The sequence below is a fragment of the Streptomyces sp. APSN-46.1 genome, assembly GCF_022815725.1.
Lineage (GTDB): Bacteria > Actinomycetota > Actinomycetes > Streptomycetales > Streptomycetaceae > Streptomyces.
The window spans coordinates 1,022,551-1,080,221 of the sequence record NZ_JALGRF010000002.1 but is presented as its reverse complement, the minus strand read 5'-3'; the positions used below and the strand labels follow the sequence as shown (position 1 = coordinate 1,080,221).

Here is a 57,671-nt window from a genome sequence, read left to right as displayed (position 1 = left end):
CGTCGTCGCCGAGCGCCGCCACCGTGGCCGCCTGCACCGGGGCGGGGGTCATCATGCCGCCGTGCTTGCGGATCTCCAGCAGCTCGCGGAGCACATCGGCGTCACCGGCGATGAAGGCCGCCCGGTAGCCCGCCAGGTTGGAGCGCTTGGACAGGGAGTGGACGGCCACCAGGCCCTCGTAGGAGCCGCCGCAGACCTCGTCGTGGAGGACGGATACGGGCTCGGCCTCCCAGCCCAGCTCCAGGTAGCACTCGTCGCTGAAGACGAGGATCCCGTGCTCGCGCGCCCAGGCCACGATCCGGATCAGGTCTTCCTTCGGGATGACCTTGCCGGTGGGGTTGGACGGGGAGTTGAGCCAGAGCAGCTTCACCCCGGCCGGGTCGAGCTCCATAGGGTCGTCGTAGACCACGGCCTCGGCGCCGCACAGCCGCGCGCCGACCTCGTACGTCGGGTACGCGAGCCGGGGGTACGCGACCTTGTCACCGACGCCCAGGCCCAGCTGGGTCGGCAGCCAGGCCACCAGCTCCTTGGAGCCGACCACCGGCAGGACGTTGCGGTGCTCGGCGGCGCTCGCGCCGAGGCGGCCGCGCAGCCAGCCCGTGATCGCGTCGCGCAGGGCGACCGTGCCCCACACCGTGGGGTAGCCCGGGGAGTCGGCGGCCTCGACCAGGGCGCGCTGGATCAGATCCGGCACCGGGTCCACGGGGGTGCCGACCGACAGGTCGACGATGCCGTCCGCGTGGGCCGCCGCCGTCGCCTTGTACGGCTCCAGCTTGTCCCAGGGGAAGGCGGGAAGACGTGCGGAAAGTGCGGCCACGGTGCTCTCTGCTCTCTCTGGTCTCAGTACGGGGATCTACCTGCCGGCGCCGGAAACGGCTCGGTCCCGCGCGGCACGAGGCCGTACGGGACCGAGGCGCGCGGTCGGCCGGGTGCGGTGACCGTCAGTGGCCCTCGCCCATGGGCGGCAGCGCGGCGATGAGGGGGTGGTCTCGCTCGATCAGGCCGAGCTTGGAGGCACCACCGGGCGAACCGAGCTCGTCGAAGAACTCGACGTTCGCCTTGTAGTAGTCCTTCCACTCCTCCGGGGTGTCATCCTCGTAGAAGATGGCCTCGACCGGGCAGACCGGCTCACAAGCACCACAGTCGACGCACTCGTCCGGGTGGATGTACAAGGACCGCTGGCCCTCGTAGATGCAGTCGACGGGGCACTCTTCGATGCATGCCTTGTCCTTGACGTCGACACAAGGCTCCGCGATGACGTAGGTCACGCTCTCGTTCCTCCTCGGTAGGGCTTTCCATATCGCGCGGGAGCGCGGCGTCGTCGATGCCCGCACCTAGTATCTCCGTTCCCGGGCACGATCCGAACAGGAGGGGCGGACAGAGCTGTGGAAATCACTGCCGGAGGACTGCTGGAGATCCGTATTACCCCCGCTGACGTGGGTAAACGAGTCTCTGTACGACGGGTGGATCTTAGGCCGGGCCGACCACCCGAGTTCAGTGACGCGGTAGGGGTTCTCACATCCTGGAACGAGGGTGTGCTCGTGATCACACAGAAGAACGGCAAGGCCGTCCGCATCGCGGAATCCGCGCTGGTCGCGGGCAAGACCGTACCTCCGGCGCCGGCCCGGCGGCGGGGTCCCGCAGCCTCCTTCGAGGAGCTGGCGCGGATCGCGGCGCGCTCGTGGCAGCCGCTGGAGAGCGAGCCGCTGGGCGAGTGGACCCTGCGCGCGGCCGGCGGGTTCACCCGCCGGGCCAACTCGGTGCTCCCGCTCGGCGACCCCGGGATACCGCTGGACGAAGCACTCGCGCGAGTGACCGCCTGGTACGCGGAACGGGGACTTCCGGCGTACGTGCAGGCCGCGACGGGAGCCGAGGGCACCCAGGAGCTGCTGTGCGCGGAGCTGGAGCGGCGGGGCTGGGTGAACGAGGTGTCGGCGGAGGTCCGGATCGGTGCGCTGGCGCCTGTCGGCGACCTGGACGCCGCGGCGGCGCGGGACGTACGTCTGTCCCGTACGCCGGACGAGGAGTGGCTGGGCCGGTACGGGCGGGTCGAGGACCCCGCGCTGGCCCGGCGGGTGCTCGTGGAGGGACCGTCGGTGTGGTTCGCGTCGCTGGAGGGCGGCCGGGCCGTCGGGCGCTGCGTGGTGGACGGCCGGTGGGCCGGGTTCGCGGCGGTGACGGTCGATCCCGCGCACCGGCGGGAGGGGCTGGCGACGGCGGTGATGGCGGCGCTGGCGCGGCGCGCCCTGGAGGAGGGCGCGTCGGCGGCGTGGCTCCAGGTGGAGACGGACAACGGGGGCGCGCGCGGCCTGTACGACGGGATGGGCTTCGCGACGCACCACATGTACCACCACTACCGGGCCGGGGCGGCGGGATGAGCGCGCGGACGCGCGAGGAGTTCGCGCGGGAGGCCCGCTCGGAGCGGCCGGACCTGTCGGTGCTGTGCCTGCTGCTCGCGGCGGAGGCCGACCCGGAGCTCGACGAACGGGGCATGGACTGGGCGCAGATCGAGCTGGACCGGCTGGCGGGGATGCTGCCGTACGGGTTGCGGGGCGCGAAGGCGTGGGCCTCGGCGGTGACGGAGCTGCTGGGCGGGCGGCTCGGCTTCCACGGGACTCCGGCGGACTACGAGCGGCTGTCGTCCTCGCTGCTGCACGAGGTGCTGCGGCGGCGGCGCGGACTGCCGATCCTGCTGTCGGTGGTGTGGCTGGAGGTGGCCCGGCGGGCGGGCGGGCCGGTGTACGGGCTGGGGCTGCCGGGGCACTTCGTGGTGGGCTTCGGGGATCCGGAGGAGGGCGTGGTCGTGGACCCGTTCGCGGGCGGCGCCTCGCTGGGCACGGGCCCGGCGGAGCTGGCGTCGGGGCCGCGGACCCCGGCGCGGACCCTGGACATCGTCCTGCGGATCCTGAACAACATCCGGGCGTGGGCGTCGGCCCGCCCCGAGCAGTCGGGGGTGGCGCTGTGGGCGCTGGAGCTGTCGCTGCTGCTGCCCTCGCATCCGGCGTCGCTGCGGTACGAGCGGGCGCGGCTGCTGGTGGAGCGGGGGTCCTTCCAGGAGGGGGCCGCCGAACTGGAGGCGTACGCCTCTGTCGTGGAGGCGGTGGACTCTGACGCCGCGTCGCGCATCCGCGCCGAGGCGCTATCCGCGCGGGCCCTCCTGAACTGACCCCGCCCGACCGCTGCGCGGGGCTGAACCGCCCCCCGCCCGACCGCTGCGCCGGGCTGAACCAACCCCGCCCGACCGCTGCGCGGCGCTTCCCGGGCTCCGCCCGGACCCGCGCCTCAAACGCCGGCGAGGCTGGATTGGGCTGATGCCGTCCGCCCGGCGTGGCTGGATTGCCCGGAGGGCAATTTCAGCCTCGCCGGCGTTCGAGGCGCGGGGGTTCGGGGGCTGGCCCCCGCAGCGGCGCCGCACACGGGATGGACCGGTCAGAGCCGGGGTGCGGGCCGCAGCCCCCGCCCCCGCCCCGGGTTCAGGGAAGGGGCTCGGGCGGGTCGGGGCTTCGGGTCAGCTCGGGTTGGTGTCGATGACGACGGTCCGCTCGGCGGCGGTCTTGCCGCGCAGGGCCTTGCCGAGGGCGCCCGCGACGTCCTGCGGGGTGACGGCCGTCTTCTCGCCGTTGCCGCGGGTGATCAGGATGCCGTCGAAGGTGTTCCCGTAGAGCTCCTTGAGCGCTTCGAGGTCGTACTTCTCGACGAGGTGGCCATCGACGGCCTGCATGCTCAGGATCTTGGGAAGGGACACCTTCGGGCCGAACGCGATGGACTTGGTGCCCGCCTTGACCACGGCGTTCTGGGACATCGCCGGCGTGGCGAACTCCCGCATGGCCCGGTCCAGTTCCTCCTGGCCGATCACGGGCTCCCTGGTGGCGACCGGGAGTTCGGCCACGGGGGCCTTGCCGGTGGCGACCATGTCGCGGAAGGCCTTGGTCACCTGCTCCGCGGAGGCGTCCACGTCGAGGGTGGTGCCGGCCTTGCCGGCGACGGGGACGGCCTTGCCCGGCGCGAACGTGATGGTGCCCTCGGTCGCGGTGCCCGCGGTGGCGGCGAGTTCCTGGAGGGCGACCTGGAGCTTCTCCTCGTCGACCGGCATCACGGGGTCGGCGACGCGCTCGTTGCCGAGGAGCGAGCCGATGACGGTGACGGGGTTGTAGTCGCTGCCCGCCGCGTTGCGGACGGTGGTCTGGCTGTCCAGGGTCAGGCCGGCCTTCTCGGGCTTCAGCTCGACCTGCTTGCCGCCGACGCTGAGCTGGAGCGGGGCCGCGGCGCGGTTGCCGAAGGCCGTCTGGAGCTTGGCGACGGCCTCGTCGCGGCTGCCGCTGATGTCCACGCCGAGGACGGTGGTGCCCTTGGGGACGTCGGAGTGGTTCAGGAGCAGGCCGGCGCCGTAGGCCACGCCGAGCAGGCCGATGACGGCGCCGCCGAGGAGGACGACCTTGGAGCGGCCCTTCTTGGCGGGCTTGGCGGGCTTGGCCGTCTTGCCCGCCTTCGCGGGCGCGGCCGGCTCCGGTGCGCGCGCCGCACCGGGGGTCGGGCCGGGGGCCGGCACGGGGGTCGGCCCCGGTACGCCCGCCGCCGGGCCGGGCCAGCTCGGCGTCTCCTCGGCGTACACGGGCGCGGTCCCGAGGGCGGGGCCGCCCGTGGGTCCGGCGGGGTCGGTGTAGGCGGGGAACGCCTCGGTGGAGGGGCCTCCGTCGTACGCCGGGAAGTCCTGGGTCGTGCCGACGCCGGGGCCGCCAGCCGTGGGCGTGGCCGGATAGCCGGCGGCGGCTGCCGGGGCGGCCTGGGCGTAGCCGGCGCCGGGCGCGCCGGGGCGCGGGCCCGCGGCGGGCGGGGGGAAGCCGGCGCCGGGGCCGGGCCCGGCGGGGTTCTGGCGGTAGCCGCCGGCGGGGGGTCCGTCGAAGCCGGGCCCGGCCGGAGCGCCGGGCACGCCGGTACGAGCGCCGGCGCGGGGTCCGTCGAGGCCCGGGCCGACGGGTCCCGGAGCGGGGGCCCGGCCCGCCGGACCGCCGCCGGCGGCAGGGGCGTCGTAGCCCGGGCCGCCGGGGGTACCGGGGCGAGGTCCCGCGGCAGCCGGGTAACCGGCGCTCGCACCGGGCTGACGGGTCGGCAGGGCCGCCGAGGGCGGGGGCGGGGTCGCCTTGCGCGGGGCGAACCAGTTGCTGGCCGGCCCCTCGGCCTGACCCGGAGCGGAGGCCTGAGCGGGGACCTGCGCCGCAGCAGCCGCGGCGGGCCCGGCGGGCGCGGAAGCGGGCGGAAGCGCCGCCCGGACCGGCGCGGGGCCGGGCTCCGGCGCCGCCTCGATCCGGGTCGGTTCGGGCCGGCGCTTCGGCTTCGGGTCGCGCCCGGGCGCCGGCTGGGCCCCGGGCGCGTCGGCGTCCGGGTCGGCGGCGGCCACCGGCTTGCGTACGACCACCGGCGGAATCGGCCGCGAACCCGGGATGTTGATCCGGATCCGGGTCGTCAGGGTGGTCTCGGTCTTCGGCCCGTCGGTGTCGGGCGTGGACGGGTTCGAAGTCACAGAGGTCTCCTCCGGGGCGTTCGCCGCAGCGTTCGTGGACGGATACTGGCCGGTTCCATACGGCGGCGTACCCGAGGGGTAAGCGGCTCCGCCGCGCCCCTGGGGCCCGGAGGACGAACTGTCAGTTTCACGACTCAAGGCAGGTTCTCCCGGTTGGCTCCGCCGCCCGTCATACCGTGCGCGGGCAGCTCGGCGGCCCGTCCACCATACTGGCCGCCGCCCGCGCGCAATCGACCACGGGGAATAAGGGGTTCCTCTTGGCCCCCTCCAAGCCCCCCTCAAGCCCCCGGAATACCTCGGTCCGCCCCCGGGCGAACCGTCCTCAACCAGCCAGTACCGGTCACCGAACGGAGTGCGACGGCACGTCAGCCGCGGGGCCCCGCACCCGGAGCGGGCCGGTCGAGCGGGCCACGCATCGTGGCGCAGATCACAGCGAGCACGGTCCCGCCCAAAAGGTATGCGTACAGGCCGATTCCGGACGAACTGAGCAGGAAGTCCCCTTCGGAGCGAGGGGCGCTGAGCACCACGTAGGACAGGAACCAGCCCGCCGCCGCCGCGCCCACTCCGATTCCGGTCCCGAGGGCGATCCGGCCCCCGAGGAACAGGCCGAGGAGGGCCGCCAGGGCGAGCAGCAGCCCGCCCGGGAACCAGAGGTCCAGCGCGAGCCAGCCGGCCGCGCCGGTCACCGCGCCCGCCGCGAACAGGCCGAGGCAGGTTGCGATCCGCCCGGCGGTCAGCCCGCCGGTCATGACCGCACCCCGGCGAACAGGTCCCGCTCGCGCTCGCCGGCCGGGGCGCCCGGCTCACCCGCGACCAACTCGTAGTACTCGCGGGCGAACAGCGGCTGCGCCAGGTCGTTCGACAGGGCGAAGAAGGGGCCGTCCACGGCGATCTGGGTGACGTGCGCCCGCATCGCGGCCGCCTTGGCCGCCACGATCGCCTCGCCGGCGGCGATCTCGGCGGTGATCCGCTCGTCGGGGACCACTCCGGGCACGTCCTCGGGCGAGGCCAGCCCCGGGAAGGACGCCGTCCCGCCCGCCGCGCGCAGCCTGGCGAAGCCCTCGTCGACCACCGAGCGCGGCACGCGGTTCCAGTAGACCTTCGCGATCCCGTGCGGATCGCCGAGGTCGCGCCGGTACGTTTCCTCGGCGGCCAGTTCGGCGGCGCGCGTGGCCACGCGGTGGGCCTGGATGTGGTCGGGGTGCCCGTACCCGCCGTCGGGGTCGTAGGTGACGAGCACCTGCGGGCGCAGCTCCCGGATCACCCCCACGAGGTACGCGGCGGCCTCGTCCACGTCGGCGGACCAGAAGGCTCCGGGGCGGCGGTTCTGCTCGGTCCCCATCATCCCGGAGTCCCGGTAGCGGCCGGGGCCGCCGAGGAACCGGTGGTCGGTGACGCCGAGTTCGGCCATGGCGGCGGCGAGTTCGCCGATCCGGTGGGTGCCGAGGGTGTCGTCGCGATCGGCCGTGAGGTGGGCGAGCGCGGGCGGGATGACCTCGCCCTCCTCGCCGAGGGTGCAGGTCACCAGCGCGACATGGGCGCCCTCGGCCGCGTACTTGGCCATGGTGACGCCGTTGTTGATCGACTCGTCGTCCGGGTGCGCGTGCACGAGGAGCAGACGACGGGCGGGAAGACCGTTCATGGGGTCAGCGTAGAGGGTGTCCCCCGGGTGCGGCCGGACCGGCCGCACCGCCCGAGCGGCCCGAGACCGCTCAGAACTTGAGGCCGCTGATCATGCCGGCCACGTTCGTGGTCAGCTGGCTGAGGGTCGGCGCGATGGAGGAACTCGCGAGGTAGAAGCCGAGCAGCACGCAGACGCACGCGTGCCCCGCCTTCAGCCCCGACCTGCGCACCAGCAGGAAGACGATGATCGCCAGCAGCACCACGGCAGAGATCGAGAGTGCCACGGCGTTTCACCTCCACGTAGAACGGACAGCGGTACGCGTACTCGTGCTCGGCGGACTCATACCCACCGTGCGCTACCGATCATAACTTTCCGTACCAGCGCATCGATCGAAATCCGGCAGCACGAGGGGCGCATGCCGCGCATGCGCAGGGGCACGGAAACGCCGGCCGGGGGGCGCGTATGCCTCCCGGCCGGCTGTCGGCACCCGCACGGCCGCACGTCAGCCAGGCTGCACGGCCCATATCTCGGGGCAGAAACGGGCAAGTTGCCGCCATGTAAACCGAGTTACGGTAGCGGTGACCGTGTCGGGGACTGTTGTACGGGGGTGGCGAGAAATGAGCGGTTGGCAGGGGCTGGCGCTGCTGATGTTCCAGCGGGTACGGGAGGAACTCGCCGGGATGGTCGCGGCCGGCGCGCTCGACCGGACCCCCGAGCCGGACGCGAACAGCGCGGCGTGGCTCGTCTGGCACATCGCGCGCGGCCAGGACCGGAACCTGTCGGAGGTCGCGGGACTCCCCCAGGTGTACGTGGAGCAGGGCTGGGCGGCGCGTTTCGGGCGCCCGGCGGACCCCTCGGACACCGGCTACGGGCACACGCCCGCCCAGGCGGCCGCCTTCCGCGGCGCCGCGGCCCCGGGCGCGGCGGAACTGCTGGGCTACCTGGACGCCGTACACGACCGGGTGGAGCGGTATTTGGCGGCGGCCCCGGACGGGGACCTCGCCCGGACCGCCCCGAGTCCGACGCTCGGCACCGCCGACCCGGTCGAGGCCCGCCTGGCCGGCCAGCTGTCGGACTCCCTGGCCCACCTCGGCCAGCTGGGCCTGCTCCTGGGCCGCTGAGCGGTCTCGGCGACGTCGGGCTACTCCTTCGACAGCCCGGGCGACGCGGCCGGCGGAGTCGGCGGGCTCGGCGGCGGAGTCGGCGGGCTCGGCGGCGGCGGGAGGTCGCCCGGGGCGGGGACCACCTGCTTCTCGGCCGCGAAATGGCAGGCCGAGGGATGGGCCGCCGGGCCCGAGGGAAAGGCCTGCGGCACCGCCAGCAGCGGGACCTCCGTCGTACAGCGCGGCTGGGCCTTCCAGCAGCGGGTGCGGAAGGGGCAGCCCGAGGGCGGGTTGGCCGGGGAGGGGACGTCCCCGGCCAGGATGATCCGCTCGCGGTGGGCCCGGGCCCGCGGGTCCGGGACGGGGACGGCCGACAGCAGCGCCTGCGTGTACGGGTGGGTGGGGTGGTCGTAGATCTGGGTGTCGGTGCCGATCTCCACCACCCGGCCCAGGTACATCACGCCCACCCGGTCCGAGATGTGCCGGACGATCGAGAGGTCGTGCGCGATGAACACGTAGGACAGGTTGAACTCGTTCTGCAGGCGCTCCAGGAGGTTGATCACCTGGGCCTGTACGGAGACGTCCAGGGCGGAGACCGGCTCGTCCGCGACGATGATCTCCGGCTGCAGGGCCAGGCCCCGGGCGATGCCGATGCGCTGGCGCTGGCCGCCGGAGAACTGGTGCGGGTACCGGTTGATGTACTCGGGGTTCAGGCCGACCACGTCCAGGAGCTCCTGGACCTTGCGGCGCCGGTCGCCCTTCGGGGCCACCTCGGGGTGGATGTCGTAGGGCTCCCCGATGATGTCGCCGACCGTCATGCGCGGGTTCAGCGAGGTGTACGGGTCCTGGAACACCATCTGGATGTTGCGGCGCACGGCCTTGAGGGCCTTGCCCGACAGCTTGGTGATGTCCTCGCCCTTGTACGTGATGACGCCGGCCGTCGGCCGCTCCAGGTGGACCAGCATCTTCGCGACCGTGGACTTGCCGCAGCCGGACTCCCCGACGATGCCGAGGGTTTCACCCGCGCGCAGGTCGAAGGAGACCCCGTCCACGGCCTTGACCGCGCCGACCTGCTTCTTGATGACGATGCCCCGGGTCAGCGGGTAGTACTTGACCAGGTTCCGCACTTCGAGGATCGACTCAGGCACCGAGGCAGTCCTTCCAGAAGAAGCACGCGCTCGCACGGTCCGGGGCGACCTCCGCCAGCGGCGGGACCTCGGTCCGGCAGACGGCCTGGGCCATCGGGCAGCGCGGGTTGAAGGCGCAGCCGGGCGGGATGGCGAGGAGGTTCGGCGGCAGGCCCTTGATCGCGTACAGCTCATGGCCCTTCTGGTCCAGGCGCGGGATCGAGTCGAGCAGGCCGCGGGTGTACGGGTGCGCGGGCGCGGCGTAGATCTCGTGCACGGGGGCCGCCTCGACGATCCGGCCCGCGTACATGACGGCGATCTTGTCGGCCACGTCGGCGACGACGCCGAGGTCGTGGGTGATCAGGATCAGGCCCATGTTCAGTTCGCGCTGGAGCTCGGCGAGCAGGTCCATGACCTGGGCCTGCACGGTGACGTCCAGCGCGGTGGTCGGCTCGTCGGCGATGATCAGGGAGGGTTCCAGGGCCAGCGCCATGGCGATCATGATGCGCTGGCGCATGCCGCCCGAGAACTGGTGCGGGTAGTCCCCCACCCGCTCCCTCGCCGCCGGGATCTTGACCCGCTCCATCAGCTCGACGGCCTTGGCCCTGGCGTCCTTGCGGGACATCCCGCGATGGACCTCGTACATCTCGCCGAGCTGCGCGCCCACGCTCAGGACGGGGTTCAGCGAGGACAGCGCGTCCTGGAAGATCATGGCCATCTCGGCGCCGCGGACCTTCCGGCGGTCGTCCTCCTTCATCTTCAGGAGGTCCTTGCCCTTGAACAGGATCTCGCCGCCCGCGATCCGGCCCGGCGGCATGTCGAGGATGCCCATGACGGCCTGGGCGGTCACCGATTTGCCCGAGCCGGACTCGCCGAGCACGGCGAGCGTCTCGCCTTCCTCCACCGAGTAGTTGACGCCGTTGACGGCTTTGGCGACGCCGTCCCGGGTACGGAACTCCACGTGGAGGTCGCGGACTTCGAGCAGCATGGTGCCCACTCCTCAGCGCAGCTTGGGGTCGAGGGCGTCGCGCACCGCGTCGCCGAGCATGATGAAGGCGAGCACGGTCAGGCTGAGCGCGCCCGCCGGCCAGAGCAGCATGTGCGGGGCGTTGCGGATCTGCGAGGCGGCGTTGGAGATGTCGATGCCCCAGGAGACGGTCGGCGGGCGCAGGCCCACGCCGAGGAAGGACAGGGTGGCCTCCAGGGCGATGTACGTGCCCAGGGCGATGGTGGCGACGACGATGACGGGCGCGATGGCGTTCGGGGCCACATGCCTGAGCAGGATCCGGGCGTTCCCGGCGCCGAGGGCCCGGGCGGCCTGGACGTAGTCGTTCTGTTTGGCGGTGATCACCGAGCCGCGGGCGATGCGGGCGAGCTGCGGCCAGCCGAGCAGCACGATGAAGCCGACCACCGGCCAGACGGTGGTGCTGGTGACCACGGACAGGAAGACCAGCCCGCCGAGGATGACGGGAATGCCGAAGAAGATGTCGGCGACCCGGGAGAGCGTAGCGTCGCCCCAGCCGCCGAAGAACCCGGCGAGCCCGCCGAGTCCCGAGCCGAGCAGGGCGGCGCCGACGGTGGCGCAGATGCCGACGGTGATGGAGGCGCGGGCACCGTAGACGGTACGGGTGTACACGTCGCAGCCCTGGGTGTCGTAGCCGAAGGGGTGGCCGGGGGCGGGGCCCTCCTGGGACTTGGAGAGGTCGCACCGCAGCGGGTCGCCGCTCGCGATCAGCTGGGGCCAGATGGAGATGACGACGAGGAACAGGATCACGAGCGCGGAGAGGATGAAGACGGGGTTGCGGCGCAGCTGGTGCCAGGCGTCGGACCACAGGGAGCGGGCCTTCTCCGTGGGCCCGGGTCCTCCGCCCGACTCCAGGGTCTTCTCCAGGCTCTCCGCCTCGTCCAGGGCCAGATCCATCTGTCCCCCCTGTCCGGTGGGTGCGATCGCTTCGTTGTCGCCCGGTTCGAGCGGGTCGTAGAGCGGCTCTTTGCGCTCAGGCATAACGGATCCTCGGGTCCAGGACCGCGTAGAGCAGGTCGACGACGAGATTCGCCACCAGGAAGACGATGACGAGGATGGTCACGAAGCCGACGACCGTCGGGGCGTTGTTGCGCAGGATGCCCTGGTAGAGCTGGTATCCGACGCCGTGGATGTTGAAGATCCGCTCGGTGACGATGGCTCCGCCCATCAGCGCGCCGATGTCGGTGCCGATGAAGGTGACCACGGGGATGAGCGAGTTGCGCAGCAGGTGCCGGGTGACGACCCGGCGGCGCGGCAGCCCCTTGGCGGTGGCCGTGCGCACGTAGTCGGCCTTGGCGTTCTCGGCGATCGAGGTGCGGGAGAGCCGGGTGACGTACGCGAGGGAGACCAGCGCGAGGACGATGCCGGGCAGGATCAGCTCGTTGAAGGGGGCGTCCGGGGAGACGGTGGGCCGGACCCAGCCCCAGTTGACGCCGAAGAGGTACTGGAGCAGGTAGCCCGTGACGAAGGTGGGCACGGAGATCACGACGAGCGTGAGCACCAGCAGGCTGGTGTCGATGGCCTTGCCCCGGCGCAGCCCACTGACCACGCCGAGGGTGATGCCGACGATGATCTCGATGACGATCGCGATGATGGTGAGGCGCAGGGTCACGGGGAAGGCGGAGGCCATCAGTTCGGTGACGGGCTGGCCGTTGAAGGCGGTGCCGAAGTCGCCCTGGAAGATCTGGCCCATGTAGTGGAGGTACTGCTCCCACAGGGGCCGGTCGAGGTAGAGGTCCTTGCGGATGCGCGCGGCGGTGGCGGGGTCGGGGGCCTTGTCTCCGAAGAGGGCCGCGACCGGGTCGCCGAGCGCGTACACCATGAAGAAGATCAGGAACGTGCTGCCGATGAACACCGGGATCATCTGGAGCAGCCGCCGGATCACATAACGTCCCATGGACTGCTCCAGGATCGTTGCCGTTGGCGGGTCAGCTGACCTTGATCTCGTTGTAGACCGGGACGCTGAACTGGTTGAGCGCCACGTCCGAGAGGCGCTCGGCGTATCCGGCGCTGCCGTTCTGGTACCAGAGGGGGATCGCCGGCATCTGCGCGGCGAGGATCTTCTCGGAATCCTGGAACTTCGCGATCGCCTTCGCCGCGTCGCTCTCCTGGTTGGCCTCGTCGACGAGCTTGTCGAACTCGGGGTCGCTGAACTTCCCGTAGTTGGAGGAGGCGCCGGTGTAGTACAGCGGCTCCAGGAAGTTCTGGATCAGCGGGTAGTCGGCCTGCCAGCCGGAGCGGAAGGGGCCGGTCAGCTTGAAGGAGCTCTGCTGGTTGCGGAAGTCGGCGAAGGTGCCGACCGGGTTGACCGTGCAGACGGGGCCGTCGCCCAGCGCGTTGTTGATGCTGTTGCAGACGGCGTCCATCCAGTCGCGGTGCGAGCCGGTGTCCACGTTCGAGGTCAGCGTCATCCTGCCGCCGGGCAGGCCGCCGCCCTCCTGGATGAGCTTCTTGGCGCCCGCCGGATCGAACGTGCAGTACTGGCCGCACAGGGTGGGGTTGAAGCCGCCCTTCTCGCCGAGGGCCGGGGAGGTCCAGTCCTTGGCCGGGGTGCGGGTCTCGCGGAAGATCTGCCGGGTGATCTCGTCGCGGTTGATCGCCATCGAGATGCCCTGGCGGACCTTCTCCATGCCCGTCTTGTTCCATTGGGCGTCGTAGAGGGGGAAGGTGAGGGTCTGGATGATGAGGGCGGGCTGGTTGATGTACCGGTCGCCGAGGTCGGCCTTGACGTTCTTGAGCTGCTGCGCCGGGACGTCGTCGACCAGGTCGAGGTTGCCGGAGATCAGGTCGGTGTAGGCGGTGTTGTTGTCGGTGTAGACCTTCAGGTCCACGCCGCCGTTCAGCGCCTTGTCCGTGCCCGGGTAGCCGTCCCACGCGCGCAGCTTCATCGCCGTGCCCTTGGTGTACGAGTCCACCGTGTACGGGCCGTTGCCGACGGGCTTGGCCAGCCAGCCGGTGTGGTCGGTGAAGAAGGACTGGGGCAGCGGGGAGAAGGCCTGGTAGCCGAGGGTGTCGGGCCAGGTGGAGAACTTCGCCTTGAGGGCGACGGTGAAGGTCTTGTCGTCCTTGACGACCAGTCCGGACATCGTCTTGGCCTTGGGTTCACCGGAGGCGGGGTGCACATCCGCGTAGCCGACGATGTTGTCGAAGAAGGTCGCGTTGTTCTGTTTGTTGCGCACGTCGGCCGCGTAGTTCCAGGCGTCCACGAAGGACTTCGCGGTGACGGGCTCGTCGTTGCTGAACTTCCAGCCGTCCTTCAGCGTGACGGTGAAGTTCTGGCTGTCGGTCGTCTCGATCTTCTCGGCGACCATGTTCAGGGCCTCGCCGGTCTTCGGGTCGTACCGCTTCAGACCCCGGAAGAGCATGTCGAGGACCTTGCCGCCCTGGACCTCGTTGGTGTTCGCCGGCTCCAGTGGATTCTGCGGGTCACCCCACGAAGAGCTGATGATCCCCGCGCCCTCGCCACCGCCTCCGCCGCCGTCGCTACCGCCGCCGCAGGCCGTCGCCGCGAGGGCGACGGCCATCGCACATGCGACCCACTTGGCGTGGGTGGCTCCGCGCATGGAGTGCCTCCTCCTGGATCCCAAGACTCGCTTAGGGCCCAATGTCACCCCATGAGGGGTCACACACACTCCGCGTTGGACTGATTGCACCCGCACGACACCCGGCTGTCACCCCTGCGAGTGCAAGGGCAGCTCCCAGGTGTCCACCGCGTAGTGCAGGCGCATGCCGTGCGCCTCGTAGAGCCCGAGCGCGCCGGTTTCGTTGTGGACGTCCACGCCGAGACCCACGGTGTCCCGGCCGCGCGCCGCGTAGGCGGCGAAGCCGTGGCGCAGGAGGAGGCCGCCCATGCCCTGGCCGCGCAGGTCCTGACGTACGCCGATGTGGTTGATCCAGCCCATGCTGGTGCGGTCGTCGCGGGTGAGCAGCACCCCCACGTCGCCCCGCCCGGGCAGGCTCGCGATCCACACGAGGGACCAGTCGAGCGCGCGGGCGTCGATGTGGTCGAGCCAGGGCTCGTACGCGCGCTCCACATGGCCGAAGTGGGCGGCGAAGGTCTCCTCGACCAGGGCGTGGGCCCGGCGGCGGTCGGCCTCGTCGGCCGCGCAGTGGCGCAGGGTGAGCCCGTCCGGCGGGGCCGGGGGAAGGTCGGTGGCCGGGTTCAGGGCGCGGGTCATCACCTGGTAGCGGCGGACCGAGCGGTAGCCGCGCGCGGTGAGGAGGGAGAGGTCGAGGGTGGGTTTCACGTTGAGCTGGATCCGGAGCCAGGCCTGCTCGGCCCCGGCGGCCAGCTCGCGGGCGCGGATCTCCATCAGCTGCAACAGGTACTGAGCGGCTTCGCGGTGGCCGGGCAGTACGTAGTGGTCACCGTGGACCTGGCCGGGCTCTCCGTCTGCCCAGACCAGGGCATAGCAGACGAGCCGCGAACCGTGGAACGCGAGCCAGGAATCGGTGGCCAGATCGATGTCGGGGCGGTTCAGATCGGCTTCGACGCTGCCGAGATCAGTCTCCGGGCGACCGATCTCGATCACGTCGACGGCATTGAGCAGGGCGCAGATGTCGGCCGCGTCCCCTGGTCCGGCGGGGCGGTGGGTCAGGACGGTCAAGACAGGCATCTCGTCGGTCATCCGGCCACTGTCGGGCGGCGCGGCGTGCGGGCGCAACTCCCTTTCGGGAAGCACCTCTCCAGCCCCGCCGGGCACACTCCGGCCTCGCCGGCGTTCGATGCGCGGGGGCTCGGGGGCGGAGCCCCCGCAACGGCGCCGCACGCGTCGGCTCCGCGCCCCCCGGCCCGGGGAAACGCCAGGGCGCCCGGGCCGGAGGGATCCGGCCCGGGCGCCCGGGGCTACGTACAGCGGGGGATCAGACGGCCAGAACGGCCTTCTCCTCCGCGAAGTGGCAGGCCGACTCGTGCGCGGCCAGGGTGTTGAGGCCCTGGAAGCGCGTCGGGATCGCCAGCAGCGGCTCCTCCGTGGCGCACCGCTCCTCGGCCTTCCAGCAGCGGGTGCGGAAGCGGCAGCCCGACGGCGGGTTGGCCGGCGAGGGGACGTCACCGGTGAGGATGATCCGGTCGCGGCCCTCGCGGGCGGCCGGGTCGGGGACCGGGACCGCCGACAGCAGCGCCTGCGTGTACGGGTGGGTGGGGTGGTCGTAGATCTGGGAGTCGGTACCGATCTCGGCCATCTTGCCGAGGTACATGACGCCCACGCGGTCCGAGATGTGCCGGACGATCGAGAGGTCGTGCGCGATGAAGACGTAGGACAGGTTGAACTCGTCCTGAAGCTTCTCCATCAGGTTGATGACCTGGGCCTGCACCGACACGTCGAGCGCGGAGACCGGCTCGTCGCAGATGATGATCTCGGGGTTGAGCGCGAGGCCGCGGGCGATGCCGATGCGCTGGCGCTGGCCGCCGGAGAACTGGTGCGGGTACCGGTTGATGTACTCCGGGTTCAGACCGACCACGTCCAGGAGCTCCTGGACCTTGCGGCGCCGGTCGCCCTTCGGGGCCACCTCGGGGTGGATGTCGTAGGGCTCCCCGATGATGTCGCCGACCGTCATGCGCGGGTTCAGCGAGGTGTACGGGTCCTGGAACACCATCTGGATGTTGCGGCGGACGGCCTTGAGGGCCTTGCCCGACAGCTTGGTGATGTCCTGGCCCTTGTAGAAGACCTCGCCGGCCGTGGCCTTCTCCAAGCTCATCAGTAGCTTGGCGACGGTGGACTTGCCACAGCCGGACTCGCCGACGATGCCGAGGGTCTCGCCCTGGTAGAGGTCGAAGGAGATCCCGTCCACCGCCTTGACGGCGCCGACCTGCTTCTTGAACAGGATGCCCTGGGTCAGCGGGAAGTGCTTGACCAGGTTGCGGACCTGGAGGATCGGCTCGCGCTCGGTTGTGTTCTTGGTGAGCTCAGCCATGGATCTGCTCCTTCCAGAAGTGGCACGCGCTGCCGCGGCCGGGCATCTCGGTGCCGTCCTGCTCGGTCACCGGGTGCAGCACCGGCACGTCGGTGCCGCAGATGTCCTGCGCCTTGGGGCAGCGCGGGTTGAAGGCGCAGCCCGACGGGATGTTGAGCAGGTTGGGCGGCAGGCCCTTGATCGCGTAGAGCTCCTGGCCCTTCTGGTCCAGGCGCGGGATCGAGTCGAGCAGGCCGCGGGTGTACGGGTGCGCCGGGCGGCTGTAGATCTCGTGGACCGGGGCGGTCTCGACGATCCGGCCGCCGTACATGACGGCGATCTTGTCCGCGACGTCGGCGACGACGCCGAGGTCGTGGGTGATCAGGATCAGGCCCATGTTCATCTCGCGCTGGAGCTCCGCGAGCAGGTCCATGACCTGGGCCTGGACCGTCACGTCGAGAGCCGTGGTCGGCTCGTCGGCGATGATCAGGTCGGGCTCCAGGGCCATCGCCATGGCGATCATGATGCGCTGGCGCATACCGCCCGAGAACTGGTGCGGGTAGTCCCCCACGCGCGCCTTGGCGGCGGGGATCTTCACGCGGTCCATGAGCTCGACGGCCTTGGCCGTGGAGTCCTTCTTGGACATCCCGCGGTGGACGCGGAACATCTCGCCGAGCTGGGCGCCGACGGTGTGGACCGGGTTCAGCGAGGACAGCGCGTCCTGGAAGATCATGGCGATCTTCGAACCGCGGATCTTGCGGTACTCCTCGGCCGGGAGCTTGAGCAGGTCGGTGCCCTGGAAGAGGATCTCACCGCCCGCGATCTTGCCGGGCGGCATGTCGAGGATGCCCATGATGGCCTGAGCCGTCACGGACTTGCCCGAGCCGGACTCGCCGAGGACCGCGAGGGTCTCGCCGGAGTTCACGGAGTACGAGACTCCGTTGACGGCCTTGGCGACACCGTCGCGGGTGTGGAACTCGACGTGCAGGTCGCGCACTTCGAGCAGCGGGGTCCCCTCCGGCGCGGAGCGCGGGGCGGGAACGTTCGAGGTCTTGTCGATGATGGTCAACGTACGCCCTTCCTCAGCGCAGCTTCGGGTCGAGGGCGTCGCGCACCGCGTCGCCGACCATGATGAACGCGAGCACGGTGATGCTCAGCGCGGCCGACGGGAACAGCAGCACGTGCGGTGCCTGGAGCCAGCGGACGGACGCGTCACTGACCATCAGGCCCCAGGAGATCTGCGGGGGCTGGACGCCGATGCCCAGGTAGGACAGGGCCGCCTCGGCAGAGATGAACCCACCCAGGCTGATCGCGCTGACCACGATGACCGGGGCGACGGCGTTCGGCAGGATGTGCCGCAGCGTGATGCGCATGGTGCCGGCGCCGAGGGCGCGGGCGGCGACCACGTAGTCGTTGTTCTTGTTCTGCAGCACCGACGAGCGCATGATCCGGAAGATCTGCGGCCAGGCGAGGATGGCGAGCACCAGCGAGACGGTCCACGCGTTGCCCGGCAGAGTGGACATGATCAGCATGCCGCCGAGGATCAGCGGGATCGCGAAGAAGATCTCGGTGAAGCGGGACAGGACGCTGTCGACGACGCCGCCGGTCCAGCCGGCGATCAGGCCGAGGAGGCCGCCGACGGTCATCACCAGGAAAGTCGTCAAGGTGCCGACGATCACGGAGTTGCGCGCGGCCCACACGGTGCGCGTGTAGACGTCGCAGCCCTGGACGTCGAACCCGAACCAGTGCTCGGAGTTCGGCTTGCGGAGGGAGTCCTCAAGTTTGCAGGTGCCCGCGTCGAAGGGGCTGCCGGAGGTGAACAGCTGCGGCACGGCTGCGACGACCAGCAGGAACACCACGAGTGCGGCACCGATGATGAAGATCGGGTTGCGGCGCAGGTCGTCGATCGCGTCGGACCAGAGGCTGGCCTCGCGGTCCTTCTTCTTCTTCGCCTTGCCCTTGTCCGCCCGAGAGCCGGTGGAGGGGGCTCCGACGGTCTGGGTGTCGGTCATCGAGTCCTCCACCGTAGTCGTGTTACGCATAGCGGATCCTCGGGTCGAGCACGGCGTAGAGCAGGTCCACGATCAGGTTGGCGACGAGGTAGATGAGGACCAGGAGGGTCACACCACCCACCACGACGGCGCCCTGCTTGAGGTACACGGACTGGGCGAGCAGACCGCCGATACCGTGGATGTTGAAGATGCGCTCGGTGATGATGGCGCCGCCCATGAGCCCACCGAGGTCGGCACCGAGGAAGGTGACGATCGGGATCAGCGCGTTGCGCAGCGCGTGGTTGAGCACGACACGACGGCGAGGCAGGCCCTTGGCGGTGGCAGTGCGCACGTAGTCGGCGCGCATCGTCTCCATCAGGCTGGTACGGGTCAGTCGGGCCACGTACGCCAGCGAGACGGAGGCGAGGACGAACGCCGGGAGGAGGTAGCCGCGCAGTCCGTCGTTCTCGTTGAACGAGACGGAGAAGATCTCGATGCCCCAGTTGTTCTTGAGCTGCACGCCGAGGGTGAGCTGAAGAACGAAGCCGGTGACGAAGACGGGGATGGAGATGACCATCAGGGTGGAGATCAGGACCAGCTGGTCCAGGAACTTCCCGCGGCGCAGGGCGGCCATGATGCCGGCCCCGACGCCGACGATGGCCTCGATGACGAAGGCGAAGATCGCGAGGTTCACCGTGTACGGGAACGCCTCGGAGATCAGGTCGAGGACCTTGCGCCCGGTGAGGGTCTCACCGAGGTCGCCCTGGAACACACCGCTGATGTAGTTCCAGTACTGCACGAAGAACGGGTCGTCCAGGTGGTACTTCTCGCGCAGCATGGCGGCGACGAGGGGGTCGGCCTTCTTCTCGCCGGCGAGGAGCTGAATCGGGTCAGCACCGGGCATCCAGAAGGTCAACGCGTAGATCAGGAAAGTGGCACCGAGCAGCACAGGGATCGCCTGTATGAGTCGGCGGATGAGGTAGCGGCCCATCAGACCTCCAACAGAAGAACAGGGGATGGGGCGGGCAGTCGGAAACCTGATTCCGACTGCCCGCCCCCAGAGTCCCCTTGGTGACGAGGGGTGTTAGTTGCGCTCGACCTTGGCCAGGTCCATGCGGCCCTGGGCGTCGACCTCGACGTTCTTCACGGACTTGGTGTAGGCCGAGGAGGACATGTAGGTGTAGACCGGGATGTACGGAAGGTCCTTGATGATGATGTCATCGGCCTTCTGGTACAGCTTCAGGCCCTCGGCCGGGTCGGTGGCCTTGTCGGCCTCCGCCATCACCGTCTCGAACTCCTCGTTGACGTAGCCGCCGTAGTTGGAGCCGGTTTCGATCGCGACCTTCGAGAAGATCGGACGCAGGTAGTTCTCCGCCGCCGGGTAGTCCATGGACCACGCCATGCGGAAGCCGCCCTTGTACTTCTTGGCCTGGAGGTCGTCCAGCATGTCGCCGAACTTGGCGAACGGCTTGGTCGTGACGTCGACGCCGAGGTTCGCCTTCAGCTGGTTGGCGACGGCCTCGATCCACTCCTTGTGGCCACCGTCGCCGTTGTAGCCGAGCTCGATCTTGTTGCCCGGAACACCGCCGGCCGCGGTCCACAGCTCCTTGGCCTTGGTCGGGTTGTAGGTGCCGACCTCGCCCAGCGCGCCCTTGCGGTAGCCCGGGATGATCGGGCTGATGAAGTCGTCCGCCGGCTTGCGGGTGCCGTTGAAGATGGTCTTCGTGATGGCGTCCCGGTCGATGGCCATCGAGATCGCCTTGCGGATCTCGACCTTGCCGAACGCCTCCGGGTTGGACGCCAGCGGCAGACCGATGTAGCCGACGCCCGACTCGGGCTTGTAGAGGTAGCGGTCGCCGAACTCCTGGGAGACGGTGGCCATCGCCGAGATCGGGAGCTTGTCGGTGATCTGGATATTGTCGGCGCGCAGGTCGTTGTACGCCGTGTCCAGGCTTTCGTAGATCTTGAAGGTGACGCCCTGGAGCTTCGCGCGGCCCTCGGCCGGGAAGTTGTCGTAGCGCTTGACCTTGATCTGCTTGTTGTGCTCCCAGGCGCCGTCCATCTGGAACGGGCCGTTGCCGATCGGCTCCTCGCCGAACTTCTTCGGGTCGGCCTCGAACGCCTTGGGCAGCGGGTAGAAGGCGTTGTAGCCCAGCATGCTCTTGAACTGGGAGAACGGAGCCTTCAGCGTGACGGTGAAGGTCTTCTCGTCAACGACCTTGAGGCCCTTGAGCTCGGTGACGGTGGGCTTCTTGTCCTTGCCCGGCGCCAGCTCCTCGGAGCCCTCGATCTTGTCGAAGAAGGGCAGGCCCTCAGCGGCGTTGTCCTGGTTGGCGCCCCAGTTCCAGGCGCGGACGAACGACTGGGCGTCGACCTTCTCGCCGTTGTGGAAGGTGTAGCCGTCCTTGACCTTGATCGTCCACGTCTTCGAGTCCGTGGTCTCGATCGACTCCGCGGCCGCGAGCTTCGGCTCGTTGGTCTTGGAGTCGTAGTCGACCAGGCCGACGAAGAGCGCGTTGAGGACCTCGGCGCCTTCGGACTCGGCGGTGTCCTGACCTATCAGCCGGTGCTGCGGCTCGCCGAGCTCCACGGTGATGTTGCCGCCGCCCTTGGCGGCAGAGTCAGAGTCCTTGCTGGTGCTGCAAGCCGTGGCGGCCATCGCCACGATGACGGCACCTACGACCCACTTGGCGCTCGTTGCTCCGCGCATGGGTTTTTGCCTCCTCAGGAGTCACTGTCGATACGTGAAGGACCCGGCTCCCGCTGACACCCCTGACAGCGAAATCCGGTCCCATCGTGTGTGCTCGTGAGTCGGCGCTCCCCACAGCGCGTGACCCATTGACCCGAGCTAATGGAGTCATCCTCAGGGACACCCAGGCCGTAAACCACACTTAAGTGGTCTCGTTTTCACAACATCACCGCATGGCGAAAACCCGAAATCCGGACAAACGGATAGGAGACAGACACGTGCGAAACGGACGGTTGGACCACCTTCCGGAGATTCGTGGTCGGTATGCGGACACCTGAACGCAATAATCCGGTTGACAAAAGCGAACAGCCCCTCTAGCCACAAAGTCCGTGGCTGGAGGGGCTGTTCGGTCGTACGGGGTCAGGCACTTTCCAGACTGCGCTGGATGAACCCGGCTACTACTTGCCGGACTTGGCGCGCGACGCGGTGCGCGAGCGCTCCTTCTGGTCCAGGACGACCTTGCGGATGCGGACGGCCTCCGGGGTCACCTCGACGCACTCGTCGTCGCGGCAGAACTCCAGGGACTGCTCCAGGGAGAGCTTGCGCGGCGGAATCACGTTCTCCGTGTTGTCCGCGGAAGCCGCACGCATGTTGGTGAGCTTCTTCTCCTTGGTGATGTTCACGTCCATGTCGTCGGAGCGCGAGTTCTCGCCGACGATCATGCCCTCGTACACCTCGGTGCCGGGGTCGGTGAACAGGACGCCGCGCTCCTGGAGGTTGATCATCGCGAACGGCGTGACCGAACCCGCGCGGTCCGCGACCAGCGAACCGTTGTTGCGGGTGACCAGCGGGCCGAACCACGGCTCGTGGCCCTCGTGGATGGAGTGGGCGATACCGGTACCGCGGGTGTTCGTCAGGAACTCCGTACGGAAGCCGATGAGGCCGCGCGACGGGACGACGAACTCCATGCGGACCCAGCCGGAGCCGTGGTTCGACATGTTGTCCATGCGGCCCTTGCGGATGCCCATGAGCTGCGTGACCGCGCCCATGTGCTCCTCGGGGACGTCGACGGTCATGCGCTCGACCGGCTCGTGCACCTTGCCGTCGATCTCCTGCGTGACCACCTGCGGCTTGCCGATGGTCAGCTCGAAGCCCTCGCGGCGCATCTGCTCGACCAGGATGGCGAGCGCGAGCTCACCGCGGCCCTGGACCTCCCAGGCGTCGGGACGCTCGGTGTCGAGGACACGGAGCGAGACGTTACCGACCAGCTCGCGGTCCAGACGGTCCTTGACCTGGCGGGCGGTGACCTTGCGGTCCTTGACCGCGGACTTGGCGTCCGCGCCCTTGCCGCTGCCGCCGCGGCCGACCATCGGGGAGGTGTTCGTACCGATGGTCATGGAGATCGCCGGCTCGTCCACCGAGATCAGCGGCAGGGCGATCGGGTTCTCCGGGTCGGCCAGGGTCTCGCCGATCATGATCTCGGGGAAACCGGCGACCGCGCAGATGTCACCCGGGCCCGCCACCTCGGCCGGCTTGCGGGTGAGCGCCTCGGTCATCATCAGCTCGGTGATGCGGACGTTGGAGATGGAGCCGTCACGCTTGATCCACGCGACCGTCTGGCCCTTGCGCAGCTCGCCCTGCTCGACGCGAACCAGCGCGATGCGGCCGAGGAAGTTGTCGGCGTCCAGGTTGGTGACGTGCGCCTGGAGGGGCGCCGCCTCGTCGTACACCGGGGCGGGGACGTGCTCCAGGATGGTGGAGAAGAACGGCTCCAGGCTGTCGCTGTCCGCGGGGACGGTGCCGTCCTCGGGCTTGGTCAGCGACGCGACGCCGTCACGGCCGCAGGCGTAGACGATCGGGAACTCGATCTGGTCCTCGTCCGCGTCCAGGTCGAGGAAGAGGTCGTACGTCTCGTTGACGACCTCGTCGATCCGGGAGTCCGGACGGTCGGTCTTGTTGATGCAGAGGATGACCGGCATCTTCGCCTGCAGAGCCTTGCGCAGGACGAAGCGGGTCTGGGGCAGCGGACCCTCGGAGGCGTCCACCAGCAGAACGACGGCGTCCACCATCGACAGACCGCGCTCGACCTCACCACCGAAGTCGGCGTGGCCGGGGGTGTCGATGATGTTGATCGTGATCGGGGCCCCGCCGTCCTTGGGGTGATACTTCACCGCCGTGTTCTTGGCGAGGATCGTGATGCCCTTCTCACGCTCCAGGTCGTTCGAGTCCATCATGCGGTCGTCGAGGTGCTGGTGGGCGGCGAAGGCACCGGCCTGCTTGAGCATGGCGTCGACGATGGTCGTCTTGCCATGGTCGACGTGGGCGACGATGGCGACGTTACGGATGTCGTGGCGCGTGGGCACTTCGGCGCTTCTCCCGGGATCGTGGATGGCGTCGCGTACGGTCCGGCACGCGCGCCTCGACCGGGCGGAAAACCTGCCACGGCCTTACCCCATGGTACGTCGAATGGCGGGAACCGCTCGCCGGGGGGTCTGTCAAGAGGCCGGACGACTGAGGAAGCCCGGGTGCGGGGTGGGGGGTCCCGGGCGGTGGTGGTGCGGGAATTCACGCGGGTCAACGGGCGGGTCAAGGGGTGTGACACGACCTTGCCCGCCGGGGTGTCCGGCGGGCAAGCGACTTGAGTCACATCTGAGCTTGGTGCCGGTGGATCAAGGTGACTGGCACCTCTTTGTCACCACTTCTTCTTCAGTTCTTCTTCTCGTTCTTGCCCTGGGCGGCCGCCGGCTTCTTCCAGCCGATGTCCTGGAAGCGGGGGGCGCCGAGGCCGAAGGCGCCCGCGTTCACCAGGCTCGGCTTGGTCGCCACCAGCTCGGGGCGCTGGTAGAGCGGGACGGAGCCGGCGGCGGCCCAGATCCGGGCGTCCGCCTTGCGCATCAGCTCGCGCGAGGCCCCCTCGTCGAGCTCGCCGAGCGCCTGGTCGAAGAGCTGGTCGATGTGGTCGGTGCCGACCCGGGTGTAGTTCTGTTCGACGAGGAGCGAGCCGTCGGCGGCCGGCTCCGGCTTGGCGAAGATGGGCCGGGCGTCGGTGGCCGGGTAGGCGGTCGCGGGCCAGGAGTAGAGGGCCAGGTCGTACTGGCCCGAGGCGACGTGGTCCTTGAAGAAGCTGTCGTCGGCCACCTTGGTCAGCTCCGTCTGGACGCCGATCTTCTGGAGCATCCGGGAGATCCGCTCGCCGACCGTGCGCAGGGACTCCGAGCCGGGGCCCGACGGGAGGACGAACCGCAGGGTCAGCGGCTTGCCGTCCTTGGCCAGCACGGTTCCGGAGGTACGGGCGGCCTGCTTGGCCGGGGGCGCGGAGGGCTTCGCGGGATCGGCCGCGACGCCGTCGCGGGCCGGGGCCCCCTTACCGTCGTCCCCCGCGGCGGCGTCGGCGGCGGCCCGCGCCACGCCGGCCTGAGCCAGCAGCGCGGCCTCCTGCTGGGCCGCGAACGGCAGGAGCCTGTCCGCGGGGCGGCCGTCTCCGTTGCGGCCGTCTTCCTCGCCCACGATGTAGAGGCCGTCGTCGCCGGTACCCGGCCCCGATGTGGTCTTCGCGTCGTCCTTGCCGTCCTCCTTGCCGTCGTCCGCCGCGCTCCCCTCGGGGCCGGCCTTGGCGCCCGACGGCTCGTTGATCTTGCCGCCCCGGCGCCAGCCCGCGTCCGCGAGCAGCGCCTGGGCCGCCTGCATGTCCTGGCCGCCAAGAGCGTCGCTGTTGTCGGCGTACGCCCGCTGCCCGGCCAGCGCCAGGTGGCTGCCGACCGGCTTCGCCGGCAGGCCCAGGGGCTTCAGTACGAGCTCCGCCAGGGCCTGGCGGTCCAGGGCCCGGGCCACTGCGCGCCGGACCCGCTCGTCGGCCAGCGGGCCGGAGGCGCCGTTCATGGCGAGCTGGGTGTAGGCGGGCTCCAGGGACTTGCGGATCGTGAAGGTGCGCAGGGCCTTCTGTTCCTCGGCGTAGCGCTCGGCGGCCGCGGCGTTCCGTGCGCGGCTCGCCTGCTCCGCCCTGGCCTTGTCCTCGTCCGCGCCGTGCGCGATCGCCCACGACATCGTGGCCTGCGCGGCCGTCACCGAGGTGCCGGGGCCGTGGACCGGGTCCCCGGCGGCCCCCTGCGCGCCCGTTCCGTCCGGTGCGCCCTGCGCGTTCTTCGCCGCCTTCTCGCGCTCCGCGTCCCGGTGGGCCAGGGCGATCCGGTCGGCGCCCGAGCGGTCGATCTCCGCCAGGTCGAGCTTGCCGGCGGCCAGCGCGGCCGGGCGCTCGGCCCGGGGCACCGCCGTCAGCACCAGGGTGTCCAGCTTGGCCGGCCGGCCCCACCAGCGCGCGTTGCGGGTCAGGGCGACGGTGCCGGTCTTCTTGTCGATCGCCCCGAGGTTGAAGGGTCCGGCGGTGACCTTGAGGGCGCCGCGGGCTCCCTCGTTGAAGGCGTCCGGGGTGCCGGTGACCTGCTTCGGGTAGAGCGGGGAGAACAGTGAGCGCCAGTCGGTGTACGGCTTGGCGAAGGTGACCTTGACCTCCAGGTCGTTCTTGCCCCGCTCGATCTTCTCGATCCGGTCGTACCCGGCGTTGCGGGCCGTCCAGTACGCCGAGTCCTTGCCGTTCAGGGCCCGCCACTGCGCCACGAAGTCGGCGGCGCCGATCTCGCGGCCGTCGCTCCACACCGCCTGCTGGTGCAGCTTGTACAGGACGACCTGCTTGGGCTCCCGGGCGACGATCTCGGCCTTTTCCAGGTAGTCCGGATTGGCCGCCGGCTGCCCCTTGGCGTCCAGGACGAACAGCTGCGGCAGCACGGCCCCGGCGATCCGGGTGGTGGTGGCGTCCGCGTCGGCCTGGAAGGTGTTCAGGGTGTCGGGCAGGGTGTCCACGGCCCAGCGCAGCACCCCGCCGTCGGCGATCTGCTCGCGGGAGGTGACCGCGATGTCCTGTCCGGCGGCGACGGGGCCGCCTTCCTCGGCACCCGCGCCGCAGCCCGCGAGCAGCGGCAGTGCGAGGACTCCCGAGGTCAGGAGCGCCAAGGACCTGCGCCTTCTCTGGGACATGGGTGGTACCTCCGGGGCGGGGCGTGGAAGAGCGGGGGCTCGGGCAGCTTGATCACATTTGGCGGTATATGGAGCTGATCACACTGGGTGCCGGAATCCACTGAAATCCACATGCCGTCACACCTCCCGCAGGGGGCCCGCGCCACGCCGCCAACCCCACCCGTGCGGACCAATCCGGCTTGCGGTCAAGCCGGGGAACCGACGAGCGTTCCCTCGGGAGAGGGATGAAAATGGGGGCAGGGAGGGGCGCACAGATCGCGCCTGCGCGCCCGCAATCGCTGCACGTCCCTTCACAACCGGGGACGGGAAGCGCGACACTCGCAGGCGCACATGAGCGTTGCCACCGCACCCAGCGGAAGTGAGGGCAAGTCATGTCCCTGCAAGATGATTTGACCGCCGTACGACGCAACCTGAACGAGCTCGTCCGCTCGGTGGAGCGGCTGGAGAAGGACGTCGCCCGGCAGTCCCCGGCCGCCTCCAAGCCTCCGGGCGAGTCGGGAATGGTCACCGTCCCGGACACCCCGTACGACAGCTCGCTGTGGACGGACGCCGACGACGAGGGTCTCGGCGCCCGCGATCGCCACGCACCCTGACGAGGTCTCCCGCACCCCCCGCACACCCCCGCAGTCCCCATCCGGCCCAGCCGCCTCCCGCGGCTGGGCCTCGTGGGTCACCCCTCATCACTCCACTCGGAGTCCCCTTTGGCCACAGGTACAGAACCACCCCGACAAGCGGCCGGAGGCGTCCACGGCGCCTCCCGCGCGGCGATCGCGGCCCGGCATCTGCGGACCGACCGGTGGTGGCTCGCCCCCGCCGGCACCGCGGCCGGGCTGCTCGCGTTCATCGTCTACTCGACCTGGCGGGCCTTCGCGAACGCCCACTACTACGCGGCCCCGTACGTCTCCCCGTTCTACTCCCCGTGCCTCGCGGAGAACTGCGAGGAGATGCGCGCCGGCCCCAACTTCGACCTCTTCGGCAGCTGGTGGGGCCTGTCCCCCGCCCTGCTGATCCTCGTCTTCCCGCTCGGCTTCCGGCTGACCTGCTACTACTACCGCAAGGCGTACTACCGGGGCTTCTGGGCCTCGCCGCCCGCCTGCGCCGTCGCCGAGCCGCACACCGCGTACACCGGTGAGACCCGCTTCCCGCTGATCCTCCAGAACGCCCACCGCTACTTCTTCTACACGGCGCTGCCGGTCGCGGCCGTCCTCACGTACGACACGGTGCTGACCTTCCGCAACGACCGCTACGAGTGGGGCCACATGGGCCTCGGGACGCTGCTGTTCGTCGTCAACATCGTGCTGATCTGGGCTTACACCCTCTCCTGCCACTCCTGCCGGCACATCATGGGCGGCCGCCTGAAGCACTTCTCCCAGCATCCGGTGCGCTACCGGCTGTGGGGCTGGGTCAGCCGGCTCAACACCCGCCACGCGCTGCTCGCGTGGGCTTCCCTGATCAGCGTGGCCCTGTGCGATTTCTACGTGTACCTGCTGGCCAGCGGCACCTTCGACGACCCGAGGATCTTCTGACATGACCCAAGTCGACCGGCAGCAGTGGGACGTGGTCGTGGTCGGCGCGGGCGGCGCCGGGCTGCGGGCCGCGATCGAGGCCCGCGAGCGGGGCGCCCGTACGGCCGTGATCTGCAAGTCCCTCTTCGGCAAGGCGCACACCGTGATGGCGGAGGGCGGGATCGCCGCCTCCATGGGCAACGTCAACGAGGACGACAACTGGCAGGTGCACTTCCGCGACACCATGCGCGGGGGCAAGTTCCTCAACCAGTGGCGGATGGCGGAGCTGCACGCGCGGGAGGCCCCGGACCGCGTCTGGGAGCTGGAGACCTGGGGCGCGCTCTTCGACCGCACGCCCGACGGGAAGATCTCCCAGCGCAACTTCGGCGGGCACGAGTACCCGCGCCTCGCGCACGTGGGCGACCGTACGGGCCTGGAGCTGATCCGCACCCTCCAGCAGAAGATCGTCGCCCTCCAGCAGGAGGACTTCAAGGAGTACGGGGACTACGAGGCCCGCCTCAAGGTCTTCCAGGAGTGCACGGTCACCCGGGTTCTGAAAGATCGCGGCCTCAAGGACGGGGAGAGGGTCTCGGGGGCCTTCTGCTACGAGCGCGAGTCCGGCCGCTTCTTCGTGCTGGAGGCCCCGGCGGTGGTCCTGGCCACGGGCGGGATCGGGAAGTCCTTCAAGACCACCTCCAACTCCTGGGAGTACACGGGCGACGGCCACGCGCTGGCCCTGCTCGCGGGCGCACCCCTGCTGAACATGGAGTTCGTGCAGTTCCACCCGACCGGCATGGTCTGGCCGCCCTCGGTGAAGGGCATCCTCGTCACCGAGTCGGTGCGCGGCGACGGCGGGGTGCTGCGCAACAGCGAGGGCAAGCGGTTCATGTTCGATTACGTCCCCGACGTCTTCAAGGAGAAGTACGCCCAGTCGGAGGAGGAGGGCGACCGCTGGTACGAGGACCAGGCCAACAACCGCCGGCCGCCCGAGCTGCTGCCTCGTGACGAGGTGGCGCGCGCCATCAACTCCGAGGTGAAGGCGGGCCGCGGGTCCCCGCACGGCGGGGTCTTCCTGGACGTGTCCACCCGGCTTCCGGCCGAGGTGATCAAGCGCAAGCTGCCCTCGATGTACCACCAGTTCAAGGAGCTGGCGGACGTGGACATCACCGCCGAGCCGATGGAGGTCGGCCCGACCTGCCACTACGTGATGGGCGGGATCGCGGTGGACTCGGACACCGCCGCCACGGTCGGCGTCCCGGGGCTCTTCGCGGCGGGCGAGGTCGCGGGCGGTATGCACGGCTCGAACCGGCTCGGCGGGAACTCCCTCTCCGACCTGCTGGTCTTCGGGCGGCGGGCCGGTCTGCACGCGGCCGAGTACGCCGCCTCCCCCGTCGGGCGCCCGGCCGTCTCCCAGGCGGAGATCGACGCGGCCGCGACCGAGGCGCTGGCCCCGTTCCACGCCGCCGACGGCGCGGAGAACCCGTACACCCTCCACCAGGAGCTCCAGACGACCATGAACGACCTGGTCGGCATCATCCGCCGCGAGGGCGAGATGGCCGAGGCCCTGAAGAGGCTGGCCGGTCTGCGGGTCCGGGCGGCCCGCGCGGGCGTCGAGGGGCACCGACAGTTCAACCCGGGCTGGCACCTGGCGCTGGACCTGCGGAACATGCTGCTGGTCAGCGAATGCGTGGCCCGGGCGGCCCTGGAGCGCACCGAGAGCCGCGGCGGGCACACCCGCGAGGACTGCCCGTCGATGGAGCGGGAGTGGCGGCCGGTGAACCTGCTGTGCCGCCCGGTGGACCCCGTCCCCGCGGATCCCGCGGCCGACCGGATCGCCCTCGTCCGCACCCGTACCGACCCCATCCGCCCGGACCTGCTCGCGCTCTTCGAGAAGGACGAGCTGGTCAAGTACCTCGCCGAAGAGGAGCTCTACGATTGACTGCTCCCCTCCCTGGAGGGAGGGGATTGGCCACCCTCCAGGGCTGTTCGGGGATTTCTAGCTCACGCTGCCAGATGGGGCAGCGCCCCACCTGGTCTTACGCGATCAGCACTAGCCGGGGCCAGACCAGCCCGGACCAACATCACGCGGGCGGAGTTCTTATCCCTGGGGGATACGGCTCCGCACGCGGTGCAGGCGTAGGTTCGTTCTGAGAGGGGTAGCGCGTGCTTGGTTCTCGCTCCGCACTGCGCGCAGTCCATGGTGGTGTGCGCGGGGTGTACCAGGTGCACGATGCGCCCGTGCTTGCGGGCCATGGCGATCAGCTCACGTTTGGTCGCGGAGATCGCCGCGTCGGCTGCCTTGCGGGCCATGGTGGACTTGGCGAGGAACTTCGGCCGGAAGTCCTCCACCGCCAGGGCATCGTGGTCGCGGACCACAGCCTTGGCCCACTTGCGGCCGGTGTCCTGACGCTGGCGGGCCACCTTCTTGTGCAGCTTCGCCGTCAGCTTCTTCGCCTGCTGGTAGCCCTTCGAACCGGCCTTGCCCCTCGGGGGCTTGCGGCGGGCCGTCATACGCTGGTAGCGGGCGAGCTTTTGCGCGGCGTTCCTCCCGTGCTGGGCGTGGGGAAGGTCGTGATCGTCGGACGTGGTGGTCGCGGTTTCCTTCACGCCCCAGTCGATACCGATCACACGCCCCGTCTTGGGGAGCGGCTGCACCTGGGCGGGAATGACGAAGCTCGCGTACCAGTGCCCGAGGCTGTCACGGTAGACACGCACGCTGGACGGGCCGGCGGGGAGGTCCCGCGACCACACCACCGTCAGCACGATGCCGCCCGCCAGGTGCAGCCTTCCGCCTTTGAGGCGGAAGCCGCGCTGGGTGTAGTTGAGACTCGGCAGCGCCTCGCGCTTCTTCTTCCACTTGGGCATCCCGGCCCGCTGCCGCACCGGCAGCCGGTCAGTGATGTCTTTCTGCGCCTTGGCGCGGGACGTGCCGAAGTCGCGGATCAGCTGCTGCTGCGGAACGCTGCTGCCCTCACGCAGCCACGCGTTCCCGGTACGGGCTGCGGTCAGCATCTTGTCGAGCTGCGCCGGACCACACGTCCGCTTGTCCGCACCTTCGGGACGCTTGCTATTCCACAAGTGGGTCTGCTTCGACTTCGCGCAGCACTCGTTCCACACCCAGCGGCACCGGTCCCACTCGCCCAGCAGCGCAGCGAGCGCGGTGGACGACACGCGGACACGGAACGTCCACCGGGCGTACCCGGCGTCCCCCGAAACCTGTCGTGCCGTCATGCCAACAACCTATCCCCGACCACTGACAACAGCCGAAAGGGCAGGTCAGACCAGATGCGAACCGAACTCCGGCGCTCCGCGCCTCCGACCCAAGGACCCATTCCTTCCCGGGCTGAAGCCCGGGGCATCCAGGGAGAAATCGAGTGACTACCTACGACGCCCGCTTCCGGATCTGGCGGGGCGACGCGGAGGGCGGCGAGCTGCGGGACTTCACCGTCGAGGTGCACGACGGCGAGGTGGTCCTGGACATCGTCCACCGGCTGCAGGCGACCCAGGCCTCCGACCTGGCGGTCCGCTGGAACTGCAAGGCCGGCAAGTGCGGCTCGTGCAGCGCGGAGGTCAACGGGCGGCCCCGGCTGATGTGCATGACCCGGATGTCCACCTTCTCGCGGGACGAGACGATCACCGTGACCCCGCTGCGGGCTTTCCCGGTGATCCGGGACCTGGTGACCGACGTGTCCTTCAACTACCGGAAGGCGCGCGAGGTCCCGTCCTTCGTGCCGCCGGAGGGGGTGGCTCCGGGCGCGTACCGGATGCGGCAGGTGGATGTGGAGCGCTCGCAGGAGTTCCGCAAGTGCATCGAGTGCTTCCTGTGCCAGGACACCTGCCACGTGGTGCGTGACCACGAGGAGAACAAGGCGGCCTTCGCGGGTCCGCGCTTCCTGATGCGGGTGGCGGAGCTGGACATGCACCCGCTGGACGCGGCGGCCGAGGCGGGCCTGGACCGCAAGCGCACCGCCCAGGACGAGCACGGACTGGGCTACTGCAACATCACCAAGTGCTGTACGGAGGTCTGCCCCGAGGACATCAAGATCACCGACAACGCCCTGATCCCGCTGAAGGAGCGGGCGGTGGACCGCAAGTACGACCCGCTGGTGTGGCTGGGAAGCAGGATCCGCCGCCGTTCCGACCCCCAATAGTTCACTTCGCAGTACACAATGCCCCCTGGGTGGACGTCATTGACGTGGAGTCAGGGGGCATGCGCGGTGCGGGTGGGGGATCAACTGGCGGGCCGTTACCGGCTGGACCGGCGGCTCGGCCAGGGCGGTATGGGCGAGGTGTGGCGCGGGCACGACCTGGACCTGGACCGGGCCGTCGCGGTGAAGGTGCTGCTGGAGGCGGCGACGAACGACGAGGTGGTGGCCCGCTTCCGGCGCGAGGCCACCATCGGGGCGCGGCTCCAGCACCCGGGGATCACGGTGGTGCACGACGTGGGCCGCCACGACGGCCGGCTCTTCATCGTCATGGAGTTGCTCTCCGGCGAGGACCTGGCTTCGGTACTGGGCCGCTCCCCGGACGGCCTGCCGGTGGAGCAGGCGCTCGGTCTGGCGGCGCAGACGGCGGAGGCCCTGGCCGCCGCGCACGAACGGGCCGTGGTGCACCGGGACCTGAAGCCCGCCAACCTCTTCCGGCTGCCCGGCGGCCGCCTCAAGATCTGCGACTTCGGCATCGCGCACTCCGCGGACGCGACGGCGGGCTGGACGGTCACCGGCCGGATCTTCGGCACCCCGGCGTACATGGCGCCCGAGCAGTGGCGGGGCGAGGCGGTGGACGCCCGGTGCGATCTGTACGCGCTGGGGTGCGTGCTGTACGCCCTGCTGAGCGGGGGGCCGCCGTTCGGTTCGGCCGAGGGGCCCTACGTCCTCATGCGCCGGCACATCGAGGACGCCCCGGCGCCGCTGCGGGTGGCCCCGGAGCTGGACGCGCTGGTACGGGTCCTGCTGGCGAAGTCCCCGGCGGAGCGGCCGGAGTCGGCGGAGTCGGTGGGGAAGACGCTGCGGGGGCTGCTGGAACTGGGGGGTGCTCCGGCCGGGGGTCCCGCCTGGGGTCCGGCCGGCGTGGCCGCGGCTGCGGGAGCGGTCGCAGGCGCGGGAGCGGGCGCAGGCGCGGTCGCAGGCGCAGGCGCGGTCGCAGGCGCGGGAGCGGGAGCGGGCGCGGGCGTGGGCCCAGCTGCGGGAGCGGGCGCAGGCGCAGGCGCAGCTGCGGGAGCGGGCGCAGGCACAGGCGCAGCTGCGGGAGCGGGCGCGGCGGGCGGGGGAGCGGGAGCGGGCGCGGCGGGCGGGGGAGCGGGAGCGGGAGCGGGGGAGTCTGCCGCGGGGGTCGTGGACCCCGCCGAAGTGCGGGAGTTCGTACGGGGGCTGCTGCTGGAGGCGGAGGCGGAACTGGAGCCCGGCTCCCCGCACGCCCAGCTCGGGCGCCGGCGCGTCGAGGCCCTGGCCCGCGCGGCGGACGCGGCGGCCCGCTTCGACGCGGGGCTGGCCGGCCGGCTGCTGGCGGGCGCGGAGCTCGCCGCGTGGGCCGATGCCGGGGAGAGCGGGTTGGTGGTGGCCGGGAATCTGGCCAGACTCGCCCGGCAGAGCGCCCCGCATGCCCCCGCGCGAACGGATCGGCTCCTCACCGATGCCCAGCAGGCACTGTTCACGGTGTTCCCGCCGGAGCGGCAGAGCCCGCTCCACTCGGTGGCGCGAGAGCTCGCCGCGGTCGCCCCCGAGCGCGCCGCCGTGCTGGCCCGGCGTCACTTCGGCGGCGGCACGTTCAGCGGACAGATGTCGGGCGGCGGCATCTGGACGCGGGTGGCCGAGGGCGCGGCCCGGACCGACCCCGCGCGACTGGACGAGTACCTGGACCTGATCGCGGACCCGGAACTGCGGTCGTCGGCGGAGCGGGCGGCCGTGACGGCCGCCGCCGTGGCCGCCGCGCCCGGGGATCCCGAGGAGGCGTTGCGCCTCATCGCGCACATGCCGCTCGGGAGCGAGCGCGTCCGCGCCCTGTGCGAGGTGGCGTCGGCGCTCGGCGTCACCGGACACCCGGAGGACCTGTTCCTCGACCGGGCGAGGCAGGAGCTGTTCCTCCTCGTGCGGGAGCGCGCGGCGGACATCCCGGGCCGCGGGGGTACGGACTCACAGGATGCGCGGGTTAAGGCCGCACGGGCGGCCCTGGACGCCGCCCTGGCGCGTGAGGGGCGCCCCCGGCTCCCGCTGGACCTGGCGGCGGGACGGGAACGGGCGGCGCTCGCCCGGGCCCGGGGCGAGGGGTCGTCACGGGCCCTGGAGCTGATCCGGATCGCCTCCGAGTACGTGTCCGACCGGCCCTGGCTGCCGGAGGCGGCGACGGACCCCGGCAGCCCGCCGCCGCGCGACCGGGCCGTGGTCGTCAGCACCGCGACCCGGGCCCGGAGAGGCCGCCCTCCCGAGGCGGCCGTGGGCCCCGGCCAGGTCCGCTGGCGCGCGGAGGTGGGCCCGGGCACGGCCCCTTCGGGCGGGCAGCTCCCCTCGTCCCTGCCCTCGAACCCCCTCCACGCCGCCGGGGACTGCGTGGTGTGGTCCGAGGGCGACGAGGTGGGCTCCGTATGGGCCGACACCGGTGCGGGCCGCTGGAGCGCGCACGCCGACGAAGGGGTCCCGGCCCGGCCGTTGCCGGGCGCGGCGCGGGAGGCCGCCGCGCGGGTGACCGCGGCCCGGGTGTCGAGCGCGGCGGACGCGGGCGTGGTCCTCGTCGCCGTGGAGGCGGCCGCCGGCCTCGGGGTCCGGCTGCTGGCGCGGGAGCCCGAGGACGGCCGGGTCCGCTGGTGGCGGGATCTGCCGGACACCCGGACCGGCCAGGGTGCGGCGCTGACCCTGGCCTGCGGGCTCGGGCTGTACGGGACGCGCGGCGAGCTGACCGCCCTGGACCCGGCGACCGGCGAGACCGTGTGGCGGCGCCCGGTCCAGGGCGGTGGTTCGCGCAGGCTGACGGTGGCGGGCGACTGCCTGGTCCTCTCGGACGGGCTCCTGCTCACGGCGCTGCGGCCGGCCGACGGACTGCCCCTGTGGTCCTGGCCGCGGAACGGGTACGCGCTCGGGCCGCAGCTCCCGGGCGGTCCGGTGCACGTGATGGACGGGGACACCGTGCGCGCCCTGCGACGGCTCGACGGGCACGAGCTGTGGCGGTTCGAGGCGGGCTCGCCGGCGCCCCGGCTGCTGGTCGAGGGCGGCGTGGTCTACGCGGCCGTGTTCCGGACCGAGGAGGGCTGGGACATGGTGTACGCCCTGGACGGGCAGAGCGGGAGCTTGTTGTGGCAACAGCGGGTGACCCGGCGGAGCGGCCCCTCCTGCGTCCTCGAACCGCTGGGCATCCGGCAGGGCGTGCTCTACCTCAAGTCCTCGCAGGGGGGCCGCGGCGGACGGTTCGGCCGCACGCCCCGGCCGCCGTTCCTGACGGGCCTGGACCTGGCGACCGGAAGGCCGGTCTGGCACTGGGAGCACCCCGGGATCGGCGGCGCCGCGGCCGTGCTGGCCGGTGACGGCATCGTCCTCTCGCTGCCCGGGCTCACGGCGGTGGCACTGCCGTAGGGCCGGGCCCTCCCGCCGGGCCCTCCCGCCGGGCCTCCGGCGGGGCCCTCCCGTCGGGTGATCGCTCCGGGTGCGGGGCCGGAAGAGCGCCCATACGCTCCCAGATGTGACTCCGTCGACGAGACGCACCGCCCCCGCGATCGCCGTCCGAGCGGCCCTCGCCCTCGCCGCCGCGCTGCTCGCGTTCGGCGGGTGGGGGGTGGGCGGGGCGGCGCCCGCCCGGGCGGAGGATCCCGTCACCCTGTCCCAGCAGGGGCAGATCACCGACCGCGTCGGGGCCCTCGGCGACCGGAGGCCCGCCGTCGGGGCCGCGCTCGACAGGCTGTACGCGAACCGCGGGATCCAGCTCTTCGTCGCCTACGTGCACGACTTCTCCGACCGCTCCGCCCAGAGCTGGGCCGACGCCACCGCGCAGAAGAACGGCCTCGGCCAGAACGACGTACTGCTGGCCGTGGCGACCGGAGCCCGGCAGTACGCCTATTCGGCCGATGTGGACTCCGGATTCACCGAGGAGCAGCTCGCGGCCGTCGCGCGGACCGCCATCGATCCCGCCTTGCGGCAGAACGACTGGGCGGGCGCCGCGATCGGCGCGGCCAACGGCTACGACGCCGTGCTCGGCGGGCAGCCCGTACCCGTCCCCGCCATCACCCCCGGCGAGGCGAACCCCGGCGGTGACGGTTCGAGCGGCCAGAACGGGGCCGGGGACTTCGTGCTCCCGGTCGTCACGGTCGGCGCGGCCGCCGCGCTCGCGGCGTACGCGTACCGCCGCAGCAAGCGAAAGGGCGGCGGCACCGGGTCCGGTACGAGGACCACGACGGGCTGGGGCGAGCAGCCCGCGACCACGACCGCGCTCCCGCTGCCCGAACTCGACGCCAAGGCCAAGGCGCTGCTGGTGGAGACCGACGACGCGGTCCGCACCAGCATCGAGGAACTCGGCTTCGCCTCGGCCCAGTTCGGGGACGCGGCCGTGGGCTCCTTCACCGAGGCCGTGGGGTACGCCAAGGGCGAGCTGACGCACGCCTTCCGGCTGCGCCAGCAGCTCGACGACGCGTACCCGGAGGACGACGCCACCCGGCGCCGGATGCTGGACGAGATCGTCGCCCGCTGCGCGGAGGCGAACCGGCGGCTCGACGCCGAGGCGGCGGACTTCGACCGGCTGCGGGACCTGGAGAAGAACGCAGCGCGGGCGCTGGCGACCGTGGAGGACCGTTTCCGCGCGCTGGCCGGGCGCACGACGACGGCGGAGGCCACGCTCACCGCCCTCACCGGGCGGTACGCGGACTCCGCCGCGGCCCCGGTGGCCTCCAACGCCGAACAGGCCAAGGACCGGCTGCTGTTCGCGACCACCAGCCTCGACGGGGCGCGGGCGGCGATCGACGGCGGGGACAACGGCGGGGCGGCCGTGCACGTACGGGCCGCCGAGGGCGCGGTGGACCAGGCCGCGACCCTGGTGGACGCGGTCGAGCGGCGGGCCCAGGAGCTGGCGGAGGCGGCCGGGAAGCTGGACGGGGCGGTGAACGAGACCGAGACGGACCTCGCGGACGCTCGCGGCCTGCTGGCCGGCACCGCCAAGGAGGTCTCGACGGCGGATCTGCGCGGCCGGATCAGCCGTGCGGAGGCGGTCCTGGCCGACGTACGGCAGGAGCGGGCGGCCGGCCGGTACGACCCGATCGACGCGCTGCGGCGGGTCGAGGAGGCGGACGCGCTGCTCGACGAGGCCCTGTCGGGGGCGCGCGAAAGCGAATCGGGCCGTCGGCGGGCGGTGGCGCTGCTGGACCAGGCGCTGCTCTCGGCCCGCAGCGCGATCGGCGCGGCGACGGACTACATCACCACCAGCCGGGGCGCGGTCGGCAGCCAGGCCCGGACCCGGCTGGCGGAGGCGCAGCGGCACCTGGAGCGGTCGGCGGCCCTGACGGAACCGGACCCGGCGGCGGCCCTGGCGGAGGCCCAGCGGGCGGACGCGCTCGCCCGGCAGGCGCAGCAGCTGGCCGAGCAGGACGTACGGGGCTACCAGGACGCGTACGCCGGCGGCGGCCGGCGGCAGAGCGGGGGCATGGGCGGCGCGGTGCTCGGCGGGATCATCCTCGGCGAGATCCTCGGCGGCGGCCGGGGTGGCCGGGGCGGGGGTTTCGGCGGCGGGGGCGGGGGCCCCGGCCCGGGCTCCTTCGGCGGCGGGCGCACCCGCGGTCGGATGGGCGGCGGCGGCCGCTTCTAGAACCTGCTGGAGCTGTGGCTCGGCGCCCTCACCTCACCAAGGAGTTCACGCTCATGAGCAAGCAGACCGTCCTCGGCCGGGTCACCCAGCTCGCGAAGGCCAACATCAACGCCCTGCTGGACCAGGCGGAGGATCCGCAGAGGATGCTGGACCAGCTGATCCGCGACTACACGAACAACATCGCGGAGGCGGAGCAGGCGGTCGCCACCACGATCGGCAATCTGCGGATGCTGGAGGCGGACCACAAGGAGGACGTGGAGGCGGCCGCCGGGTGGGGCGGCAAGGCGCTCGCGGCGAGCCGGAAGGGCGACGAACTGCGGGCCGCCGGCGCGGCGGCGGAGGCGGACCGGTTCGACAACCTGGCGAGGGTCGCGCTGGGCCGCCAGTTGCAGTCGGAGAAGGAGGCGCGGACGGCGGAGCCGACGATCGCCGCCCAGGCGCAGGTGGTCGACAAGCTCAAGGCGGGCCTGGACTCGATGCGGAACAAGCTGACCGAGCTGACGGCCAAGCGCGACGAGCTGGTGGCGCGGGCGGAGACGGCGCGGGCGCAGAACACGATGCTGGACGCGGTGAAGGACATCGACGTCATGGACCCGACGAGCGACCTGAACCGCTTCGAGGACAAGGTCCGCCGGGAGGAGGCCCTGGCGCTCGGCAAGCAGGAACTGGCCGCCTCCACCCTGGACGCCCAGTTCGAGGCCCTGGACGACCTCGGCAGGGCCTCGGACATCGAGGACCGCCTGGCGGCCCTGAAGGCGGGCAGAACGGCATAGACCCGCCGCCGGCGGGACCCGCCGCAGGACCCAGGCGTGGCAGGTCCCGCCGTGGGACCCAGGCGTGGCGGGACCCGCCGTGGGACCCGGACGTGGCGGGACCCGCCGCAGGACCCAGGCGTGGCAGGTCCCGCCGTGGGACCCAGGCGTGGCAGGTCCCGCCGTGGGACCCAGGCGTGGCGGGTCCCGCCCCGGACCCGGCGCAGGCTGGCCCGCCGCAGGACCGGGGCGCGGCGGGACTCGCCGCGTGGGGCCCCCGCCCGGGTCCGGATCAGCCGTACAGGCCCAGCAGCTGCTCCGCCGACAGTTCCGTCACCGATTCGGCGGCCGCCCCCGGCAGCGGGAGCTCGAACCACACCGTCTTCCCCCGGTGGGTCCGGCGGGTGCCCCAGCCCGCGGACAGCAGGCCGACCAGCTGGAGCCCCCGCCCGCCCTCGTCCGTGTCCCGCGCCCGCCGCCGCCGCGGCTGGACCAGGTTGCCGTCCCACACCTCGCAGACGAGGGTGCGGTCGAGCAGGAGACGGAGCCGGATCTCACCCTCGCCGTACCGCAGGGCGTTCGTGACCAGCTCGCTCACCAGCAGCTCGGTAGTGTCCAGCAGCCCCTCCAGCCCCCACGCCGGCAGCTTCGCCCGCGCCAGCTCCCGCGCGCGCCCCACCGACCGCGCCTCCCGGGGCAGCTGCCAGTCGCCCACCGCGTCCACCGGCAGTCCCTGCACCCGCGCCATCAGCAGCGCGATGTCGTCCTCCCCGTGCCGGGTGTCCAGCGTGTTCAGCACGTGGTCGCAGACGTCCTCCAGCGGCCGCACCGGATCGGCGAGCGCCTCCCGCAGCCCTCGCAGCCCCTCCTCCAGGGGGTGGTCCCGCGACTCCACCAGCCCGTCCGTGTACAGCGCCAGCAGCGCGCCCTCCGGGAGTTCGACCTCCACCTCCTCGAAGGGCTCGCCGCCCACCCCCAGCGGCATCCCCGGCGGCACCTCCAGCAGCAGCCCCGGCCGGGGCGCGGCGCCCGGTTCCGCCGGTTCCACCAGGACCGGCGGCATGTGGCCGGCGTTGGCGATCGTGCAGCGCCGGGTCACCGGGTCGTACACGGCGTACACGCAGGTCGCGAGGTACACCTCCGACCGGTCCGCGTCCCGCGAGTGCAGCGCCGCCCGGGAGGCCTGCTGGGAGCCTCCGGGGGCGCCGAGCCCCCGCGCGATCTCGTCCAGCGCCGTCAGTACCTCCGCCGGCTCCAGATCCAGCAGCGCGAGCGTCCGTACCGCGGTCCGCAGCTCCCCCATGGCCACGGCCGCCCGCAGCCCGCGGCCCATCACGTCCCCGACGACCAGGGCCGTGCGGTGCCCGGGCAGCTCGATGACGTCGAACCAGTCCCCGCCGACCTCGGTCGCGGCGTTGCCCGGCAGGTACCGGCAGGCGATGTCCAGGCCCGCCGCCTCCGGGTCTCCCGGGGGCAGCAGGCTGCGCTGGAGTATCAGCGCCCGCTCGTGCTCGCGCCGGTACAGGCGCGCGTTGTCGATGCAGACGGCGGCCCGCGCGGCCAGCTCCACCGCCACCGCCCGGTCGCGTTCCCCGAAGGGCTCGCTGCCCTTGGTACGGGAGAACTGGGCGAGTCCGACCACCGTGTCGTGCGCCACCAGCGGCACCACCAGCGTCGACTGCACGAGGTCGTCCGCCCCGCCGGCCACGATCAGCCGGGGCCGCGCCGTCCGCAGCGCCAGCGCGCTGGGCGACGCGGCCGGATACCGGTGGACCTCCCCTACGGAGACCAGCGCGCCGGGACCCGACAGCGGCGCGTCCGACACCGCCGAGGCGAAGGCCACCCGCCGCAGCGGGGCGGAGGGGGCGCGCCCGGGTCCCTGCCCGGGCAGGGAGGGCACCCCGGGGCCCTGCGGCCGGGCGGGCCGGTCGTCGTCGCCGAGCAGCAGCCCCTGGTACAGGTCCACGGAGGCCAGGTCGCAGAAGCCGGGGACGGTGACGTCGAGGAGTTCCCGGGCGGTGGTCTCCAGGTCGAGGGAGTTCCCGATCCGGTGCCCGGCCTCGTTGAGGAGGGCGAGGTTGCGCCGGACGCCGGCGGCCTCGCGGGCGGCGAGGTGGCGTCGGGTGACATCGGTGCCGAGGCCCGCGACGCCGATGGGGCGGCCGCTGCCGCCGTGCACCCGGTAGAGGTTGATCGACCAGTGGCGGTTGTCCCTGCTGCCCGGGGCCGCCCCGGTGATCCGGAGGTCGGTGACGGACTGTCCGGTCTCCAGCACCCGTCGCAGGGCCTCGGTCATCCGGTCGGCCTCGTGGGCGGGGAGGTAGTCGTGGACGGTGCGGCCGCGGTGCTCCTCGGCCGCGCCGCCGAACACGGTCGCGAAGCGGCGGTTGGCCCGCTGCACGGTGAGGTCCGTACCGAAGAGAAGGAAGCCGAAGGGAGATTGGCCGAATATGGCACGCGAGGCCGCGAGATCGGATTCGATCCGCCGCAGCGCGCGTACGTCGACCACGACGCACAGCGCGGCCCGCTCACCGGTCTCCGTCTGGGTCGGCATCACATAGATCTCGGCCACGCCGTGGCCGCCGTCGCCGTCGCCGTCGGGGATCCGGAACGGGACGAGACCAGTCCATTCCTTGCCGTCGAGGATCTCGGCCACCTTGCGGTGCCCGCCGTCGCGCAGCTCCGGCGGCATGAAGGCGTCGACCGGGTCGCGGCCGACCGTCTGGGCCGCGGTGAGGCCGAACAGTTCCTCGGCGCGCAGGCTCCACTGGTCGACGAGCCCGTCCGGGCCGATCGAGAACGAAGCGACCTTTATGTAGTCATATATCGAGCCAGGCGGGCTGCTGTGCCACAGGGAGTCGTCCCATGTCTCCCCGGGCACTCGGGCCTGATGTGCCTGCGCAGGTATCTCGCTCACGCGACCGTCCCCTCCAGCTCACCGCAACCGGACCGGCCATGACCGAAGTATTCAGCACCACGGCCCCGGACGGCACGGCGTTCACGATCACAAAAAGGTCCCGTTAGTTTCAGCCATGTCCGGTGATCGTCGGCCACCCTTCCCCTTGTTACTCACCAGGAAGAGCCAACTCGAACCACACGGTCTTCCCCGACTTCCCGTGGCGGGTCCCCCAGCGCTGTGCCGAGACGGCGACGAGTTGCAGTCCGCGACCGCCCTCGTCGTCCGGGTGCGCGACGCGCTCCCGGGGCGGATCCGGAAGCGGATCGGAAACTTCCACGAGCAGCGCGGCGCCTCCCGTGGAGCCCTCCTCGGCTGGTTTCGGCCGTACAAGACGGACCCCGATGGGGCCGGAGGCGTAGCGCAGGGAGTTGGTGACCAGCTCGCTGACCAGCAGGACGGTCACGTCACCGACTGCCTCCAGGCCCCAGGCCCGGAGTTTTCCGCGCACGGCGTGGCGGGCGGTGCGGACGACACCGGGCTCGGCGGGGAAGGCCCACTCGGCGCATTCACCGTCTGTCTCGATCACGCCGATCACTTCCTGGGCCGGCAGCGACCCCAGTCGGGTTCAGCAGGAACAGAGGGATCAATAGCGACATACCCGATATTTAAGGCGTCGTACCACTCGATCCCCCACGCACCGGCGCACTGGGGCACAGACGGCCTACAGCGTGAGCGGCACGCGCCCCGATGCGACCCGCCGTGCCCCCTTACCCCCCACCCCCACGCCGCCCGCGCCACCCGCGCCGCCCCCGCACGTGCGATCCGCTGCGGGCCCCGCGCCGCCCGCCGCGCCGACTCAGACGCGCAGTCGGCGCCCCGCCTCCGCGACCGCCGGGCGGTCCTGGTCGAGCCAGTCCACCGAGTCCAGCTCCTCGGGCCCGAGCCACCGCAGTTCGTCGTGGTCCTCCAGCGGCGCGGGCTCCCCGGACACCAGGCGGGCCGTCCACACGTGCAGCACGAGACCGGGTGCCAGCGCCCACTCCCCCGGGATCCGCTCCAGCGGCTCGGCCTCGATACCGAGTTCCTCACGCAGTTCGCGCACCAGGGCCTCGGGTACGGATTCACCCGGCTCAGCCTTCCCGCCGGGCAGCTCCCAGCGGCCGGCCAGCTCCGGCGGCGCGCTGCGACGGGCGGCCAGCAGGCGCCCGTCATGACAAAGGGCTCCGCCCACGACCACTCGTACAGTCATGGGCGGAGCCTATGTCAATGCCGGAACGCTCAGTTCGTCGTGGCGGTCTGGCTGCCCTGACCGACTCTCTCGACCCAATAGAGCTGCTTGTGCCCGCGGTCGTCGAGGCTGTCGACGACCTTCTGGGCCTCGGACCGGGTGGGGTACCGGCCCACCCGGTAGCGGTTGCCGTTGTCGTCCTGACGTATGACCAGCCATGGAAGCAGGGCACCGCTGTCGTTCATCGCGCTTCACCCTCCGCCGATGTACCTGCCCAGGAAACCCCATTGCGCATATGCCCGAGCTTACGCCCGACCTTTACACAGCGGATACGGGTTTTCACGAAGAGGTACCTCACAGGCGTACGCATCCGGCCATGCGTACGAGCGGGCCGTGCGCGCCGGTTCACACGGGGCGCGTGGTCGGCCCTTCGTCGCCCACGCGATCAACGGGCAAAGGGACGAGGGCCAGTCACCGCACGGGCAGGTGGTACGCGAGCCGGTACCGGTCCGCGGGGACCACGACGTCAGCGGTCTCGACGGCGAGTCCGGACGCGAAGTACGTGCGGCCGATCACCAGCACCACATGCCCCGGAACCCCGCCGAGCAACACGCTCTCCTCCGCCAGCCCCGGTCGCGCACCGACCTCCTCGACCACGTTGTCGACCACGACGTCGATCGCGGCCATCCGGTCGACCACCCCCGAGCCGCCCAGCGGCCCCTCCTCAGGCAGCATCACCGGCGTCCGCCCGGTCACGGCGAGCGGCTCCCACGAGGTGGACAGCATCATCGCCTCGCCCGCGTCGCGGAAGACGTACCGCGTCCGCATCACCCGGTCGCCCGCCTCGATGCCGAGCCGCCGCGCGATCTCCGCGGGCGCGGCCGTCTGCTCGCTGCTCGACTCCCACGTGCCGCGCGCGCCCGTCTCCGCCTGCTCCTGTCTGAACGGCGTCGACGCGCCCCCGCTGCGGTACCCGGAGCGCGAGACCCGCCGCGGCACGGGCTGTTCCCGTACGTACGTACCCGACCCGGACCGGCCCTCGACCAGCCCCTCCGCCATGAGGACCTTCCGCGCCTCCAGCGCGACCGTGTCCGAGACCCCGTACTCCTCGCGGATCCGGGCCTGCGAGGGAAGCCGGGCATGCGGGGGCAGGGACCCATCGACGATCTTCCGTCGCAGATCCCCGGCGACGCGCAGATAGGCCGGCTGCTCACCGAAAGCCACTGGCCACTCCCATCAGGTTGACAGACAGCAACACCCTGGCAACCGACGGTTGTACACCGCAAGCGAGGGCCAGAGTTTCACCCGAAGTGATGAAGCCAGGTCACCCAAACCCGTTACCGCGCGTTACCCCTCAACCGACTCCGCGCGGACCCTCGTGATCACTCCCCAACGCCTCGTACGAATATTCGCCCACCCACCCCGGAACCACCATCGACAACCCGCACGCCCGTCCGGCTCTCCAGCATCATCAACACCGGCTGAGCCAGCCGGCGGTACGGCATCCCCTGAGCAGCACAACGCCCCCTCTCGGCCTCCGGGCTGGGAGGGGCGCTCTCGTGCGTCCGAAGCCCGCCGCCTACCGGCCGAGGTCTTCGACAACGTCCAACGCCAGACCCCACGGGTATGGCCGCTTCTCCCCCGGCAGGTTCGGCTCGAAGCCCTCCGTCCCGTACAGCACCCGGACTCCGGCCTCCCGAAGAGTCTCAAGCGACCGGGGCAGCTGCGGGTGCTGGGCGTACGCCGCGTTCACGCACGGCATCACCGCCATCGGGATGCCCTTGCCGATCCCCTCCGCCACGAACCCGACGACCCACGTGTCAGTGATCCCGAGCGCCCACCTATTGATCGTGTTCGTCGTCGCGGGGGCGACGAGCACGACGTCCGCCGGCGGCCACACGTCCGGCTGACCGGGCCGCTTGTAGCGCGTGCGCACCGGATGCCCCGTCAGGGCAGCCAACCCAGGAAGGTTGTCCTCCAGCCAGTCGGCGGCCGTCGGCGTGACGCCCAGGCACACGTCCCAGCCGCGGCGCTGCGCCTCCTCCACCACGCCTGCGATCTCGAAGACGGGCGGCGCGGCCGAGCAGAGCAGGTAGAGAATCCTCGTCGTCATGGCGCCCGAGCCTATTCAATCGCCCCCGATTCACGTGGAGTCGGGGGCGAGGGCAGACCCGGCACACTGTGCGCGGGTACGGTCCGTGAAGACGCGTCTTGGACGGAGACCTGTATGCCTCTACCCGACGATGACCACACCGGGTCCCGGATCCGGGAACAACGGCGACTCGCGCGCCTGACCCAACGCGAGTTGGCCGACCGGATTCCGTACAGCCTCAGCCTCCTGAACCAGGTCGAGTGCGGCGCACGCCCCGCGAGCGCTGGCCTGGTGGCAGCTGTGGCGCAGGCGCTCAAGGTGGACGCGTCCCGATTGACAGGACCACCTGCCGTGGCCCCTCTTTCCCCTGGCCGACTGCTCGCGCTGGTTGCCCCGATCCGGGAAGCCCTCGACCAGTATGACCTCGGCCCGCATCCCGATCTCACCGAAGTACGTCCGGCGCAGGAGCTGATCACTGCGGCGGACGCCGTGTGCCAGCAGGTGCGGGCAACACACCTGCGGGCGGCGGCCGAGGCCTTGCCCTCGCTGATCGTCGAGCTGACACACACCGTCTGGACAGCCCCGTCAACTGCACTCTGGCAGGCCCTCGCCTCTGCTTACCGGACCGCGCACGATGTCACGCTGAAGCTCGGCTACCCGGACCTCTCACGCGTGGCGCTGGACCGAATGGGATGGGCGGCGGCCCGCGCCTCGGACCCTTGTATCGAGGCGGTGCAGCGGTATAAGCGGGCGATCCTCTGGCGCTGCGCGACGAGCCTCCCGCTGATCGCGTCGGGTCACAGCCTGCTGGCCGGGGAGACGAGCAGGGAGGCGCTCACGGTGGCGGGGCAGCTCCACCTCGGCGCGGCGACGGTGGCTGCCAAGAACGAGGACCGTTCTGCGGTGGAGACACACATCGCCGCAGCCCGCGAGATGGCCGACCGTGTCGGCGGTGAGGCCTGCGAGGTGCACTGGCTGAGCTTTGGACGGGTGAACGTTGGACTGCACGAGCTGGGTGCGGCGATCGCCATGCGTAGCTTCGATGAGGCTCTCGTCCAGGCCCGGGCACTGAAGCTGCCGGCCTCGACGCTGACGTCACGGCGTGCCCGGTATCTGGTAGACCGTGCGCTGGTGGAGATGGAGGCGGGGCACGCGGATAAGTCGCTGAAGTATCTGTCAAAGGCGCGGCAGGTGGCGCCGGAGCAGACCAGGCATTCGCCGGGCACCCGCACGACGGTCCGCGGCCTGGTGCACATGTCGCGGCGGGCGCCCGACGGCTTGGGTGGGATGGCCCGCTGGGTCGGTCTGTAGCACTCACACATCTGTGAGCGTTCCTGTCCCGTGCTGCCGTCACGCTGGTGTCACCACCCGCTGACGACGGTAGGGAGCACGGGCATGCAGCCGACGAGAGTTGAGATGGACGAGGTCACCCGACTCGTCAGGCGCACTCTGGTTCCCTACAGCCAAAAACCCAGCGACTGGGACACCCTGACCACAGTCGGCCCCGGGGCGGGGCCGTTGGCGAACTGGGGACACGCTCGTTCCCCCGCCCGCATCGTGCGCACCCTCCACAACGCCCTATTGGAGGAAGGCCGGCGCCGCGAGGCAGTCAGCCAGCGGCAGGCAGACGCGTGAGCATCGTCCTGCCCCGCGCCGTCATGCCCGACGCCGACTTCCTGCGCGAGGTGCGAGTTTCCTACGCCACGGGCGCCAACGGATGCGCCTACCTGATGATGGGCCACCCCGAGGCACACGAGCGTCGGGGAACGAGCATCGACCGCCATCTGCGCGGAATCGCCGTCGGCCTCGGCCTGCGCGAAGGGGAGGGATACCCGCCCACTCCGCGCCTCCTGTACTACGCGTGGGGAGCGTGGGCCCTCGACTACGGGCACCCGGAGACGCTCCTCGCGCTCCCCCGACCGCCGCACGGCTGGGCCACGCGCGCCCAAGGGGACCGAGCCGCGCACATCGGCGTCTGCCTCGACCCCGCCCTGCCACCGTCCACGCCTGACCGCGTACTCACCGGGACCGTGGGCTACAAGGCGGACAGACGCCTCGGCCTCATCCACTGATCCGGCCACGCACTGAGAAAAGGAGCGAGCCGCAATTGAGCGCAAGCGAGTACTGCCTCTACTGCGATCAGCCCGTTGCCGCCGTCGCCGCGAACCGGATCGTCATGCACGCAGCCTCCGGCGCACGGCCTGACGCGTACGCGCACGCGGACTGCGGCCCGGGGAACCGGCGGGGTGGCCTCGCTTCGTCGATTCCCCGCGCCCCGAAGAATCTCTGACGGGCTTCCCCCGCCAAGCCGTCAGGCGCACGAGCGCAGGTGGCCCCCAGCTCTCGGCTGGAGGCCACCTGCCTATGAGGTGTGCGTTGTTACAGGGTGTCCGGTCAGAACTGGAGCGCCCAGGAGTCGATCTTCCCGGTGTCGTAGTTCGCGTTGTCGTTCACGCGGAGCTTCCAGACGCCGTTCGCGACCTCCGAGGAGGCGTTGACCGTGTAGGTCTGGTTGATGTTGTCCGTGCTGCTGCCGGTGCGGTTGTGAAGGGTGTAGACGGTGCCGTCGGGGGCGACCAGGTCGACCTTCAGGTCACCGATCCACGTGTGCTGGATGTTGACCGGGACGCTCAGCGTCGCCGGGGCGTTGCCGGAGATCCCGCTGACGGTGATCGGCGACTCGACGGTGGAGTTGTCGTTGATCGCGTAGTCGTTCAGGTTCTCGAAGCGGGTGCCCGGGTTCGGCGGGGTGGTGTCGCCGCCGACGTAGAGCAGGCGGTTCGGGGAGCCGGATCCGGGGCTGGTCACCACGTTCGGCGTGGCCGCCGCGACCAGGCTGTCGCGGACCTGCGCCGGGGTGCTCGCCGGGTTCTGCGAGAGGTGGAGGGCGGCGGCGCCCACCACGTGCGGCGTGGCCATCGACGTACCGGAGATGGTGTTGGTGGCGGTGTCGCCCGTGCCCCACGAGGAGGTGATGGAGGAGCCCGGCGCGAAGATGTCCAGGATGGTGCCGTAGTTGGAGTAGCTGGCCTTGGCGTCGGTGCTGGTGGTGGCGCCGACCGTGATGGCCTCGGCGACGCGCGCCGGGGACTTCGTGGAGGCGTCGGTGGACTCGTTGCCCGCCGCGACGCCGTAAGTGATGCCGGCGGCTATGGAGTTGCGTACGGCGGTGTCGAGCGCGGAGTCCGCGCCGCCGCCGAGCGACATGTTGGCCACGGCCGGCTTGACGGCGTTGCGCGTGACCCAGTCGATTCCCGCGACGACCTGGGCGGTCGTGCCGGAGCCGTTGTTGTCGAGCACGCGGACACCGACGATCTTGGCCTTCTTGGCCACGCCGTACGAACCGCCCGCGACGGTGCCGGCGACGTGGGTGCCGTGGCCGTGGCCGTCCTGGGCGGTGTTGTCGTTGTCGATGGCGTCGTAGCCGTCGGAGGCGCGGCCGCCGAAGTCCTGGTGCGTCTTGCGGACGCCGGTGTCGATGATGTACGCCGTGACGCCCTCGCCGGCCTTGTCCGGGTACGTGTAGCTCTGGTTCAGCGGGAGCGCGCGCTGGTCGATGCGGTCCAGACCCCAGGACGGCGGGCTGGGCTGGGTGCCCTGGGTGCCGTCTACGGTGAACAGCCGGTTCTGCACGACCGACTTGACGGCCGGGTCCGCGGCGAGCTTGCGGGCCTGGGCCTCGGAGACCGCGACGGAGTACCCGTTGAGGGCGGCGCTGTAGGTCCGGTCGATCTTCGCGCCGTACCGCTTGGCGACGGCCTTGCCGCTGTCGTCGGTGGAGCGGGCGGCGGAGTCTTTCAGGGTCACGATGTAGCTGCCGGGGACGGCGTCGGCGGCGCCCGCGTTCTCGATGACGCCCTGCGGAGCGCTGTCCGCCGCGGCGGCGGGTAACGCGGCGGCTGCGCCGAGCGCGAGGGCCACGACGGCGGTCGCGCTGATGCCGGCGATCTTCCGGCGGGTGTGACGCTTTACGGACATGTGAGGTGTCCTCCTCATAGGTGGTGCGTTGCGGGGGGTTACGGCGGCGGCCCGTCTGTGGTGTGGGGATATTGCAGGGCGCGCGAGATGCGCCATGCTCATGACAAGTTCCGACTTTCGGACCGCCGTCTCCGAAAGATTGACGCACGCTCGCGGCATCTCACAAGAGGAGAGACGACGCGTAACATCCCTGCCACACACCGGCCATGAACGAGCAAAGGCGATCCGCACATGACGCACGCACTGCCCGGCTACGTCTGCCCCGACGACGGCGCCCGGGCCGACGTGCGGACGGCGCCCTGGTGCTGCCCCCTGTGCGGCGGGCCGTGGGACCTCGATTTCACGCCGGACCCCGGCGCGCCGCTGGAGCCGGCGGCCGGTCCCCGTTCTCTGTGGCGGTACGGCTCCGCACTGCCGCTGCCGGGGGCTTTCGCCGTGACGCTGGCGGAGGGGAACACTCCACTGGTGCCGCTGGCCGAACGGATTCACGCCAAACTCGACTTCCTGATGCCGACGCTGTCGTTCAAGGACCGGGGCGCGGTGATGCTCGTGGAGCTGGCCCGCCGGCTGGCGCCGCGGCGGGTGGTCGCGGACAGCAGCGGCAACGCGGGGACGGCCTTCGCCGCCTACTGCGCGCGGGCGGGCCTGAGTTGTGAAGTTTTCGTGCCCGAGGGCACCTCGGAGAAGAAGACGGAGCAGATGCGGGCGCACGGGGCCGCCGTCCGCGTGGTCCCCGGGGGCCGGGAGGCCGCCGCGCTGGCCGCCCGCGCCGCCGCCGACGAGCCGGGCGTCTTCTACGCGAGCCACGTCTTCAACCCGTACTTCCTGCACGGTACGAAGACGTACGTGTACGAGGTGTGGGAGGAGCTCGGCGGCCGGCTGCCGGAGACCCTGGTCGTCCCGGTGGGCAACGGCACCCTCCTGCTGGGCTCGGCCCTCGCGGTGGCGGAACTGGCCCGGCGCGGGGTGCGGCCGCCGGCCCTGATCGCGGTCCAGTCCGAGGCCGTGGCCCCGCTGGCCGAGGCCTTCGCGGCCGGGGCCGAGGACGCGGACCCGGTGGAGCAGCGGCCCACCCTGGCCGAGGGGATCGCCATCCCGGCCCCGCCCCGGGCGCGCCAGATCCTGGCGGCGGTCCGCGCGTCCGGCGGAACCTTCCTGACCGTCCCGGACGATCGGCTGCGCGCGGCCCAGCTCGACCTGGCGCGGCGCGGCCTGTTCGTGGAGCCGACGGCCGCGGCCTGCTGGGCGGCGGTGGGTCCGGGCGCGCCCGGCGATCCCCTGCGGGGCAGGACCACGGTCCTGCCGCTGTGCGGCGCGGGCGCGAAGACGGGCCTGGCTCGCCGGCCTGGTGGCTGAGCACGACCACGAGAATCCTGTCCGCCTGGTCAGCGAGGTGGACGCTGACGCGGCGCCCACCCTGGGGTACGAATCATCCGGCTCAGCCCCGATCAGGCCCGCAAGGCGTAGGGCGTTCGCGGGCGCGGAGCGCTGGGCGCGGAGCGCTGGGCGCGGGATGCGGGCGCGCATGCCGGTCGGGGCGTGGTCAGCCGTGGGCGGCGCGGTCGTAGAGGGCCTTCGCGCGCTCGTCGTACAGGGCGGCCGTGGAGTCCACGTCCGTCTCGCCGCCGCTCAGTACGCCGATCAGCCGGCCCGGCTCCCCCGGCCCGCCCCGGTCGGCGATCCAGGGGCTCCCGCTGGTGCCCGTCCAGAAGCCGGCGCAGCCGATGTACAGCAGGTCGGGGTCGTTCTCGTCGTGCCGGGTCTGGGTGGTGCAGGAGACGGGTTCGTTCTCCGGGTTGCGGTCGGACTCCGGGTAGCCGACCACCGTCACCTCCCGCTCGTAGCCGGAGGTCCAGTCGGGTCTCGGCGCCTCGCGGCGGCCCACCGCCTCCTGGACGCCGCGCCCGTCCGCGTCGGGCTCGATGGTGAGGAAGGCGAAGTCGGCGGTGTCGTCGCCCCACTTCGTCCAGCGGTCGTCCACGTGGATCGAGCGGACCTTCCACAGCCCGAGGGGCCGGTTTCCCGCGCCCTCGCCGGAGAAGCCGGGGGCGAAGGCGAGCTCGCCGATGGCCAGGCCGTCGTGCGCGACCTCGCCGGGCTCCCCGTCCTCGCCCGCCGGGGCCACACAGTGCGCGGCGGTGGCGACGACGTTGCCCCGGGGGCTGTCCACGACGCTCGCCGTGCACCAGTGCTCCCCGTTCGCCATGAGCACGCCGACGGTGGGGAAGGGAGGCTCCGGCAGGTCGCCCGGCGCCTTGAGGAGCGCCACCGAGAACACCGCAGCGACTCCGGCGGCGGCGGCCGCGTAGGCCCCCTTCACCACCGGGCTCATCCCACGGCGGGGTCGGGTGTCGGCGCCCGCATCACTTTGCTGATCCACTCCAGGGAGCCCTCCCTCATGCCACGTACGTACGACCTTCCGTTGTGCTGACCATCCTCGATCACCTGGAGCCGGGTGTGCACGGGGCCCGTCCCGTACTCCTCCATGAACTGCTCGGCCCGCTCGCGGCCGCCCTCCTCGGTGCCGATCTGGAAGTTGATGTACACGTCCGGGCCACCCGCCTTGATCAGCTTCTCGGCGAGCTTCTCGGGGTTGTTCTCGTCCATGGCCCGCGTGTTCCCCTTCCACAGTGGGGAGTCGGGGACGAAGTCGGTGCCGCTCGCGATCACCGCCTTGAAGCGGTCGGGGTACTTCAGGACGTGCTTGAAGGCGCCGAAGCCGCCCGAGGAGGAGCCCATGAAAGCCCACCCGTCGCGGGAGGTGGAGGTGCGGAAATTGGCCTTCGTGAAATCCGGGACGTCATCGGCCATCCAGGTGCCCATCTTGGGCTCACCGGGGATGTCCGACCCGTCGTAGTGGTACGTGGTGTCGGCGTTGATCACCGGCATGACGAGGATGAAGGGGAGGCTGGTGCCGCCCTTCACCCCGTCGATCACGGCCTGCTGGAGGCCGAGGCCGGGGCCCGTCCCCCAATAGTTCGTGGGGTAGCCGCGGCCGCCGGGCAGGGAGATCAGGACCGGGAAGGCGCTCTTGGCGTAGCGCGGCTCGTCGTACTCCTTCGGCACCCACACCCAGACGTCACCGGTGAAGCCGGACTTCTTTCCGGTGAGGGTGGTGCGGGCGATCTGCGTACCGTCCGGCAGCCGGGAGGTGCGGACGAATGCCGCCGCCGGACCGGTGGGCATGCTCACGCCGGGCGGCCCGATGTCGGCGGTGGCCGCCGTCTTCTCCTGGGTCTTCCCGAAGGACGTGGGATCGCCCACGTCGGAGAAGAGGCCGAACCCGTACGCCGCCACCCCGCCCCCGGCGGCGAGGGCGAGCGCGAGCCCACCGCCGATCAGGAGGCGGCGCGTGCGCGGCCGACGGCGGCGGCCCGCGGCGCCCTCCACACCCTCGGCACCCTCGGCGCCCTGGTGGCCCTCGCGGCCCTCGGCACCCTCGGCCTGGCCTTGGCCCTGCTGGTCATGCTGCACGGAAATGTCCCGTTCCCTCTCCGGCGCTCCCGTGGGAGCGCGGGGTGGACCGTTCGGTCCGCCTTACACCCATTACAGAGTTTTAAACGACCGGATGGGTTGCGTGGGACCGGGACGGCGTGGCGTGCCCCACGCCTCAGCCGGCGGCGTCGGGCTTCGGGGCCTTCAGCACCTTGCTGATCCACTCCAGCGAGCCTTCCTTCATGCCCCGCACGTAGTGCCAGCCGTTGTGCTCGCCGTTCTGGATGTCGCGGATGGTCATCTTGACCGGCCCCTTGCCGTACGCGTCCTTGAACCGCGTCATCCGCTGCTTGCCGCTCTCCCTCGTCCCGACCTGGAAGTTGATGTAGACCTCGGGGCCGTTGGTGTCGATCAGCTTCTGCGCGAGCTTCTCGGGGTCGTTCGCGTCCATCTCCGCCTGGTGTCCCTTCCAGAGCGGGGAGTCGGGAACGATTTCGCCGCCGCTGGCGATCACGGCCTTGAACTTGTCCGGGTACTGGAGGAGCAGCTTCATGCCGACGAACGCGCCCGAGGAGGAGCCCATGAAGGCCCAGCCGTCGCGGGACTTGTACGTACGGAAGTTGGCGCGGGTGAAGTCCGGTATGTCCTCGGAGAGCCAGGTGCCCATCTTGGCCTGGCCGGGTATGTCGGAGCCGTCGTAGTAGTACTTGGCGTCCGGGTTGAGCGCCGGCATGACCACGATGAACGGCAGGCTCGTGCCCGCCTTGACGCCCTCGGTTATGGCCTTCTGGAGGCCGAGACTGCGGTCGGACCAGTAGTTGCTCGGGTAGCCGTTGCCGCCGGGGAGCGCGATGAGGACCGGGAAGGCGCTCTTGGCGTACTTCGGGTCCTCGTACTCCTTGGGCGCCCACACCCAGACATCGCCCTCGAAGCCGGACTTCGCGCCCGTGAGGCGGGTCTTGGCGATGATCGTGCCGTCGTCGAGCTTGGCGGTCTGCTTGAAGTCGGCGTGCGGGCCGGACGGCATGAGCACGTCGGGGTCACCGGTCGGCTTGGCAGGGGCCGGCTCGGCGGGGGCGGCCGGAGCACGCCGGCCGTCCTGCCCCTTCCCGGCGGGGGCCGACGGGGCCTTGCCGAAGCTGACGGCGTCGCCGTTTCCGGAGAACCACTCGTACTTCCAGGCCGCGAAGCCGCTGCCGCCACCGAGGACGAGCGCGCAGACGACGCCCGCGCCGATCACTGTCGCGCGGCGCGACCGCCTGGGCGTACGCACGGGCTCGCGCGGCTCCTGGCCATCGGACTGCGGGCGCTGCGGCGGGTAGTCGTGCACGAACTTCGCTCCGAACGGTCATGGCTGCCCCGGTGGTGCGGGCAGAACGGCTGGACATCCCGTACTTCCTGAGGGAAGAAGACCCCGCGGAGTTCCACATCCCGGCAAAAAACGCGATCGGCGCTGCTCAGCGCTGGTCGTCGAGCAGCCGCGCGCACCGCCCGAGCAGCGCGATCAGCGTCTCCCGCTCCTCGCCGGTGAACTCGGCCGCGAGCGCCCGCTCCACCCGTACGGCACCGGTGTCGGCGCGCCGCATCACCGCTTCCCCCTCCTCCGTGAGCCGGGTCTCCAGGACGTTGCGGTGCCACTCGTGCGGGGTCCGCGCGATGAGCCCGCGCTCCTGGAGGTTCTTCAGCACGGTGTTCATGGTCGGCGGCGTGACCCCGCACAGCCGGGCGAGGGCGGCGGCGGAGATGCCCGGCTTCTCGGAGAGCCAGAGCAGGGCGGCGTACTGCGGAACCGTTACTCCCGCCGGCCTCAGGGCCGCGTTCTTCGCCGCGAGGAGCGCCTGCTCGGCGCGCTTGATGTGGGAGCCGATGCGCTCCTCGGCGGGCATGGACGTCATCCCCGCATCCTACGGGCCTTGCAAGCATTAGAGCCCTAACGTATGTTCGTATTCACCTAGACGGAAGAGGACACCTGATGCGCCGCCTGCCGATGAAGCTCTCCGCCCTCACCACGCTCGCCCTGACGACGACCGTGACCCTGACGCTGACGCTGACCACCACCTCGGCCCAAGCCACCTCCACCGCGCCGGCCACGACCACGCCCGCGACCGCGCCCACGACCGCGCCCCGCGTCTCCACGGCGTTCACGATCCCCGGCGAGAAGGTCTACCCCGAGGGCATAGCCGCCGACCCCCGTACCGGCACGGTCTACGTCGGCTCGTACGCCGACGGCACCATCTACCGGGCGCGCCCCGGCGCCCGTACGGCCGAGGTGTTCCTGCCCGCCGGCACCGACGGCCGCGACACCGCGAACGGGCTCCGCGTCGACGCCCTCGGCCGCCTCTGGGTCACCGACTCCACCACCGGCGTCGCGGTCTACGACCCCCGGACCGGAACCCGCCTGGCCCACTTCGAGGTCGGGGGCGGCGACCCCTTCTTCGTCAACGACCTGACCATCACCCCGGACGGCACCGCCTACCTGACGGACAGCATCCGCGCGGTGGTCTACCGCGTGACCCCGGCCCAGCTGGCCGCCGGCTCCGGCCCGCTGCTCCCGGCGTTCGACCTGCGCGGCCACCTGACCCCGCAGCCCGCGGGCACCTTCACCCTGAACGGCATCACCACAGACCGGGCCGGCCGCTACCTCCTCACCGTGGACATGACGGCGGGCGACCTCCACCGCATCGACCTCCGCACCGGCGCGATCTCCCGGGTCGCCCTGACCGGCGCCGACCTCAAGCACGCCGACGGCCTCGACCTCTCCGCCGACGGCAGCCTCCGCGCGGCCCACAACACCACCAACACCCTGACCCGCTGGCGGCTCTCCCCGGACGGCACCCGCGCCCGCCTGACCCGCACGATCACGGACCCCGGCCTCCAGATCCCCACCACCCTGGCCCACACCCCGGGCCGCACCCTGGTGGTCCGGTCCCAGTTCGACAAGGGCGGCCCCATGACCCCCTCCACGGGTACCCCGACCACCTTCACGATCGCCTCGGTCCGCGGCCTCTGACGCCGCCGCCCACGCCCCGGACCGGCCGGCCCCCCGGGGCCGGCCCTTCGGATCACGGGGCGATGCTGTGGTTCAGGCGGAACAGGCGGGAGGGGTCGTACCGCCGCTTGATCGCCGTCAACCGGCGTAGTTCTGCCGGTAGTTGGTCCCGACCTTCTCCTTCTCCTTGCTGGAGGCCGAGGCATTGAAGTGTTCTCCCGGATGAATCCGGGAGATTCCTGCCTACCTTGCGGTGGCGGGCTGGACGCGGCGTGCGCGCCTGACGACTGCCCTCCCGGCAGCCGGGATGAGCGCGAGGCCCATCCGGTACAGGTGCAAGACGTTCCGCGCCGCGTTGTGGTCGGCGTTGCCCGACCACCCGCAGTCCGGGTTCTTGCACACGAACACGGCCTGGCTCTCCCGGCTGCCAGGGGTGGTGAGGCCACACGCTGAGCAGCGCAGGCTGGTACCCGGGGCGGGAACCTTGACCAGGCTGCCGCCGAGTCGGGCGAGCTTGTACCCGAGCATCACGACCATGCGGCCCCACGCCTCGGCGTGGATGGACCGGTTGAGGCCGGACTTCTGGGCCACGTTCATTCCCGGCTGGTCGAGGGCGCCCTTGGCGGACTTGACCATGTTCGTGATCTGCAATGCTTCCACGACGACCGTGCCGTAGGTCCGGGCGAGGGTCGTGGTCGTCTTGTGCTGCCAGTCGTGGCGTCGGCGCTTGGATTTCGCGCGGAGACGGGCGATCTGGTCGTATATGTGCCGCAAGCGCTTGGAGGCTTTCTCTCCCCGCTCGCGGTGTTGCCGCAGTGCGGCGGAGCGCTGCTCAAGGCGCAGGAGCTTGGCCTGCTCGCGGGTGGTCAGCCACTCGCCGTGCTCGAACGTCTCTCCGTCGGAGAGGGCGAGGGGGACGGCGATGCCCACGTCAATGCCGACTTCCGGGCCCCGGCGGGGCCCGGGCTTCGGTTCAAGGTTCTGGACGCGGAAGGCGATGTGCCATCCGAGCGCGTCTTTGACCAGCCGGGCCCCGGTGATCCGGTTGTCCGGGTCGGCACGCTTGCCGACGGGCAGGTCCTTGGTCCAGCGGAACCGGACCCGGCCGATCTTCGGCAGGTTGACCATGCCCCATCGGCGGTGCACGCGGACGATGCCCAGGTCCCGGCCCTGCGGAACATCGACGGACATCACCGACCGGAACCTGGCCTTGAAGCCCGGGGCGCCCGCTCGGCCCTCCCAGCAGTTCTTCCACGCCTGGAAATAGGCTTTCAAAACCGCTTGCGCGGCCTGGGCGGGGAGCGCGTCGAGGAAGTCGATGTCCTTGCGGGCCTGGCGTATCGCGGCATCCGCGTTCGCCAGAGTCCGCTTGTCTGTCGGCATCATCTGCCACCACGCGTGAAGGAGATTCCACATCGTGCGGGCCGCATGCGCCTGCCCGTCGGCCTTGAACGACAGAGCAGGGGTCAGCGCGAGCCGGGCCCGGTGCCCGAACTGCCGCTTCCCCACCGCATGTTCACTCACGGCTTCGACGCTAGCACTGGTTCATGACACCTGGCCGGGTCACGAATCCCGATGTCAGAACCGGTCGCCATGTTGTCTACAACTTGCACGTTCACTTGGCCTTTGTCACCAAATACCGGCGGGATGAATTCACCGACGCCATGCCGAGGCGATGCGCGGACGTCCTGCGAGAGGTCCGCACAGGCTTCGAGTCCGCGCCCGGGCCGAGGCCGCCGGGCGGCGGGGCGCCGCCCCCGGCCTGCCGCCGCCCCCGAGCCGGGTTCACCGGCCAGGATGCCCGCCGCAGCGCGGGCTCCGCTTCTCGTGCGGGCGGCGGCAGGTGCCCCGGGGCGCCGTTCAGAACTCGTCGGCGCCGTTACGAAGCTCGTACGTCCAGTAGCCGGTCTTCGCCGCGGCCTCGTTGACGGCGAGGCCGCCCGCGGGCGCGGTGACGACGTCGCTGCCCTCGGCCGGGCCGTCGGCGGCGAAGAGGTTCACGTTGAAGCTGGTGACGACCTTGTTGTCCTCGTGCGCGCCACCCAGCGCGATGCGTACGTTCGCGTACGCGGACTCGCCGGCCTTCAGGACGACCGGGGTCTGCGGCTTGCTCTTCGCGACCGCCGGGACGTCCTTGGCGGTCTGGATGTCGCCGAAGGCGATCAGCGGGTACTCGTAGAGGCGGCACGAGCTGCCGGAGGTGTTGGCCGCGGTCAGGGTGATGTGCGCGGTGGGGGTCTCGTCCGCCTTCGCCGCCGTGATCTTCACGTCCTTGTACGTGCAGGCCGGGACCTTGGTCGTACCCGTCGAACCGGCCGGGGCCTTGCCGGCGCCGCCGGAGGTCCCCGTCTGGGGCTTGGACGCGGCCTGGCTGCCCGACCCGCCGCCCGCCGCGGCGGCGGCCGACTCCGAGGGGGCCTGCGACTTGCTCGTGTTCGCCGGCGCCTTGGAGGCGGAGGCGGCGCCGTTGCCGGCGTCACCGCCGCCGCAGGCGGTCAGGCCCAGCGACAGGGCGGCGATGGCGGCAGCGGCCAGGACGGTGTTCTTGCGGTGGGTACGCATGACGGTTCTCCCCCGTGACGGTTGGTCGGCGCACGCATTCGGTGCTGACTACAGCTTCCGGTGCCCCGCTGCCGTCCCGCTTGCGCTCCGCTAACGATCCGCTGGCAGCCCGGACAGCAGCTCCGCGGCCCGGTCCGCCCCCTCCGTGAAGCCGACCGCGGCAGCGGCCGCCGCCGCCCGTCCGAGCTGGTCGGCGGCTTCCTCCAGGCGGCCGAGTCCGGCCAGGGCCTCGCCGCGGACGATCTGCAGCTCCGCCCGGCCGACCTCCGCGTCGGGCGAGACGAGTTCCTCCGCGCTCCGGACGTGCGCGAGCGCCGCCTCGTACGCGTGCGTGTTCAGACAGTGCCGCGCCAGATGCTGGAGGGTCAGTACCTGGGTGGAGGGATGCCCGGTCCGCTCCGCGAGCGAGACCGCCCGGGACATCAGCGCCCCCGCCCGTTCGCGGTCCC

Annotated in this window: 49 protein-coding genes (2 of these 49 only partly in view); 14 read left to right on the top strand and 35 right to left on the bottom strand. The window is 71.3% G+C overall.

Annotated features, from left to right (window positions below):
* Together dapC and fdxA are read right to left on the bottom strand one after the other, a co-directional pair.
* Positions 1-817, bottom strand: the 5' portion of a protein-coding gene (gene dapC, locus MTF65_RS11605; RefSeq protein WP_243628469.1) for a succinyldiaminopimelate transaminase. Its footprint begins 278 nt before the window's first position; only the first 817 of its 1,095 coding nucleotides appear in the window; the start codon lies at positions 815-817; its stop codon lies beyond the left edge, outside the window.
* Positions 818-941: 124 nt separating this feature from the next.
* The gene (gene fdxA, locus MTF65_RS11600) at positions 942-1,268 is read right to left on the bottom strand and encodes a ferredoxin (RefSeq protein WP_243628468.1); all 327 of its coding nucleotides are present in this window, start codon (positions 1,266-1,268) and stop codon (positions 942-944) included.
* A 117-nt stretch (positions 1,269-1,385) separates the two neighbouring features.
* On the opposite strand from fdxA, the gene MTF65_RS11595 reads away from it, so the two are divergent.
* Entirely contained in the window at positions 1,386-2,378 is a 993-nt protein-coding gene (locus MTF65_RS11595; protein ID WP_243628467.1) for a GNAT family N-acetyltransferase, read from the top strand.
* The gene (locus MTF65_RS11590) at positions 2,375-3,166 is read left to right on the top strand and encodes a transglutaminase-like domain-containing protein (protein WP_243628466.1); all 792 of its coding nucleotides are present in this window, start codon (positions 2,375-2,377) and stop codon (positions 3,164-3,166) included. Before MTF65_RS11595 ends, MTF65_RS11590 begins: the two co-directional genes overlap by 4 nt.
* A gap of 342 nt (positions 3,167-3,508) precedes the next feature.
* On the opposite strand, the gene MTF65_RS11585 is transcribed toward MTF65_RS11590, so the two are convergent.
* The 4 genes from MTF65_RS11585 to MTF65_RS11570 all read right to left on the bottom strand — a co-directional run bounded on the left by MTF65_RS11585 (position 3,509) and on the right by MTF65_RS11570 (position 7,428).
* Entirely contained in the window at positions 3,509-5,521 is a 2,013-nt protein-coding gene (locus MTF65_RS11585; RefSeq protein ID WP_308407148.1) for a peptidoglycan binding domain-containing protein, read from the bottom strand.
* A gap of 365 nt (positions 5,522-5,886) precedes the next feature.
* A complete protein-coding gene (locus tag MTF65_RS11580; protein ID WP_243628464.1) occupies positions 5,887-6,270 on the bottom strand; it encodes a DUF6113 family protein in 384 nt (127 codons plus the stop codon).
* Complete coding sequence (mshB, locus tag MTF65_RS11575) at positions 6,267-7,163, bottom strand: N-acetyl-1-D-myo-inositol-2-amino-2-deoxy-alpha-D-glucopyranoside deacetylase (RefSeq protein WP_243628463.1); 897 nt, start codon at positions 7,161-7,163, stop codon at positions 6,267-6,269. Before mshB ends, MTF65_RS11580 begins: the two co-directional genes overlap by 4 nt.
* A 70-nt stretch (positions 7,164-7,233) precedes the next feature.
* On the bottom strand, positions 7,234-7,428 hold the full coding sequence (locus MTF65_RS11570; protein WP_008737225.1) for a hypothetical protein: 195 nt from the start codon (positions 7,426-7,428) through the stop codon (positions 7,234-7,236).
* 334 nt (positions 7,429-7,762) lie between these two features.
* Here MTF65_RS11570 and MTF65_RS11565 point away from each other — a divergent pair, with 334 nt between their 5' ends.
* Entirely contained in the window at positions 7,763-8,266 is a 504-nt protein-coding gene (locus tag MTF65_RS11565; RefSeq protein WP_243628462.1) for a DinB family protein, read from the top strand.
* A 20-nt stretch (positions 8,267-8,286) separates the two neighbouring features.
* Here MTF65_RS11565 and MTF65_RS11560 read toward each other — a convergent pair whose 3' ends face one another.
* The 13 genes from MTF65_RS11560 to MTF65_RS11500 form a co-directional block, all read right to left on the bottom strand.
* Positions 8,287-9,396: an ABC transporter ATP-binding protein gene (locus tag MTF65_RS11560; RefSeq protein ID WP_243628461.1), complete on the bottom strand. Its 1,110-nt coding sequence runs from the start codon at positions 9,394-9,396 to the stop codon at positions 8,287-8,289.
* Entirely contained in the window at positions 9,389-10,363 is a 975-nt protein-coding gene (locus MTF65_RS11555; RefSeq protein ID WP_243628460.1) for an ABC transporter ATP-binding protein, read from the bottom strand. Before MTF65_RS11555 ends, MTF65_RS11560 begins: the two co-directional genes overlap by 8 nt.
* Before the next feature lie 12 nt (positions 10,364-10,375).
* Positions 10,376-11,380, bottom strand: a complete 1,005-nt coding sequence (locus MTF65_RS11550) for an ABC transporter permease (RefSeq protein WP_243628459.1) — start codon at positions 11,378-11,380, stop codon at positions 10,376-10,378.
* Positions 11,373-12,296: an ABC transporter permease gene (locus MTF65_RS11545; RefSeq protein WP_243628458.1), complete on the bottom strand. Its 924-nt coding sequence runs from the start codon at positions 12,294-12,296 to the stop codon at positions 11,373-11,375. The genes MTF65_RS11550 and MTF65_RS11545 overlap by 8 nt, the downstream gene beginning before the upstream one ends.
* 31 nt (positions 12,297-12,327) lie before the next feature.
* The gene (locus MTF65_RS11540; RefSeq protein WP_243628457.1) at positions 12,328-13,962 is read right to left on the bottom strand and encodes an ABC transporter substrate-binding protein; all 1,635 of its coding nucleotides are present in this window, start codon (positions 13,960-13,962) and stop codon (positions 12,328-12,330) included.
* 108 nt (positions 13,963-14,070) lie between these two features.
* A complete protein-coding gene (locus MTF65_RS11535) occupies positions 14,071-15,027 on the bottom strand; it encodes a GNAT family N-acetyltransferase (protein WP_243628456.1) in 957 nt (318 codons plus the stop codon).
* Positions 15,028-15,262: 235 nt separating this feature from the next.
* The gene (locus MTF65_RS11530; RefSeq protein WP_243628455.1) at positions 15,263-16,315 is read right to left on the bottom strand and encodes an ABC transporter ATP-binding protein; all 1,053 of its coding nucleotides are present in this window, start codon (positions 16,313-16,315) and stop codon (positions 15,263-15,265) included.
* Positions 16,308-17,363 (bottom strand): ABC transporter ATP-binding protein, encoded by a 1,056-nt coding sequence (locus tag MTF65_RS11525; RefSeq protein ID WP_243628454.1) that lies wholly within the window; start codon positions 17,361-17,363, stop codon positions 16,308-16,310. Before MTF65_RS11525 ends, MTF65_RS11530 begins: the two co-directional genes overlap by 8 nt.
* 13 nt (positions 17,364-17,376) lie before the next feature.
* The gene (locus tag MTF65_RS11520; RefSeq protein WP_243628453.1) at positions 17,377-18,336 is read right to left on the bottom strand and encodes an ABC transporter permease; all 960 of its coding nucleotides are present in this window, start codon (positions 18,334-18,336) and stop codon (positions 17,377-17,379) included.
* On the bottom strand, positions 18,329-19,276 hold the full coding sequence (locus tag MTF65_RS11515; RefSeq protein WP_243628452.1) for an ABC transporter permease: 948 nt from the start codon (positions 19,274-19,276) through the stop codon (positions 18,329-18,331). Before MTF65_RS11515 ends, MTF65_RS11520 begins: the two co-directional genes overlap by 8 nt.
* A gap of 93 nt (positions 19,277-19,369) precedes the next feature.
* Positions 19,370-20,995: an ABC transporter substrate-binding protein gene (locus tag MTF65_RS11510; protein ID WP_243628451.1), complete on the bottom strand. Its 1,626-nt coding sequence runs from the start codon at positions 20,993-20,995 to the stop codon at positions 19,370-19,372.
* A gap of 437 nt (positions 20,996-21,432) precedes the next feature.
* On the bottom strand, positions 21,433-23,337 hold the full coding sequence (gene typA, locus MTF65_RS11505) for a translational GTPase TypA (RefSeq protein ID WP_243628450.1): 1,905 nt from the start codon (positions 23,335-23,337) through the stop codon (positions 21,433-21,435).
* Between the two features lie 343 nt (positions 23,338-23,680).
* The gene (locus MTF65_RS11500; protein WP_243628449.1) at positions 23,681-26,005 is read right to left on the bottom strand and encodes an ABC transporter family substrate-binding protein; all 2,325 of its coding nucleotides are present in this window, start codon (positions 26,003-26,005) and stop codon (positions 23,681-23,683) included.
* Between the two features lie 371 nt (positions 26,006-26,376).
* On the opposite strand from MTF65_RS11500, the gene MTF65_RS11495 reads away from it, so the two are divergent.
* The 3 genes from MTF65_RS11495 (at position 26,377) to MTF65_RS11485 (ending at position 29,449) form a co-directional block, all read left to right on the top strand.
* On the top strand, positions 26,377-26,598 hold the full coding sequence (locus tag MTF65_RS11495; RefSeq protein ID WP_243628448.1) for a hypothetical protein: 222 nt from the start codon (positions 26,377-26,379) through the stop codon (positions 26,596-26,598).
* A gap of 108 nt (positions 26,599-26,706) precedes the next feature.
* Positions 26,707-27,531: a hypothetical protein gene (locus tag MTF65_RS11490; protein ID WP_243628447.1), complete on the top strand. Its 825-nt coding sequence runs from the start codon at positions 26,707-26,709 to the stop codon at positions 27,529-27,531.
* Position 27,532: 1 nt separating this feature from the next.
* On the top strand, positions 27,533-29,449 hold the full coding sequence (locus tag MTF65_RS11485) for a fumarate reductase/succinate dehydrogenase flavoprotein subunit (protein ID WP_243628446.1): 1,917 nt from the start codon (positions 27,533-27,535) through the stop codon (positions 29,447-29,449).
* Positions 29,450-29,511: 62 nt separating this feature from the next.
* Here MTF65_RS11485 and MTF65_RS11480 read toward each other — a convergent pair whose 3' ends face one another.
* On the bottom strand, positions 29,512-30,741 hold the full coding sequence (locus tag MTF65_RS11480; RefSeq protein WP_243628445.1) for a transposase: 1,230 nt from the start codon (positions 30,739-30,741) through the stop codon (positions 29,512-29,514).
* A gap of 143 nt (positions 30,742-30,884) precedes the next feature.
* Between MTF65_RS11480 and MTF65_RS11475 the strand changes: the two genes are divergently transcribed.
* The 4 genes from MTF65_RS11475 (at position 30,885) to MTF65_RS11460 (ending at position 38,060) form a co-directional block, all read left to right on the top strand.
* Complete coding sequence (locus MTF65_RS11475; RefSeq protein WP_243628444.1) at positions 30,885-31,661, top strand: succinate dehydrogenase/fumarate reductase iron-sulfur subunit; 777 nt, start codon at positions 30,885-30,887, stop codon at positions 31,659-31,661.
* A gap of 72 nt (positions 31,662-31,733) precedes the next feature.
* Positions 31,734-35,072, top strand: a complete 3,339-nt coding sequence (locus MTF65_RS11470; RefSeq protein ID WP_243628443.1) for a protein kinase domain-containing protein — start codon at positions 31,734-31,736, stop codon at positions 35,070-35,072.
* 106 nt (positions 35,073-35,178) lie between these two features.
* Positions 35,179-37,287, top strand: a complete 2,109-nt coding sequence (locus MTF65_RS11465; protein ID WP_374207206.1) for a TPM domain-containing protein — start codon at positions 35,179-35,181, stop codon at positions 37,285-37,287.
* A 53-nt stretch (positions 37,288-37,340) separates the two neighbouring features.
* Positions 37,341-38,060, top strand: coding sequence for a PspA/IM30 family protein (locus tag MTF65_RS11460; RefSeq protein ID WP_243628442.1), 720 nt, complete (start codon positions 37,341-37,343; stop codon positions 38,058-38,060).
* Positions 38,061-38,331: 271 nt separating this feature from the next.
* Here MTF65_RS11460 and MTF65_RS11455 read toward each other — a convergent pair whose 3' ends face one another.
* The 6 genes from MTF65_RS11455 to MTF65_RS11430 form a co-directional block, all read right to left on the bottom strand.
* Positions 38,332-40,947: a SpoIIE family protein phosphatase gene (locus tag MTF65_RS11455; protein WP_243628681.1), complete on the bottom strand. Its 2,616-nt coding sequence runs from the start codon at positions 40,945-40,947 to the stop codon at positions 38,332-38,334.
* 157 nt (positions 40,948-41,104) lie between these two features.
* Positions 41,105-41,533, bottom strand: coding sequence for an ATP-binding protein (locus tag MTF65_RS11450; RefSeq protein ID WP_243628441.1), 429 nt, complete (start codon positions 41,531-41,533; stop codon positions 41,105-41,107).
* 261 nt (positions 41,534-41,794) lie between these two features.
* Positions 41,795-42,187, bottom strand: a complete 393-nt coding sequence (locus MTF65_RS11445) for a (deoxy)nucleoside triphosphate pyrophosphohydrolase (RefSeq protein ID WP_243628440.1) — start codon at positions 42,185-42,187, stop codon at positions 41,795-41,797.
* A 29-nt stretch (positions 42,188-42,216) separates the two neighbouring features.
* Positions 42,217-42,411, bottom strand: coding sequence for an SPOR domain-containing protein (locus tag MTF65_RS11440; protein WP_243628439.1), 195 nt, complete (start codon positions 42,409-42,411; stop codon positions 42,217-42,219).
* Between the two features lie 226 nt (positions 42,412-42,637).
* On the bottom strand, positions 42,638-43,390 hold the full coding sequence (locus tag MTF65_RS11435) for a GntR family transcriptional regulator (protein WP_243628438.1): 753 nt from the start codon (positions 43,388-43,390) through the stop codon (positions 42,638-42,640).
* A gap of 355 nt (positions 43,391-43,745) precedes the next feature.
* A complete protein-coding gene (locus MTF65_RS11430; protein WP_243628437.1) occupies positions 43,746-44,279 on the bottom strand; it encodes a flavoprotein in 534 nt (177 codons plus the stop codon).
* A 114-nt stretch (positions 44,280-44,393) separates the two neighbouring features.
* Here MTF65_RS11430 and MTF65_RS11425 point away from each other — a divergent pair, with 114 nt between their 5' ends.
* A complete protein-coding gene (locus MTF65_RS11425) occupies positions 44,394-45,569 on the top strand; it encodes a helix-turn-helix domain-containing protein (protein ID WP_243628436.1) in 1,176 nt (391 codons plus the stop codon).
* A 320-nt stretch (positions 45,570-45,889) separates the two neighbouring features.
* Positions 45,890-46,330, top strand: coding sequence for a hypothetical protein (locus tag MTF65_RS11420; protein ID WP_243628435.1), 441 nt, complete (start codon positions 45,890-45,892; stop codon positions 46,328-46,330).
* A 322-nt stretch (positions 46,331-46,652) separates the two neighbouring features.
* Here the strand turns inward: MTF65_RS11420 and MTF65_RS11415 are convergent, their stop codons facing one another.
* Positions 46,653-48,236 carry a S8 family peptidase gene (locus MTF65_RS11415; protein WP_243628434.1) on the bottom strand — a complete coding sequence of 528 codons (1,584 nt, stop codon included), beginning with the start codon at positions 48,234-48,236 and terminating at the stop codon, positions 46,653-46,655.
* Positions 48,237-48,467: 231 nt separating this feature from the next.
* Between MTF65_RS11415 and MTF65_RS11410 the strand changes: the two genes are divergently transcribed.
* Positions 48,468-49,592 carry a pyridoxal-phosphate dependent enzyme gene (locus tag MTF65_RS11410; RefSeq protein WP_243628433.1) on the top strand — a complete coding sequence of 375 codons (1,125 nt, stop codon included), beginning with the start codon at positions 48,468-48,470 and terminating at the stop codon, positions 49,590-49,592.
* A 187-nt stretch (positions 49,593-49,779) separates the two neighbouring features.
* Here the strand turns inward: MTF65_RS11410 and MTF65_RS11405 are convergent, their stop codons facing one another.
* The 4 genes from MTF65_RS11405 to MTF65_RS11390 form a co-directional block, all read right to left on the bottom strand.
* Positions 49,780-50,568, bottom strand: a complete 789-nt coding sequence (locus tag MTF65_RS11405; protein ID WP_243628432.1) for a serine protease — start codon at positions 50,566-50,568, stop codon at positions 49,780-49,782.
* Positions 50,565-51,626: an esterase family protein gene (locus MTF65_RS11400; RefSeq protein WP_243628680.1), complete on the bottom strand. Its 1,062-nt coding sequence runs from the start codon at positions 51,624-51,626 to the stop codon at positions 50,565-50,567. Before MTF65_RS11400 ends, MTF65_RS11405 begins: the two co-directional genes overlap by 4 nt.
* Before the next feature lie 220 nt (positions 51,627-51,846).
* Positions 51,847-52,944 (bottom strand): esterase family protein, encoded by a 1,098-nt coding sequence (locus tag MTF65_RS11395; RefSeq protein ID WP_243628431.1) that lies wholly within the window; start codon positions 52,942-52,944, stop codon positions 51,847-51,849.
* 184 nt (positions 52,945-53,128) lie between these two features.
* Positions 53,129-53,566, bottom strand: a complete 438-nt coding sequence (locus MTF65_RS11390; protein WP_243628430.1) for a MarR family winged helix-turn-helix transcriptional regulator — start codon at positions 53,564-53,566, stop codon at positions 53,129-53,131.
* A gap of 77 nt (positions 53,567-53,643) precedes the next feature.
* On the opposite strand from MTF65_RS11390, the gene MTF65_RS11385 reads away from it, so the two are divergent.
* Positions 53,644-54,681 (top strand): SMP-30/gluconolactonase/LRE family protein, encoded by a 1,038-nt coding sequence (locus MTF65_RS11385; RefSeq protein ID WP_243628429.1) that lies wholly within the window; start codon positions 53,644-53,646, stop codon positions 54,679-54,681.
* Between the two features lie 52 nt (positions 54,682-54,733).
* Here MTF65_RS11385 and MTF65_RS11380 read toward each other — a convergent pair whose 3' ends face one another.
* The 4 genes from MTF65_RS11380 to MTF65_RS11365 form a co-directional block, all read right to left on the bottom strand.
* Complete coding sequence (locus tag MTF65_RS11380) at positions 54,734-54,802, bottom strand: BBE domain-containing protein (protein WP_243628679.1); 69 nt, start codon at positions 54,800-54,802, stop codon at positions 54,734-54,736.
* A gap of 101 nt (positions 54,803-54,903) precedes the next feature.
* Positions 54,904-56,184 (bottom strand): transposase, encoded by a 1,281-nt coding sequence (locus tag MTF65_RS11375; RefSeq protein ID WP_243628428.1) that lies wholly within the window; start codon positions 56,182-56,184, stop codon positions 54,904-54,906.
* Positions 56,185-56,520: 336 nt separating this feature from the next.
* Positions 56,521-57,222: a DUF4232 domain-containing protein gene (locus MTF65_RS11370; RefSeq protein WP_243628427.1), complete on the bottom strand. Its 702-nt coding sequence runs from the start codon at positions 57,220-57,222 to the stop codon at positions 56,521-56,523.
* 90 nt (positions 57,223-57,312) lie between these two features.
* Positions 57,313-57,671: the end of a BTAD domain-containing putative transcriptional regulator gene (locus tag MTF65_RS11365; RefSeq protein WP_243628426.1), read on the bottom strand. It continues 2,359 nt past the right edge of the window; 359 of the gene's 2,718 nt are visible here — the last part of the coding sequence; its start codon lies off the right edge, out of view; its stop codon occupies positions 57,313-57,315.

Excerpts from the sequence above, each read along its gene's own strand:
- MTF65_RS11590 (WP_243628466.1), top strand. The coding sequence starts at position 2,375 with ATGAGCGCGCGGACGCGCGAGGAGTTCGCGCGGGAGGCCCGCTCGGAG.
- MTF65_RS11580 (WP_243628464.1), bottom strand. The coding sequence starts at position 6,270 with ATGACCGGCGGGCTGACCGCCGGGCGGATCGCAACCTGCCTCGGCCTG.
- mshB (WP_243628463.1), bottom strand. The coding sequence starts at position 7,163 with ATGAACGGTCTTCCCGCCCGTCGTCTGCTCCTCGTGCACGCGCACCCG.
- MTF65_RS11565 (WP_243628462.1), top strand. The coding sequence starts at position 7,763 with ATGAGCGGTTGGCAGGGGCTGGCGCTGCTGATGTTCCAGCGGGTACGG.
- MTF65_RS11555 (WP_243628460.1), bottom strand. The coding sequence starts at position 10,363 with ATGCTGCTCGAAGTCCGCGACCTCCACGTGGAGTTCCGTACCCGGGAC.
- MTF65_RS11550 (WP_243628459.1), bottom strand. The coding sequence starts at position 11,380 with ATGCCTGAGCGCAAAGAGCCGCTCTACGACCCGCTCGAACCGGGCGAC.
- MTF65_RS11545 (WP_243628458.1), bottom strand. The coding sequence starts at position 12,296 with ATGGGACGTTATGTGATCCGGCGGCTGCTCCAGATGATCCCGGTGTTC.
- MTF65_RS11540 (WP_243628457.1), bottom strand. The coding sequence starts at position 13,962 with ATGCGCGGAGCCACCCACGCCAAGTGGGTCGCATGTGCGATGGCCGTC.
- MTF65_RS11535 (WP_243628456.1), bottom strand. The coding sequence starts at position 15,027 with ATGACCGACGAGATGCCTGTCTTGACCGTCCTGACCCACCGCCCCGCC.
- MTF65_RS11530 (WP_243628455.1), bottom strand. The coding sequence starts at position 16,315 with ATGGCTGAGCTCACCAAGAACACAACCGAGCGCGAGCCGATCCTCCAG.
- MTF65_RS11520 (WP_243628453.1), bottom strand. The coding sequence starts at position 18,336 with ATGCGTAACACGACTACGGTGGAGGACTCGATGACCGACACCCAGACC.
- MTF65_RS11515 (WP_243628452.1), bottom strand. The coding sequence starts at position 19,276 with ATGGGCCGCTACCTCATCCGCCGACTCATACAGGCGATCCCTGTGCTG.
- MTF65_RS11510 (WP_243628451.1), bottom strand. The coding sequence starts at position 20,995 with ATGCGCGGAGCAACGAGCGCCAAGTGGGTCGTAGGTGCCGTCATCGTG.
- MTF65_RS11500 (WP_243628449.1), bottom strand. The coding sequence starts at position 26,005 with ATGTCCCAGAGAAGGCGCAGGTCCTTGGCGCTCCTGACCTCGGGAGTC.
- MTF65_RS11495 (WP_243628448.1), top strand. The coding sequence starts at position 26,377 with ATGTCCCTGCAAGATGATTTGACCGCCGTACGACGCAACCTGAACGAG.
- MTF65_RS11485 (WP_243628446.1), top strand. The coding sequence starts at position 27,533 with ATGACCCAAGTCGACCGGCAGCAGTGGGACGTGGTCGTGGTCGGCGCG.
- MTF65_RS11480 (WP_243628445.1), bottom strand. The coding sequence starts at position 30,741 with ATGACGGCACGACAGGTTTCGGGGGACGCCGGGTACGCCCGGTGGACG.
- MTF65_RS11460 (WP_243628442.1), top strand. The coding sequence starts at position 37,341 with ATGAGCAAGCAGACCGTCCTCGGCCGGGTCACCCAGCTCGCGAAGGCC.
- MTF65_RS11445 (WP_243628440.1), bottom strand. The coding sequence starts at position 42,187 with ATGACTGTACGAGTGGTCGTGGGCGGAGCCCTTTGTCATGACGGGCGC.
- MTF65_RS11440 (WP_243628439.1), bottom strand. The coding sequence starts at position 42,411 with ATGAACGACAGCGGTGCCCTGCTTCCATGGCTGGTCATACGTCAGGAC.
- MTF65_RS11430 (WP_243628437.1), bottom strand. The coding sequence starts at position 44,279 with ATGACGACGAGGATTCTCTACCTGCTCTGCTCGGCCGCGCCGCCCGTC.
- MTF65_RS11425 (WP_243628436.1), top strand. The coding sequence starts at position 44,394 with ATGCCTCTACCCGACGATGACCACACCGGGTCCCGGATCCGGGAACAA.
- MTF65_RS11415 (WP_243628434.1), bottom strand. The coding sequence starts at position 48,236 with ATGTCCGTAAAGCGTCACACCCGCCGGAAGATCGCCGGCATCAGCGCG.
- MTF65_RS11410 (WP_243628433.1), top strand. The coding sequence starts at position 48,468 with ATGACGCACGCACTGCCCGGCTACGTCTGCCCCGACGACGGCGCCCGG.
- MTF65_RS11405 (WP_243628432.1), bottom strand. The coding sequence starts at position 50,568 with ATGAGCCCGGTGGTGAAGGGGGCCTACGCGGCCGCCGCCGCCGGAGTC.
- MTF65_RS11390 (WP_243628430.1), bottom strand. The coding sequence starts at position 53,566 with ATGACGTCCATGCCCGCCGAGGAGCGCATCGGCTCCCACATCAAGCGC.
- MTF65_RS11385 (WP_243628429.1), top strand. The coding sequence starts at position 53,644 with ATGCGCCGCCTGCCGATGAAGCTCTCCGCCCTCACCACGCTCGCCCTG.
- MTF65_RS11370 (WP_243628427.1), bottom strand. The coding sequence starts at position 57,222 with ATGCGTACCCACCGCAAGAACACCGTCCTGGCCGCTGCCGCCATCGCC.